Raw genomic sequence first — 57,671 nt, forward strand, 5'->3', positions numbered from 1 at the left:
GTGTGGTGGAGCAGATTTCGTCACCTGCGCCGTCGGCGGTGGTTTTGTTCGTCACCCACGGGCGCCAGATGTTGCTGAGTTCGAGCGCCGGCGAGATCTTGTCGGTCTCGATGTTGTCAGCTCGGCGCCCACCGTGGGGCGTCGGTTGCCTGCCGCTGGTCGAGCCTCACGCTCGCGCATGGTGACGAGCGTCAAGAGCCAACGTGCGATGTCTGCGGCAGATCCGGGTACTCGGCGACGATGTTGAAGACCCAGGGCAGCATGGATTCATGACCGAGCGCGTAACCCATACCGGGCAGATCGAAAGAGCCCGCGTTTACCGGACGCGCTTCTCGTAACGCCGGCAGGCGACGATGACGGGGGTGGCGCCGGCTTCGGCGGGGTAGTGCAGGGCCGCCACGTCGTGCCAGCCGCTGCGGGCGTAGAACCGGCGGGCCCGGGTGTTGCCGACCGCGACCGCGAGCCAGGCGGTGTCGAATCGTTCGGCGACGGCCCGTTCGGCGGCGGCGAGCAGCGCATCGGCCACCCCGGTCCCGCGGGCTGGCCCGGCGACGTACACCTGCTCCACCTCGTCCTCGCGGACGGTGACGAACCCGACGAGCCGCGCGCCCCGCGCGCCGACCGTGGTGGCGGGCAGGCGGGGCGGCACCCGGTCGCGGAAGTCGGCGAGCCGCCGGTGCCGGTGCAGCTCGGCAGGGACGTGCCCGACGTGCCCGTCCCGCCAGCCCGCGTGCCACAGCACGGTGATCGCCTCGACGTCGTCGGGTTGTGCGGGGCGCAGTACGAGACCAACGGCATATGCCATCTCGTGGCCCTCCCGTCGATAGAGACTTGCTTTCCTAACTTATAGCTCTAAGATATCGCCCATGAACCATCCGAACAACCTCGGGCTGGAGCTACACACGCTGGTGTCCCGCCTAGAGCGTGCCGGTGACCGCATCCTGCGCGCCGACCACGGCATGTCATACCGGCGGTTCATGGTCCTGGTCACGGTCGGCGAGCTAAAGGCATGCACCCAGCGGGCGTTGGCCGACAGCCTGGCGGTGACCGAGCCCTCGATCAGCCGGATGATCGCCGCCCTCGCCGGCACCGGGCTGCTCACCGTGGCACCGGACCCGGCCGGCGGCAACCGGCGCCGGATCGCCCTCACCGACGCCGGCCGGGAGCTGGTCGAGCGGGCGGGCACCGAGCTGATCGGACGGCTCACCGAGCTGGTCGAGTCCAGCGGCGTGCCGTTCGACACCTACCTCGCGCACACCCGACGGCTGAACGCCGCCCTGGGCGGCGGCTGAGACACCGGCGGACGCGCCACAACACCCACCCGGATCACCGTGAGGAGTTTCGCCATGCCGACCACCTCCACCGCGCGGACCGTCCGTTCCGCCGACGGCACCACCATCGCCTACCACACCACCGGCGCCGGCCCGGATCTGATGATCGTGCCTGGCGCGCTCAGCGACGCCGCCGACTTCGCCGGGCTGGCCGAGGTGCTCGCCGGCACCTTCACCGTGCACACGGTGCAGCGGCGTGGCCGCCGGGGCAGCGGCCCGCTCGGACCCGGATACGGCATCGAGGCCGAGTGCGCCGACCTCGCCGCGGTCCGGGCGGCCACCGGCGCCCGGTACGTCTTCGGCCACAGCTTCGGTGGGCTGGTGGCGCTCGAAGCGGCCCGCCGAAACCCGGGCTTCGACAAGCTGGCCGTCTACGAGCCCGGAGTCAGCGTCGACGGCCTGATTCCCACCGACTGGATCCCACCGGCCCGCAGGCTTCTGGCCCGAGGCCGCCCGATCGACGCGTTCGCCACGTTCTCCATCGCCACCGGCCCGAGCGCGGCGCGCCGCAACCCCCGCTGGCTGATGGCCGCCATCCTGCGGCTGGCCTTCCGCGGCGAAAAACGGGCGAAGGTCGTCGAGCTGCTCGAACCGGCCCTGCACGAGCACGCGGAGGTCGGCCGACTCGACAACAGCTACTCCCACTACCGCGAGGTCTCCGCCGACGTGCTGCTGATGACCGGCGGCCGGAGCGACCTGGCGCACGTCGGCCCCTCCACGGCCCGGCTCGCCGAGGTGCTCCCCTCGTCGCGGGTACTCACCTTCCCGAAACTGAACCACTTCGGACCGCACCACCGAGGCGAGACCGAGGTCGCCGCGGCACTGACCACGTTCCTGCTCGACATCAACAACTAACGATCACCACGGTCGCGCCAGAGCGATCTTGAATGTCCGCGAGCACCTCGAACTGTCGCGATCGAATGCACTACCTTCGGCACGACCGCACGTCGTCTTGATCGGCCGGCGGTGACGCTACGCGCCGATCGGTCTGTGGCAGATCCATACGCCCGCTCGGGAACGGCGAGGCGTCGTACCGGCGCGGTCAGCCCACACCGGCAGTCTCCCCGCCGTGTCAGGGCTGGATCTGGTCCTCAATGGGGCTGCCAGAGGCGCCGAGATATGGCGGCTCGCCCGACTTGGGCACGACGACCGGGCCGTTACCGACGAGAGACGCCAGAAGCTCCATGTCCTGCAAGAACCGTCGTGTGTTGTAGCCGAAAACCCAAGCGGTCGGGAATTCTTGACAAGAGCAGATGACAACGTCGATATCGCATTGCGGACGCACCACCTGATCCAGCAGATCCTGGGCCGCCTCGTAGGCGTCCTGCATCACGATCCCTTGAAATGGCCACGGCCGGTTCATGCGCATACCCCCTGCGTGCTGTCTCCGCTGATCCGGTTATCGCCGCGTTGATCATCGCACCCTGCGCGGGCACCGAGGCATCCGCACATCGACAGTTCAGGATGCCCGCCGGCTCAAAGGCAACTGCCGACCGTGATCGCTCTTGATTGGTGAACACGCACGGATGGCGGCCATGAGCGTGCAGGTGATCAAGCGGCGCCGTCAACCTGCCCGAGCCATCGGCGGACCGCTGAGAAATCCGCTTCGGTCAGGCCCACGTATGGGTCGACACGTTGCAGCAGCGCCCGCGCCGGGTGGTGTGCTGCGACCCATCGCCGGCCAGCATCAGTTGTCTCGTCGTCAAGCCAGACGAATGGGCGGCCGGCTGCCCACCGGGTAAGGACTTCGGTCTTCCAGTGCAAACGGTGCTCCGGATCCTCGTCGTCGTCCGGCCATTCGACGACCGGCAGGTCCGGAAGCCCGAGCCGTGGCGAGATGACCTCGTTCGCCTCCGCCATCCACGTGGTTGCCCAGACCAACTGGCATCCCAGTGCCAACAGCCTGCGCCCGTCATCGGGGTCAAGCCGATCGAGCAGAGGGTTGCCAGTACCGCCCAGTGGCTGCACGACGGCATCGCCCAAAGAACGCTCGCGGCTGACCGGCCGGGCTTTGAACGGGATCAGCGGTCCGTCGACATCGACGAAGAGCAAGGGGCTGTTGGCAAGGCCGGCCATCACGCTCGAACCGTATCGTGGGCACATCCGGGCTGAGCCGGGTGCGCGCACTCTCCCTGGAAGGACCAGTTGTTCGCTGCACCCACCCCTCGTAAGTCGGTGACTTCGGTCCACCCTGGCGGGCGAGGAGTTCGGAGAGCGCTGGCCTCAAGATGCACCTCAACTTGGCGGCGGCGCGCCGAGGCGGACGCGGCCACGCCCAGCTCGTGGTGGCCGCGTCCCGGTCCGGTCTGGTCCCGCCGTGGCGGCCTGAAGAAGCGCAGCTGTTGACCTGAGGTGGGCGGTCAGCTCTGGCGGGCTGCTGATCTTGAACGGCAGCCCGATCGACGCCAGCCGGAGCGTATGCCATTCGAGGGTGTCCGGCGGCGCGAGCCACCGGCAGGTCCCGTCCGACTGGTCGGTCAGGGTACCCGGCGGCGGCGCGCCGAGGCGGTCCACCACGTGGGCGGCCGGTGCGTGGATCACTACGTCGGCCGGGTATGTCGGGGCCATCTGCATGGTCCGGCTGGCGACGAAGGCGGCGACGTCCCCGCCGGGTACCTCCCTCGTGGCCGCCCGGGCACCGGTCGCGGCGAGCTTGGTGACCCGGTCCAGCCGGAAGGTCCGCCAGTCATCGCGGTCGAGGTCGAAAGCGAGCAGGTACCAGCGCCGCCCTGACGTCACCAGGGCGCGTGGCTCGACGTGCCGGCCCTCGTCGCGGTACCGGAACCGCAGCCGCTCGTGGTTGGCGATCGTCGCGGCGGTGACGACAAGCGCGTCGGGATCCACCGGATCCGCGGCAACGGAGAACGGGTGGGCCACCGTTGAGGAGGCCAGGTTGTCGACCCTGCGGCGCAGCCGGGCCGGCAGGACCTGAAGCAGCTTGCGTAGCGCCCGCACCGCCGCCTCGTCCGCCCCGGCCACTGCCTGCCCCGCCGCCGTGCGCAGCCCGATGGCCACGGCGACCGCCTCGTCGTCCTCCAGTAGCAGCGGCGGCATCGCCGCGCCGGCCGTCAGCCGGTATCCGCCCAGCCCGCCCTGCTCGGCGTGCACCGGGTACCCCAGCACGCGCAGCCGGTCGATGTCGCGCCGCACGGTCCGGCCGGACACCCCGAGCCGCTGCGCCAGCTCGCTTCCCGGCCACAGTCGAGGGGCCTGTAACAGCGACAGCAGGGACAGCAGTCGGGCATGCGCGTCGGACATGGCTGCCATTGTGCTGCTCGACTAGGACGGGGAATGACCTATACGACATCTACCGTTGCCCAGGTCCGCTACGACACGAGGGAGATACGCCATGAGCAGCACCCCACCCGCCGGGTACACGACCGTCGCGCCGTGGATCGTCACGCCCGACACCGGGCAGTTGCTGGACTTCATCACCGCGGTGTTCGACGGGGTCGAGCTCGGGCGGGTACCGCTGGAGGACGGGACCATCGGCCATGCCGAGATCCGCGTCGGCGACACCGTCCTACTCGCATTCGACCAGCGGCCGGACTGGCCGGGCATGCCCTCGCTCCTGCGGGTTTTCGTCGCCGACGCCGACGCTACGATCGAGCGCGCGGACGCCGCCGGAGCCCACGTGGTCACCGCATCGGCCACTCACGCCTTCGGCCAGCGGGGCGGGCGGGTACGTGACCCGTTCGGCAACATCTGGTGGATCAGCAGCGTGGTCGAGGATGTCGCGCCCGAGGTAGGAATGCGGCGGCTCGCCGAACGGCCGTACGCCGAGGCAATGCGCGACGCGCAGGAGACCCTGGACCGGGAGCTGAGCGGCCGCACCGACAGCGTCGTCAGCCGCCCGCTGGTCAGCTGAGCCCGTACCTGTCCAAGCCCCCACATCGCAGAAGCAGCCGGCCACCCAAGCCACCCTGCGCCATTACCCCGCTTCAGAATCGCACTCCTCTCGGCAAAGTCGCTCGTCGCCGGCGTCATGTCCCGGATGCCCTGTAGGCGGCGAGGATGTAGTTGGGTGGCGGTCAAGGTTGTTACGGGCGCGGTCATCGCGCACGGTGGTCCGCGGTTCGGCGTGGCGGGCCGCGACCTGCACGTCACGGAGGCTGACGCCGGCGTCGAGCATGGTGGTGACGAGGGTGTGGCGCAGCAAATGGGGGGGTGCACATCCGGATCCCCGCACTGCCCGAGAGTTGCTTGAGGCTGGCGGTGTCGGGCTCCACTTGATGCGTCACGGATCAGAGTCAGGTGATCCGTGACAGCTGCGACTGGACGACCACATGCCGTTCGCTTCCGAGTGTCCTGATCTCGGGCCTCGATCATGGCTGCGCGAACAGCGGCCGGGCCGTGGAGGCCCGGCCGTGTCCTCGACGCTTAGACGGTGGCGTCCTGGGCAGGCTGGGCGCTGGCGGCGGCCATTCCTGCGGTGGCCGGGGAGGGCCTGAAGCCTTTGACGATCAGGTAGATGCCCAACGAGAACTCCCACACCGCGATGGGGATGGCCGCGATCGCCGTCACCGGCGACAGTCGGTCCCACAGGCCGAACAGTGTGCCGGCGTCGGAAACGACGAGCAGGGGCGCCCCGACGAGTCCGAGCACAGGAAGAACCCGCGGCACGAGGCGTGACTGGTACAGCAGGGTACCCAGCAATAGGGCGTTCACGGCCGGAATGAGGCCTTGGCTGAGAAGGAAGATCGAGTCATAGAAGGCGACCAGCGCCTGGCCGGTGACCAACGCATCTGCTCCGGCTCCGGCCTGGCGCAAGGCCACGAGCGTCAGGAGGCTCCCGACGCCGACGAAGATGCCGGCGGCTTCGAGAACCCGGGCGCTGACGAAGCCCAGCGCTCGGGCTTCGCCCTGCCGCTTGACCACCGGGTACAGCACGAGGGCGGTGCCGATGCCGGCGAGGGCAACGATCACCTCAAGGACGCCACCGATGACGACTGGGGTTTCCGAGGTGGTGCCGACGACGTAGTCCGCATCGTGCACCGGACCGTACAGGGCGAGGGTCGGAATCGAGACGAAGGTGAGCACGTAGAAGACGCCCGCGACCAGCGCGGTCCTCCTCAGCGAGTCCATCCGGGCTCCTTTCGTCGCTGTCGTTCGGTCGATCATGGCCATGCCGTCACCCTCCTGCGGATCGGTGTGATGGCGAATCGGTCACCCGGGCAATCCTTGCGGTGTCGATCCCCGGCCTCCTGGCATAGCGTCTTTAGGCGTACCCCCTGCCGCGTTGCGACGGGCCGCCGCCGAGATCGACGTGGACGTTGGCGGCATGACAGCCAACGAGAGCAACCCGCTGTCGCATGCGGGCGTTGCCCCAGCGTAGAGCCGGAGCGGGAGGCGCTGGGTGTCTCCGTCGGTCATGTCGAGCGGCACTTCTCGGTGGGCGGGTGGGGCAGGGTGTCCAACTGTTCCCCGCGCGCGAGTTAGTCAAGCCAGCATGCCGCTTTGGCAAAGGCATCGATTCGCCCATCGGGAGTGGGAGGAGGTACTTGGAGTCAGGCGTCGACATCGATCGGGTGGTCGCCGACGCCAACCGTCGGCGGTAACTCGTCAAATGGGGCAGCCACCTGCCCCGTTCAGATGCTTGGCGAGGCCGCTGCCGCCCTGTCAACTGGTTGCCAAGCGGGTGGTAGGGGTTCGGCGTGCGCGACGCAGAGTGCCGGTGCCTGCCTCGACGAGCGTTCGGCGCCGAGTCCGACGTCACCGTCCGTATCGGGCGATCGGGAGCGTTTTCGGTGGCTCTCGTGTTACACGGACACGCCGCTGTCAAACATTGATACTCGTCACCCCATCGAGTCCGGTTTGTACCTTGTCGACCGGTGAATCGCTTCCCTAGCCTGAGCGCGCTCAAAGGCTCGACGGGGGAGCGGCGCAATGGGACTGCAGATTCGGCTTCTGGGTCAGGTGGAAGTCTTCGTCAACGGCCAAGACCTCACCCCCAGCGGGACCAAGCGACGGGCGGTTCTGGCAGGGCTGGCCCTCGAGGCGAATCGACCCGTCTCCCTCAGCCGGCTGGCCGGCATGGTCTGGTCCGACGCCCCGCCGGCCTCCGCCATGGCAAATCTGCGGTCCCACGTCGGCGTGCTGCGCCGCACGCTGGGCGCTCGTCTCGTCGCTCGCCACAATGCATACGAGCTGCAGCTGGCGGCGCATGAGCTGGACGTGACCGAGTTTCAGAGGCTCGCGGGGGAGGGACGTACCACGCTGGCTAGGCCTGATCCGGTCAGTGCCATCGGGAAGCTGGCCAGCGCATTGGCGCATTGGCGCGGTGCCGCCGGTGACGGCCTGCCCCGCGGAACGACATTGGACGCCCGCTGGGCCAGCCTCGATGAGCAACGGCTGCAGGTTTTCGAGGAGTTGGCCGAGGCCCGGCTAGCGGCGGGACAGCATGCGGAGCTGCTGCCCGAGCTGCGCGGTCATCTCGCCGCGCATCCGCTGCGGGAGCGGGCCTGGGGGCAGCTCATGCTCACCCTGTACCGCGGTGGAGACGTGCCGGCGGCGCTCGCCGTCTACCGGAACGCACGGGACACTCTCAGCGAGCAGCTTGGCATCGAGCCTGGCGACGAGCTGAGCGGTCTGCACCGAGCGATGCTCGACCGGGCACGAGACTTGTCGTATACGGCACCGCCCGAACCTGCGGTCACGACGCCAGCAGCGGCCGCTGACACGCGGCCATCCGTCGGCTGGGCAGTGCCACGTGAGCTCCCGCCGGACATGGTCACCTTCGTCGCCCGCGCCCGAGAGGCCACCGACGTGGTTGCCGCTCTGCGCGGTCCGGCGCCGGCTGCGGTGCTCGTTACCGGCGCGGCGGGCAGCGGCAAGACGGCGCTGGCGCTCCGTGCTGCGCACCAGGTAGCCGCTGACTTTCCCGATGGGCAGGTTTTCGTGGACCTCGGCCACCGGATCGCGGTGGCCCCGGGCGAGGTCCTGGCCCGAGTGCTGCGCGCCTTGGGGGTCGCTCCGTCCGAGGTGCCTGAGAATGGCGACGAGCTGGCTGGCCGGTTCCGCTCGATGGTCGCCGGGCGCCGGCTGCTGTTGGTCGTTGACGGCATCACGAGAGCAGCCCAGGTGCGGGCCCTGCTTCCAGCCGGTCCTGGACCCGCCCTGATCGCTGTTGGTTCGCGGCACCTAGGCAGCCTGGACGGCGTTCGGCGGGTGGCGCTGCGGCCGTTGGGCGCAGCGCGGGCGCGGGAACTACTTGCCGCCCTTGCGGGCAGACGGCGGCTGACGGCCGACGGGGCGGCCACGGCGGAGCTGGTCCGGCTGTGCGCAGGCTCGGTGCTGGCGCTACGGATCGCTGGCACCCGCTTAGCGCGCTGGCCGGCAATGCCGGTGGCCACCCTGGTCGCGCAGCTCGGCGACGACCGCCACCGGCTGGATCTGCTTACCGATGGGGACCTGTCGGTGCGGGCCAGCCTGGACGGCACAATTTCCGCTGTCCGCGCCGAGGACGAGATGGCCGGTCCGCTTCTGGAACTGCTCGGCACCCACCCCGATGCGCCAGCTCTGGTGGACCGGGCCGCCGCCCAACTCGGGGTCAGCACCCAGCGAATCCGGCGGGCCTTGGACAGCCTCGTCGACGCCCACTTGCTATACCCGTACGGTCCCGCCGGCTATCAAGTGCCGGCTCTGGTTCGCGAGTACCTCACCGAGCTCGCCATAGTGCCGTCCGCTCCAACCCATGCGTTCCGAGACCGACGGATCGACCCGGTCGCGGCCTGACCAGCGAAGCTCTACTGGCAGGGCAACCTTCCGCCGAAGCCTGGCCGCGCAGTCGGCTCGGCTTGGGCGGACAGCGTGCGGCTTACCCCACCAACCACCCATGCGGGGTGCCGAGGTTGGTGCAGAACGCCGAGCGGCGCCTACACCCTCGGCCCGAGGGCATGGCATAGCCGCGAACCTGGAAGGTTCGCTGCCTCTACCGGCCAATTGGTTATCAACGCTCGGTGGACCGCCGAGACTCGCCGTCGGGCAAGGGCTTCCGCACGCCAGCGAGGCCCACGGCGGCTGCAGCGCGGCCACTCAGCCGAGAGAAGCCCGAACGTCTCCACGAGCGGCGCCGATGCGTCGGATGCCGCAGGTCACGAGCAGTTCGCCGTGGACGCGACGGTAACCCCGGCTGCGGTTCGCACGAGCCAGGCGCAGGACCAGAGCACGGATCGAGCGGACGGTACGTGGCTGGCCCGGCCGCTTTGGTCGGGAATTGGCGGCATGGCGACGCCCGAGGAAATCGCGGTGCCGGCGCAGCACCGTGTCCGGGCGCACCAGCAGCCTGAGTCGATGGAGCACGCCCAGCGGAGGCCGGTGTAGCAGCGCGGCCAGGAACGCTCGGTCGCTGGGAGGGAGAAGCGCGGGCGGACCTTGCCCAGCTGTCGCTCCATGACCGTGATCTGGTGGCGCAGCGCCAGGATTTCCACGTTCTTGTCCCCGTCGCTCATCGGAATCAGCCGCAGTAACGCGAATGCCTCCGTCACACCGAGATAGCGCCAGCCCCGCAGGTTCGTCGCTCCCCGACTCCTTGTGTAAGTCCAGGTCAGGCGCGGAATGTATCTGGCTTATATCCCTACGTATATCGATGGCCTCTAGCCTTCGCTCGTCGTGTCTCCATGGGACCGGAGGGTGATGGTGAAGAGACGTGCGAGGGGCCTCCTGATCGGGGGCCTGGTGGTGGCTGTGGTGGCCACGATGGGTGGGTTGGAGGCGCTGTCGGGTCGTGATCCCGACCGTTCCGGCCGTGCCGATCAGGCTGCGGACACCGCCAAGGACGACGACGGCGGTCTGTTGTCGCGGGTGGGTGATGCCGCACGTGGGCTGGTCGGTAGTGGTTCGGGTGGGGCGCGGCCGGAGGTGGTCAGCGCCGGGTTGTTCCGGGATGAGAAGTTGCCGGCGGGTAAGGCGTGGCCGGCGCAGAAGCGGGTCAAGGAGTTGCCCGGCGAGCGGACCGCGAACACCAAGACCTATCAGTTGTCGGACGGGCGGACGCAGGCGGAGATCTCGTCGGTGCCGGTGCATTACCAGGATGCGAAGGGCCGGTGGCAGGCCATCGACACGACGGTCCGCCCGACCAACGAGAAGGGGTATGTGCAGGGCAACCGCACGAACACGTTCTCGAGCCTGTTCGGTGACAGTTCGAAGGACCTGGTCCGGTTCGAGGCTGAGGGCCGCAGCATCGAGCTGGGCCTGGCTGGTGCGGCGAAGAGTGTCAAGCCGACGGTGTCGGGGTCGACGGTGACCTATCCGGGCATCGCCGGTGGCGCGGACGTGGTCTATGACGTCACGTCGACCGCGCTCAAGGAGAAGATCGTTCTGCGGAAGGCGCCGGACGGGCCGGTGTCGTACACGTTCACCCTGGACACCGCCGGCCTGAGCGCGCAGCAGCGGGCGGACGGGTCGATCGCCTTCGTGCGCCCCGGTGGTGGTGAGCCGGTGTTCGTGATGCCGGCGCCGTTCATGTACGACGCGAAGGATGACAAGGCGTCGCCGCACGGGAAGGTGTGGTCGGACAAGGTCACCCAGCGGGTGCAGCAGGTGTATGGCCAGGCCACCGTCACCGTGTCCGCCGACGCCGCCTGGCTCGCTGACAAGGCGCGGGTGTATCCGGTGGTGATCGACCCGACGATCAAGGTGCAGCCGGTGCCGGTTGACGGCCAGGACGTGGCGATCTTCTCGGGTAACGCGACGAAGAACTACAACGACACGTACCAGTTGCCGGTGGGTACGACGTCGTCCCAGGTGTGGCGGTCCCTGGTCAAGTTCAACGTGGACTCGATCCCGGCGAACACGCCGATCGATGACGCTCAGTTGCAGATGTACTACTCGCAGACGCACACGGACTGGGCGTATGACGTGCCGATGCAGGCGCATCGGGTGACTTCGGCCTGGTCGGAGGGCACCGCGACGTGGAGCACCACGAACGGCCAGTTCGCCGCCGCCCCGGCCGGGAACGTCGTGACCAAGGACGACGGAGACTCAGGCACGTCGGTGGTCGGGTCGTGGCCGTACTCGACGAACGCGACGCTGACGCCGAAGGCGATCAACGCCGACTACCGCTACCACGGCAGTGCTCTTGCGACGGACACGCACACGTGGGTGCCGACGATCACCGAGTCGGGTGACTACCAGGTCGAGGTGCACTACGTGGGTGAGTCGGACCGGCCGGCGAGCGCCCCGTACACGGTGTTCTACAACGGCGGGTCGAAGAAGTACACGGTGAACCAGACGACGCCGACCGCCGCGGGTGCGTGGGTGACGTTGGGAACCCACCCGTTCGTGGCGGGCACCACCGGGAAGGTGGTGCTCAACGGGGTGCCGGGCACGTCGGCGAACGCGGACGCGGTGCGGTTCACCAAGGCCGGCGCGGTGAAGAAGTACGCCAAGTCGAGCGTGTGGAACTCGTTCCCGGTACGCACCGTGGTCCAGGACTGGGTCAACCGCACCCAGCCCAACCACGGGTTCATGGTCAAGGCCCTCGACGAGGCCACCAAGGGCCGCGGCGGTCCCATCTTCGAGGCGTCGGAGTACGCCTACAACAACGACCGCCGCGACTTCAACCTGCCGAAGCTGGTCGTCACCTACGGCCGGCCCGGTGTGGCGGTGAACCCGCCCACCACGATCACCTCCACCGGCGCGGTCCTGGACTGGCCGGCGTACGCGGGTTCCGACATAGTCGAATATCAGGTGCACCGCAGTGCACACCAGAACTTCACCCCCAGTGCGGCGACCCTGATTGCCCCGGTGTCGTCGGGTACGCGGTCGTATCAGGACACGACGGCGGTGCCGACGGCGGCGGACAACACCGATCCGATGGCGCGGAAGTTCTACTACTACATGGTCGCGGTGAAGACCTCCGATGGGCAGGTGATCGGGGGTCCGACGCAGCCGGCGATGCTGCCGAAGGCCGGTCAGATCACCCGGATCTACCGCACCGGCGTCACCGACACCACCCTGTCTGCCGGTCGGCCGACGGAGAACGTGAACGTCTACGACGGTGACCCGTACGTCAGCCCGGGCAACAACTCGCCCTACTACGGCGACACCCGTGGCCTGGTCAAGTTCCCGGCCCTGACCGGCATCCCCACCAACGCCAGCGTCGTGGGCGCTGAGCTGCGGATGTACAACACCTACCTGTATCCGGGCACGGACACCGACGAGTACGTCGACGTGTACAAGCTCAAGCGGAACTTCACGGACACGAAGGCCACCTGGAACACCTACGACGGCGTCAACGCCTGGACCACGGCCGGCGGCGACTACGACACCGCGTGGAAGGCCAGCTTCAACGGCTTCACCAACGACCCGGAGTGGGAGACCTGGGACGTCACCAACCCGGTCCAGGGCTGGCTGACCAACCCGGCCAGCAACTACGGCCTCCTGCTGCGCCAACGCGACGAGGTCAACCAGACCGCCCGCGCCATGCTGCTCTCGTCTGAGGCGCCGGAACCGCTGCTCCGCCCGACTCTGGAGGTCACGTACCTGGAGCAGACCGCCGAGTCGACGTACTACGCGGCCTCGACCCCGACGGTGGCCTCGACCAACGCCACCCTCACGGTGCCGGTCACCTTGTCGAACCCGACCCTGACCGCCTGGAACCCGACCGACTGGGAACTCGGCTACGACTGGAAGCGGGCCGACGGCACCACCGACGGCGCGGACCCCAGCTTCGAGGTTGTCACGCCACTGCCCAAGAGCGTTCCCGCTGGCGGCACCGTGGATGTCACCGCACAGGTGAAGACACCGCCGTCGTCGACGGAGGGCAACAAGCGCACCGACTACGTGCTGAAGTGGGATCTGCGGGACAAGCGGACGGGTAAGAAGCTGTCGGAGGCCGTTCCGGCGATCCAGCCGCTGCCGCAGAACGTCGCCGTCGAGGAACCCACCTCCGACCAACTCGGCCTGGAGAAGTTCTACTCCTACGCGGGGAAGAACACCGGCGCCGGCGGCACCCTCATGAACAACCTCTACTCCGGCAACACCGTCTGGTCCTACAACGCGCTCAACAACCCCTCCCGCGGGCTGTCCACCTTCGTGCGGATGTCCTACAACTCCCTGGACACCAGCGACACCGTCGCCGGTTATGGCTGGTCGCTGCAGGCCAGCTCGATGATGCGGCTCGGCACACCGTTGGACTTCCACCCGAACCCGAACCCGACCAAGGTCACGTTCACCGACGGCGACGGCACCAGCCACTGGTTCACCTGGGACGCGACCGCAAACGAGTGGCGCAGCCCCAAGGGTGTGCACCTGTACCTGCAGCAGAACAAGGTCTGCGACAACAAGAGCCAGGAACGCAAAGCCTGGCAGCTCACCAAGCCCGACCGGACGCAGTTCTTCTACGACTGCGAAGGCTTCCTCTCCAGCGTTGTCGACAAGAACGGCAACGAGATGGTGTTCACCTACGAGGAGCGGAAGTCCAACAACAAGCCGACGAAGTTCCTCAAGTACATCACCGACGCGACCGGTCGCAAGACCCTGACGATTGACTACTACGCCAAGGGTCAGGCGTTCGACTACATCGACGACACCACCTGGACCCGCAAGACCGGCACCAACCTGACCAACCCGAAGATCATCGACCATATCTCGCAAATCACCGACATCTCCGGACGCAAGCTCGCCTTCACCTACACCGACAAGGGCCTGCTCGGTGAACTGATCGACGGCGCCGGATCCACCAACGGGACGCCGAAGACGTTCAGGTTCGCCTACGACATGACGCAGGGGAACAAGAACGTCAAGCTGGTCAAGGTCACCGACCCGCGGGGCAACGCCACCGACCTGGCCTACAACTACCCCCAGACCGGCGACGACCCGAAGTTCCACTGGACCACCAAGTCCTACACCGACCGGCTCGGCTACCTCAGCAAGTTCGGCTACGTCGACCCGGACGGCCCGCAGGGCAACACCATCAACGCCACGGTCACCGACGCCGAGAACCACGCCGCCCAGTACCAGATGGACGGCTACGGCCGGCCTGTCCAGACCACCAACGCCAAGAACGAGATCACCAAGCTCGAGTGGGACGACGACCACAACGTCACCAAACTCACCGAGAACAACGGCGCGGAGTCGACCTGGGCATACGACGCCAAGACCGGCTACCCGACCGTGGTCAAGGACGCCGAGGCGGTCAGGAACGGCTGGCCGGGCACCGTGCTGGGTTACCAGCGGCAGCTCAACGGCTACGTCGCCGACCTGACCGAGAAGACCAGCCCGGAGGGCCGGAAGTGGACCTTCGGCTACGAGTCCGACGGCGACCTGTCGTGGGTGGTGGACCCGGTCGGTAACACCACGACGGATCCGGACGACCACAAGACGTCCTACACCTACGACGCGTGGGGGCAGATGCGGACGGCGACCGACGCCAGAAGCAACACCACCAGCTACGACGACTTTGACCCGAACGGCTACCCGCAGACCATCGCCGACGCGGACCAGAAGCAGACGAAGTTCGTCTACGACGTGCGGGGCCAGGTCCTCAAGGTGACCGACGCGCTGCGCCACGACACCACCCAGGCGTACGACACGTTCGGTCGCCCGCTGGAGAACAGGGTGGCCAAGAATCAGGCCGCCAACGACTGGATCACCACCCCGGCACCGAAGTACGACACCAACGACAACGTCTACGAGTCGACCGCCCCGAACGGCGCTGTCACGACGGCGTCGTTTGATAAGGCCGACCAGCTGGAGTACCTGCTGGCCCCGGTGGACGTCGCGGGCGACCCGGAGCGCAAGGCGTCTTTCACCTACGACAAGGTCGGCAACCTGCTGACCACCACCGAGCCGAAGGGCAACCTGACGCCGGGCGCCGGTGACTACACCACCACCAACGGCTACAACGCGATCTACCAGCTCACCTCGGTGATCAACGCCAAGAACCAGAAGATCACCTACGAGTACGACAACGTCGGCAACGTCGTCACCGTGGTCGACCCGCGCAAGAATGCCACCGCCGACCCTGCCGACTACACCATGAAGCTGGAGTACGACCGGGCGCACCGGGTCACCAAGTCCATCGACGCGCTCGGCAAGTTCACCACCAGCACCTACGACCGAGACGGCCTGGTCACGGCCAGCACCGACCAGCTCGGCAACACCACCGAGATCACCCGCAACCCCCTCGGCATGCCGACCCAGGTGAAGGTGCCGCACAAGAACGACGCCGGCACCATCACCTACCGCACCACGAAATACGAGTACGACCAGGTCGGCAACCAGACCAAGGTGATCAGCCCACGCGGGGTGGCCACCACCGACGACCCGGACGACTTCGCCACCGCCACCGTCTACGACAAGCTCAACCGGGTCAAGGAGACCCGCACCGCCTACGACCAGCACGACAGCCGCTACAACACCGCGGACGTCACCACCTACACCTACGACGCGGTCGGCCGCCTGGCCACCCTGTCAATGCCGCCGTCGTCGGGTGAGTCGGTGCGCAACGACACCACCTACACCTACTACGACAACGGGTGGACAAAGTCGTCGTCGGATCCCTGGGACATCGCCACCTCGTACGACTACAACGAGCTCGGCGCCCAGACCACCCGCACGGTCACCTCGGCCGGCGGATCGTCGAACCGCACCATGACCTGGTCCTACTTCCCAGACGGCAAGCTCAAGTCCCGCTCAGACGACGGCGTCCCGGTCGGCAAGCAGGTCGTCCTGGTCGACAACTCCGACTTCAACAACACCACCGCCACCGGCACCTGGACCACGGCCACCACGGACCCCGGCAAGTACGGCACCAACTACGCCACCCGCCCAGCGGGCACCGGCACGAACACCTTCACCTGGCAGCTCAACGTGCCGCAGGCCGGCACCTACGAGGTGTTCGCCCGGTACCCGCAGGTCACCGGCGCCGCCACCGACGCCAAATACACGGTCAACCACGGCGGCGGCACCACAGTCAAGACGGTCAACCAGACCACCAACACCGGCACCTGGGTCAGCCTCGGCTCTTTCACCTTCACCGAAGGCAACACCCACAAGCTGTCCCTGTCCGACCAGGCCACCGGAACCGTCGTCGCCGACGCGATCAAGATCGTCCGCGACAACACCGGCGAGGCGGACAACGAGAAGCACGACTACAGCTACCGCTACGACCCCAACGGCAACCTCACCACCATCGCCGACAACACCCCCGGCACCCGGATCGACGCCTACTCGGTCAACTACACCGACCTCAACCAGGTGCAGGCGGTCACCGAGAGCAAGTCCGGGACGACCAAGAACACCACCACGTTCACCTACAACGAGAACAGCGCACCGCTGACCACCACCCACGACAAGCAGTACGCGCGCTACGGATACGACCCCCGCGACCTGGTCTCCACGGTCATCAACGGCACGTCCGCCACCGACCCCAACAGCAAGACCACCAGCTTCACCTATACCGACCGCGGTCAGAAAGCAGAGGAAACGAAGGGCAACGGCAACAAGGTCACTTACACCTATTACCTCGACGGGCTGCTCAACACCCAGGCAGAGAAGAAGCCCAACGGGACGCTGGTGTCGGAACACACCTACACCTACGACCCCAACGGCAACCGCACCCGCGACGTCGCCAAGAAGATGAACGCCGACAACCACTCGGCGTACCTCAACACCACCAGCGACTACACCTACGACCCGCGCAACCGCCTGGCCACCCTGACCAAAACCGGGGACGGCGCGGGCACCGAGACGTACGCCCACGACGCCAACAACAACGTCATCAGCCAGACCGTCAAGGGTGCCACGACGACGTTCAACTACGACCGCAACCGGCTCCTCACCGCCAGCGCGGGAGGCGCGACGGCGTCGTACAACTACGACCCGTTCGGCCGCCTGGACACCGTCACCGCGGCCGGCACGGTCATCGAGCGCAACGTCTACGACGGATTCGACCACATCATCGAGAACCGCAAGAACAACGGCACCAGCACCTCGACGACCAGGTACACCTACGACCCGCTGGACCGAACCACCAGCAAGACCAACGACGCCGGAGGCGCCAAGGAGAAGACCACCACCTTCAACTACCTCGGCCTCTCCAGCGAGGTCCTGGACGAGGAAGTCGCAGGCAAACTCACCAAGTCCTACCAGTACTCCCCGTGGGGGCAGCGCCTCTCCCAGATCACCCACAACGGCGACGGCACCCAGGAGAGCGCCTACTACGGATACGACCAGCACACCGACGTCGAGCAACTGACCGACGACACCGGCGACAGCAAGGCCACCTACGGCTACACCGGTTACGGCAGTAACGACGATGCCCAGTTCACCGGCATCGACAAACCGGACGCCGCCGACCCGACCAAGGAGCCGTACAACGCCTACCGGTTCAACGCCAAGCGCTGGGACCAAAACTCCCAGTCCTACGACATGGGCTTCCGGGACTACAGCCCCGGCATCAACCGGTTCCTGACCCGGGACAGCTACAACGGCGCTCTCGCTGACATGAGACTCGGTCTCAACCCGTGGACCGGCAACCGGTACGCCTTCGGCGGTGGCAACCCCATCAGCGCGGTGGAACTCGATGGGCACGACTGCTGGAGTTGGGCACAAGGCATCTGTGACGCGGCGAGCGCGACAGCGAACTGGGTGAACCACAATGCCGACACCCTGCAGGATCTTGCTCTCGATGCCGCCGAGGTGGTTCTCGGCGCGGTGGCGACCGATATCGGCATCGGCATGATGGCGACGGGTGCCGCGGCCTGTGGGGTGACTGTGCCGCTCGTCGTGACGGGAGTGGGAGCCGTCGTCACCGCCGCAGGTTGCGGAGGTGGTGCCGTGCTCGCCGGGGCGGGCATTCTGGTAGCTGGTCTGGGCATATACGCGATGGCCGACGGAATGTCCAAGGCGGCCAATGACGCGGGGAAGCTCGAGAATCCGCCGAAGGCCGGTGATGGGGCCGGGAGCGGGACCGGCGGCGGGCCGCCGAAGGTCACCAAGACCAACGGAGTCGACCCGGGCGATAGAAACCTGCGTAGGGAATGGGAGTCCAACGGTACGACTTATCAGATCAACACGGGGCACGGATTCAACCGTGCGCATCGCACTGGTACGGACCTGCGGAGCACAAACCTCACCCCGGACCAGGTCGAGCAGGCGATCATCGCTGATATCGAGAAGTTCAAGTCGGGCGGCGGTGCGCTTCCCCAAGTTGGGCGAGATGTCGGCACGGCGGAACGCACGATCGATGTGAATGGGCAATCGATCACCTACAACGCAGTCCAGGTCGGTGCTGATAGGGTCGGCGTCAGCACGTACTGGCTCAACTGACGGGGATGTAGAGGCCGAATGGAAACATTGCTTGACCTGGCCAGGACGCTAGCGTCGGATCAGTTCGGCGAGCGGGGTCTGGCCGAGGTCAGAAACATTGAGCAAGAGTTCGTCGAGGTGGTCACATTCGCACCGGCGGATGAGATCGTGGCCGTGCTCCATACCGTGATCGACGAGAATTGGATTGGCCTACCGGTGTGGGCGCGCAATCTCGCGTACCGAATTGCCTGTCTACAGAGGCCGGACGACGCGGCTCTGCTGAGAGAGGCGGCGACGGACCTGCGAAATTTCGGTCCCGACTGGAATGACATCGCCGCAGCCATGAAGGAAAGAGCGGAGTCGCTGGAGAAGAATCAGGATTGAGAATGGCGACGATGCCCACCGGATGGACATCCGGTGGGCATCGTTCCGTGATGGGTGTCCCTATTTGCTGTCGTGTGGCAGGGGCACCACGGTGGCCCACGGCCGCGCGGACGGACGGTGCCTGTACCGTTCGGAAACTCGGCCGCAGGCGCTGACGAGCGACTTTGTCCGCTGTGCGATCGATGAATGGCGGCAGGTCAGACAGTGGGAAAGGGCATCGACCACGCCAGCCACGGCAGCAGGGCAGCATGGTCCGCCGTTACACCATCTGGCGGAACAAGAACGCCGCCGATGAACGCCTGCGTGAGGTAGTCAACAGGGCGAACGTTGCCTGATGCTGCACCAGTGAGGCTCTGCCTCGGACCGCCGAGGTGGGTGGTTGGGCTGGTCGGGCCGGTGCCGGTGGGCGCATCCTGGCATTCGTAGGCGTGGATGCGGAGGTTGGTCATGGCCTCACGTCTGACGAGAACGAATGCGGTCACGGTCAACGATGTGCTCGACGGGCAGAAGCTGTTGGAGATCGACTGCCTGGACCGGGTCTACCTCACCATGTCCGTGCCGAACCTGGTCGTCGGTGGCCAGGTGGTCAGCTTCCTCAACCAGCACGAGGGCATGCCGGTGCCGTCTCCTGCGCTGTTGGAACGCCGCGGGCAGGCCTTCCGCCGGGCGGTGATGTCGTTCGCCGAGGCCAACGGCATCCCGGTCATCAGCTTCACCGGTAAGAAGGAGAAGACCCGCCCGGGTGTGCTGGCGGACAGCCCGTGGCCGGAACGCAAGATTGACCAGGTGATGCCGTTGATGCGCAAAGCCGCGGCTACCGGCCATTCTCAGGTCGTCGCGATCGGCGTGGCGCAGGAGTACCAGCGCGTGTTCACCGGGACCAAGTCCGCCACCGAGACCGGAGCCGTGTGGTTCACCTACAACCGGACCGACCGGCGGGTCACCTGCTACTACTTCTACCTGTGGGACACCGACTTCGGGCCGGCGTTCATCAAGGTCTGCGCCTACTTCCCCTACCCGGGAAAGATCTGGTTCAACGGGCACGAGTGGGCCAAACGCCAAGCCACCAAGGCCGGCATCAGCTTCCGTGAGCTGTCCAACGGCTTCGCCGCCAGCAACGACCCCACCGGCCTGCAAGCCATCTGTGACCGGCTCGGGCCCGGCACCATCACCGTGTTCGCCGAACGCTGGTGGGCCCGCCTACCACTACCATTCGCCCCCGCCGATCGGGCCGCCGGCTACTGGTGGGACATCTCCATGCGCCAGATCGAGGTCGCCAAGACCATCGTGTTCACCGCGCCCCGCCACGCCCGCACGTTCTTCGAAGCCCTCGCCGCGGACAACCTTGACATCGGCCGCCCCGACAACATGGAGATCATCTTCAACCGGCAGATCCGCTCCACCACCAAAGGCGTGTTCCGCACCGCCATCGACCGCGACAACGACGCCGTCGTGGTCAACGCCTTCTACCGCCACTCCCGGATCAAGTACTACCTCAAAGACCAACGAGCACTACGCATCGAAACCGTCATCAACGACACCTACGACATCGGCGTGCTGCGCCGCCTGGAACACCTCGACGAGGTCATCGCCAAAGCCCGTGACGCCAACCGCCGGCTGCTGGACACTATCCGTGCCGGTCAGAGCTGCGTCCTTGCGAGCCCAGTCATCGAACGGGTCGCACAGCCCACCCTCACCGAGGATGGCAGGAGGGCCCCAGCGCTACGCTTCGCCGACCCTCGGGTCATGGCCCTGACCGGCGCCCTATGCCTGAGCCTGTTCGCCGTCACCGGCGTCACCAACAAGAGCCTTCGCGCCTTGACCGCCCGGCTGCTCGGCACCGACTACACCACCAGCCAAATGACCTACGACCTACGACGCCTGCGGTTCAACGGCCTGATCCGACGCATCGAACACACCCACACCTACGTCCTGACCCCCGACGGCCAACGCCTCGCGATCTTCTACACCAAACTCAACGACCGCCTCCTCCGCCCACTCCTCGCCGCCGACCAACCCCAAGCACCACCCGCCCTACGCCACGCCCTCACCACCATCGACCACCACGTCGACGACTACATCACCCGAGCACGACTCAAAACCGCAGCCTGAAAACCTGACCCACGTGTTCAGATTCTCGAACCCAAGGATCTAGAACGTACGCCACTGGGTCTTCTGCGACGCCGTGATGCCCGGCGGCGGACGCTGCCTGCTGCACGTCGACCACGACGGCCCAGGCGCCCGCCGGCTGCGGCGCTGAGGAACGCGCGCGGGAGTGCGCGCGTGGTGCCGGTGTGACCACCGCCTGGCTGAGCATCGAAAAGATCGATGCTCAGCTTGCAAAGCATTCTGGCTGTTCATGCTATGAGATCCCGGATAGGGTGCCCGCCATGGTCTTGAGCAGGAGGTTTCCGGTGGTCAGGAAGCATGCGCTTCGCGTCGTCGTCGGGTTCGCCGCACTATCCCTCGCCGTCACCGCCTGCGGCCGCTCGACCACCGGCCAGTCGCCGCAGGCCGGTGGCTCCGTCTCGGTCGCCGCCGACGCCAAGGCCGCCGACCTGGTTCCGGCCGCCCTCAAGGACAAGGGCGTGCTGCGGGTCGCCACCGCCGAGGGCTACCCGCCGATGGAGATGTACAAGGAGGGGACCCAGGAGCTGACCGGCGTCGACCCGGATCTGGCGGCCGCGATCGCCGGACGGCTCGGCCTGAAGCTGGAGATGACCAACGCCAGCTTCCCCGGCCTCATCCCAGGCCTGCAAGCCGACCGGTGGGACCTGGCCATGTCCTCGATGAGCGACACCGAGGAGCGCCGCAAGGCCGTCGACTTCGTCGACTACTTCCAGGCCGGCGGCGCGATCATGGTGGCGAAAGGCAACCCGGCCGGGGTGAAGGACCTGGCGGACCTGTGCGGTCGCGCCGTGGTGCTCGCCAAGGGCAGCTCCAACCTCGCCATCGGGGAGAAGCAGAACGCCTCGTGCGCCAAGAAGATGACCATCTCGCAGAGCGAGGACGCCCCGACCGGCCTGCTGCAGATCGACGCGGGGCGTGCGGTGGCCACCATCGTCGACTACCCGGTGGCCAAGATGCTGGTCCAGGACAGCGGCAAGTACGAAGTGCTGGAGGCCCAGTACGACGCCGGCCCATGGGGAATCGCGATCGACAAGAAGGACAGCCAGCTGCGTGACGCCGTCCACCGCGCGCTGCAGGAGCTGATCGACTCGGGCGAGTACGCCAAGATCCTCGAGAAGTGGGGCGTCCAGGGTAGCGGCGTACAGTCCGCCACGGTCAACGACCAGAAGTGAGCGCACCCGTGGAGCCGAGCGTCACGGGCCCGCCCTCGGCCGGGCCCGCTGGCCCGGACACAGCGGAAGTGAACCGGATCAGCCACCCGCTGCGCCCGGGGCGCTGGCTGGCCGCCGGGGTGACCGCCCTGATCCTGGCCTGGCTGGCCTGGTCCATCGCGGTCAACCCGAACCTGCACTGGGACATCGTCGTCCGGTACCAGCTCGACCGGGTCATCCTGGAAGGGCTCTGGGTCACCATTCAGCTCACGGTCGCGTCCATGGCGATCGGCGTGGTGCTCGGCGTGATCGTGGCGCTGATGCAGATCTCCGACAGCCGCATCCTGCGCACCGGCGCGATCGCCTACGTCTGGTTCTTCCGCGGCACGCCCTTGCTGGTACAGCTGATCTTCTGGTTCAACATCGCCCTGATCTTCCCCGAGATCAGCCTCGGCGTGCCGTTCGACGGCCCGAAGCTGGTCACCTGGGAGACGAATGCCCTGGTCACCGGCTTCGTCGCGGCCCTGCTCGGCCTCAGCATCAACGAGGGCGCCTACATGAGCGAGATCGTCCGGGCCGGCCTGCGCTCGGTCGACCCCGGCCAGCAGGAGGCCGCGGCGGCGCTGGGCATGTCCCGGGCGAAAATCATGCGGCGAGTGGTACTGCCGCAGGCTATGCGGATCATCGTCCCGCCGACCGGCAACCAGTTCATCTCCATGCTCAAGACCACCTCGCTCGTCTCGGTGATCGCCGGCGCCGACCTGCTCACCGTCGCCCAGCGGCTCTATCTCACCAACTTCGAGGTGATCGCCCTGCTGATCGTCGCCTCCATCTGGTACCTGGTCCTGACCACCGTGGCCAGCGTCGGCCAGTACTTCCTGGAACGCCGCTTCAGCCGCGGCTTCGGCAGCGCCGCGCCCGGCACCCTGCGCGGCCGCATCGTCCGCAACCTGCGCTTCACGGGGAGCGCGCGATGACCCTGCCGATGGTGCGCTGCCAGTCCCTGCGCAAGAGCTTCGGCCGGGTCGAGGTGCTGCGCGGCATCGACCTGACCATCGACCGCGGCCGGGTGGTCTGCGTGGTCGGCCCCTCCGGCTCCGGCAAGTCCACGCTGCTGCGCTGCCTGAACCACCTGGAGGAGCCACAGGCCGGCCGGGTCTACGTCGACGGCGAGCTGATCGGATACTCCGAGCGCTGCGGCCGGCTGCGGCCCCTGCCGGACGCGCGGCTGCGCCGCCAGCGCGAGTCCATCGGCATGGTCTTCCAGCGTTTCCACCTGTTCCCGCACCGCACCGCGCTGGCGAACGTGATGGAGGGCCTGGTCGCCGTGAAGGGGGTCCCGACGGCCGACGCCCACCGGCGCGCCGCCGACCTGCTCGACCGGGTCGGCCTGGCCGACCGCGCCCACCACTACCCGGCGCAGCTCTCCGGCGGCCAGCAACAGCGGGTCGCCATCGCCCGCTCACTGGCCATGTCGCCGAAGCTGATGCTCTTCGACGAGCCGACCTCGGCACTCGACCCGGAACTGGTCGGAGAGGTGTTGGACGTGATGAAGGACCTCGCGGCGAGCGGAATGACCATGATCGTGGTGACGCACGAGATGGGCTTCGCCCGGGAGGTCGGCGACCACCTCGTGTTCATGGACGAGGGCCTGATCGTCGAGCAGGGACCGCCCCGGGAGGTGCTCGCCGCGCCGCAGCACGAACGGACCCGTGCCTTCCTGTCCAAGGTGCTCTGATGGCGCGGCTGGACCTGCTGATCACCAGCGGGGACGTGCTCGACGGCAGCGGCTCGCCGCCCCGCCCCGCCGACGTGGGCGTCCGCGCCGGGCGGCTGGTTCTGCTGCCGCCGGGCAGCCCTGCCGCCGCCACCGAGATCGTCGACGCGACCGGGCTGGTCGTCACGCCGGGCTTCATCGACGTGCACACCCACTCCGACCTGCTCGCCGGCGACGACGAGCGGCGGGAGGTGCTGCGCCGCGCGCCGCTGCTCCAGGGTGTCACCACGGAGATCTGCGGCAACTGCGGGATCAGCCCCTTCCCGGTCCCACCCGACCGGGCCGGGCCGGTGCGGGAGCTGATCGCCGCGACCTTCGGCCCGCCCGCGTCCGCGTACCCGTCGTTCCCCGAGTTCGCCGCCGCGCAGGGCCGGTCCCGGCGCAATCACCTCGCCGCCCTCGTCGGCCACGGCACGCTGCGCGCCGCGGTGGTCGGCTTCGCGCAACGGCGGGCCACGCCCGAGGAGACCCGGCGGATGTGCGACCTGCTGGACGAGGCGCTCACCGCGGGCGCGGCCGGCTTGTCGACCGGCCTGATCTACTCCCCGGGCGTCAACGCCGGCACCGACGAGGTGATCGCGCTGGCCCGCGTGGCGGCCGCACACGGCAAGCCGTACGTGACCCACCTGCGCGACGAGATGTCCCAGGTCGAGCCCGCGCTCGAAGAAGCCCTCGAGATCGCCCGCGCGGCCGGGGCGGCGCTGCAGGTCTCGCACCACAAGACGGCCGGGCGGCGGGCCTGGGGCGCCACCGTCCGCACCCTCGCCCGGCTGGCGGAGGCGCGCGCCGACGGGCTGGACGTCACCTGCGACGTCTACCCGTACACCGCCGGCAGCACGGCCCTGCACGCGATGCTGCCGCCGTGGCTCATCGCCGACGGGGTGCCGGCGATGCTCGCCGCAGTCGCCGACCCGGCGGTCCGGGACCGGATCCGCACCGACCTGGTCGCGGGGGTGCCCGGCTGGGAGAACACCGTCGGAAACGGCGGCTGGGACCTGATCCGGGTCGCCTCCGCCCCGCACCACCCGCACGCCCAGGGGCACACCGTCGCCGAGCTGGCCGCCGCCCGCGGCGTCGACCCCGTCGACTACGCCTGCGATCTGCTCGCCGCCGAAAACGGCGACGTCACCATCCTCAGCCACTCGATGCACGAGGACGACGTACGCCGGGTGCTGGCCAGCCCGCTGGCCATGATCTGCTCCGACGGCGTACCGAAGGAGGGCCGGCCCCACCCGCGGTGGGCGGGCAGCTTCGCCCGGGTGCTCGGCCACTACGTGCGCGAGGTGCGGCTGCTGGAGCTGGCGGACGCGGTGCACAAGATGACCGCGATGCCCGCCCGCCGCTTCGGCCTGCCCGACCGCGGGCTGCTCGCCGACGGGTACGCCGCGGACCTGGTGGTCCTCGACCCGCGGCGGGTCGCCGACGGCGCCACGTACGACGATCCGCTGGCGCCGCCGCGGGGTGTGCGCTGCGTGGTGGTCGGCGGCCGGGTCGTGGTGGACGGCGGCACGATCACCGACGCGCGGCCCGGCCGGGTGCTGGCCGTACCGGACCGGCAGCCCGCCCTGCGGGGACGGCGGTGAGCCCGGCGGTGCGGGTCGCGGCGATGGTGCGGCGGCTGCCCGACGACCACGTCCTGTCCGCCGACCCCGATCTGGTCCTGCCGCTGGCCAGCGTCGGCAAGGTGCTGCTCCTCGGCGAGGTGGCCCGGCGGCTCGCCGACGGAACACTCGCCGCCGACCGGCAGGTCGAGCTGCTCGACGACGACCGGCAGGTCGGCGGGACCGGCCTGCTCGGCCACTTGTCCCCGCAATCGTGGACGGTCGCCGACCTGGCCACAGCGGTCGGCGCTGTCAGCGACAACGCCGCCACCAACGCGCTGCTGCGGCTGGTGACCCTGGACGCCGTGCAGGACCTGGCCCGCCACGCCGGGCTGCGAAACACCACCGTGCACGACCAGATCCGGGCCGAGCGCGGCCCCGGCGTACCGGAGACCTTCGCCACCGGCGCGGCCCGCGAACTCTGCACCTTCCTCGCAGACGTGGCGAACGGGACCTGGCAGAGCCCGCGGGCGTGCCGGCTGCTGCGCGGCTGGCTCGCCGGCAACACCGACCGCGCGATGGTCGCCGACTCCATCGGCCGCAGCCCGTGGTCGGGCGACGGCATCCAGGTGCAGAACAAGACCGGCACCGACACCGGGGTACGCGCCGACGTCGGCATCGTGTCCGGCCGGCACACCGTCGTCTACGCCGTGATCACCGCGTTCGCGCCCGGGGCCGAGCGAGCCGCCGTGGCCGAGCTACGGCGCTGGGGCACCGCGGTCAACGGGCTCGCCGGGGCCCACCGGTCGGACAGCTCCTGACTGAGCGTCGCCGCCGCTGCGGTCAGCCGCTCGACAAAGCTGCCGACCACCGGATTGGGATTGCCCGGACGCAGCGCCACGCCGATCTCCCGGTGCAGCCCGCCGTGGGCGAGCTGCCGCACCGCCACCCCGCCCGGGTTGCGCAGGCCGAGCGACGGCACCAGCGCCACCCCGACACCGGCCCGCACCAGGCCCAGCACCACCTCGTAGTGGTCGCTGCGGCAGCGGATCCGCGGCGCGAAGCCCTCGGCCCGCGCCGCCAGCTCCAGAACCGAGACCACGCCCTGCACGCCCAGGGTGGTGATCCACGGCTCGGCCGCCAGGTCAGCCAGCCGTAGCCGCCGCCGGCCGGCGAGCGGATGGTCGGCCGGGAGCACCACCAGCTGCGGGTCCACCATCAGCGGCTGGACCTTCGCGTACGGGGACTCCTGCGTCGGACTCAGCGGATGGCTGAAGACCATCACCAGATCCAGTTCGCCCTGTTGAAGGCGGGGGCGCAGCTCATCCGGCTGCCCCAGGATCAGCGCCAGCTCCACCTGCGGATGATCGCGGGTGAAGCCCGACAGCGCCCGCGGCAGCAGTTCGGCGCCGGCGGTGGCGAAGAACCCGATCCGCAGCAGCCCCCTGCGGCCCTCGCCGTGCGCGGACAGTTCGTCCCGGGCGGCCGACATCAGGTCGGCGATCTGCTGCGCGTAGTCCGCCAGTCGCTGACCGGCGACGGTGAGCCGCAGGCTGCGCGGCCCCCGGTCCACCAGCGCCACCCCGGCCTCCCTCTCGAGCGCGGCGAGCTGGTGGGAGACGGCGGACGGGCTCAGCCGCAGCTGCTCCGCAGCGGCGACGATGGTGCCATGGCGGGCGATTTCCAGGACGACCTGCAGGCGTGCGGTGCTGAACATCGGCGGCTGCCTTCCCTGCGCGAGGACGTGCGCGTGGACCGCCGCCCGGTTCCCACTCTCGCATGCTCACCCGCTGCCGCGACAGGGCGGGTCGACGCAGGCGAGGCACCACCTCACGGGTATCCCGACGGTCATCGAATTGCCGCGATTCATCTCGCTGAGTCGGCCGGGAGCCGTCAGGACATCGTGGCGGTCGTGATGCGGGAGAGCGTGGAGGGGTGCAGGGTGGGGCGTTCCCAGCCGTGGGTGGCGAACAGCTCCGGCTGGCTGCGGTGCACGAAGTCGTGGAAGCCGTGCCGGGTGAGCAGCGCGGCCGCGTCGTCCGGTGTCAGGAACGTGCGCCACGGCTCGCCGCGCTCGGCGGCGGTCGGGGCGACCAGGTCGACGTATGCCTGCCCGTCGGCGTCGCGCAACTCGGCCGGGACCATGTGGTCGAAGACCAGCTCACTACCGGCCGCGAGCGAGGCGAGCCGGGCGAGGGTGATGTCGAGGGCTTCCGGGCTCAGGTACATGGTCACTCCGAGCCAGCTCACCACCGCAGGCCGGGTCGGCTCGAAGCCGACGTCTCCCAGCACCTTCACCGGGTCGTCGTGTTCCAGGTCGGCCTGCACGTAGCGCAGCGAAGCGGGTACGGGCAGCCCGGCGGCGGCCAGACGATCCCGCTTCCACGACTGGGTGGCCGGCGTGTCCACCTCGAAGACCGTGACCCGCGAGGCCAGCGGCGACCGGTGGGCGAACGTGTCCAGGCCGGCGCCGAGGATGACGTACTGGTCGACGCCGCGTGCGACGGCGGCGGCCACCAGGTCCTCGGTGACCCGGGAGCGGCAGGTGGCCTGAGCGCGGGCCCCGGCGAGCACGAGATGCCGTCCGTGCTGGCGGTGGTAGCCGATCAGCTCGTCGGCGCGGTCGCCGAGCAGGGTGGCGGCGAGGGGATCGTTGAAGATCAGCGGATCGCCGTCGACGAGCGGATGGGCCGCTCGGGCGGCGGCGGCCATGAGCGCGGTCTGACTGGGCTGCGGAGAATCGGTCACGCTACCGACGCTAGCCACAGCGACCGCCATGATATCACGGGTATCAATTTCAGAAATCGGCGGGCTGGTCGGATTTGGAATGCCCGAATGGTCAGACCGCGGGACGTCCGCCCGCCGAGCAGCCCGAGAGGCCGGTGGCAGTGGGGACGACGGATTCGCCCGGCGCGACGATGGCGAGCTGGCCTCGCCGTTCCGGGAGGTGTCCGGTGTCAGCCCTTGGCCCCTGCCGGGGCTGTGTGACGGAGGTGCTGCTCGACGGCGGCCATGTGCGGTCGATGTCGCCGGTGGCCAGCAGGTCGAGCAGTGCGCCGCGGGAGGACGGACAGGGCGAGGGCGCGTTCGGTGGTGCCGGTGGCGCGTCGCTTGGTGGACGGTTGGGCGGCGGTGAGGACGTCAAGCCAGTCGTCGACGGTCTGGCGGGCGAAGTCGGCCCACGGTCTGCACCCGGGGCCCGAACCTGTTGCCGGACGATGGCGGGGAAGAGACGCGTATGAGCAGCGCTCGCGGTGTGGGGGCTGGAGGGGTGAGTCCGCCTGGCAGCGGCAGCCGGGAGGTTTCCGCACTGCCCGCCTAGCACTGCAGGAGGAGGAGGAGGTCGAACGGCATGTGCAACGCCGATAGATGCCTGATGTGATCGGAGGGTGCCGGACGGAGATCGGGCTGTCGGTGGCGGGGCCCGCGGGTGGTCAGCGGTAGCAGCGCCAAGCGTATGGATCGCCTGGAGTTGATGTTCGTGCGTAGGCGGTGCAGCACTTGGGTCGGAGAGTCGTCGACCGCCTCGGGGGCCTGCGGGGCGGACCCGCCGTAGCGGTACTCGTTGGGGCCGGGGTGATCGCCGTGCGGGGGGTAATGCTCGCAGCGAGGCCCTGACCCGCATCAGCGCAGGGTCGCCCACGCGCCACGGGAACGGCGATGGAGCATGCGCTTCTGGCACCCCACAGGTTCACCACGCCCGCCGATCCCACCACGCAACAGCGCACTTCCTGCACATTCATGGCGACCGCGATGCGGCCGGGGCCTGGGGCACCTGACCCAGGCCCCGGCCGGCGCGTGGCGTGTCACGCTCAGCGGGGGACCGCGAAGCCGGGTCCCGTCAGCACACGCCCTTCTCGGCGTACCTGCGGTGGTGGGGCGGGCGGGAGGGCTGGCTCTGAGCCGCGGGCCGCTCCGGGCCGCCGTGCGGCACCGGCTGGCCGGCTGCCGCCAGCGCGGTGAGCCGCCGGCCCAGCACGGGTACGCCGAGCAGGTCCACGAGGCTGCGTGCGGCCTGCCGTCGGGACGGCATGAACCAGAGGAAGAACCCGGCCCGCATCAGCCAGCCGGGCCAGCCGGTGACCTGCACCCCGTACAGTTCGACGGCGCCCTTGCCGACGCCCAGGCTCGCCGCCTGTCCGAGCCCCCGGTAGGTGAACCGGCGTGGTGATCTGCCGCGCAGCGTCGCCGCGATGTTCCCGCCGATCCGCTCGCCATGCTTGATCGCCCAGAGCGCGTTGGCCGGGCAGGGCTCGCCCTTGACCGGGTGCACCATGTGGGCGTGGTCGCCGCCGGACCAGACCCGTCCGCCGCCGTGTACCCGCAGGTACTCATCGGTGACCAGGCGGCCGTTGTGCGACTCCAGCGACTCCGTGCCCGGCACCGGGGCCACCGCCTGGCCCAGCGTCGACACGACCAGGCGGCTGGCGAGTACCGACCCGTCGTCGAGGTACGCGCCGTCCTCATCGACCCGCACCACGCGGGTGCCCAGATGCACCTGCACCCCCGCCCCGACGAGCTGCCGTTGCGCGTACCGGGCCAGCCGGGTGAACCGGGGACGCAACTGGGGCAGCAGGTCGGGGCCGCCGTGCACGAGATGCACCCGCGGCTCGACCTCGCACAGCACTCGGTAGCGCGGGCGCAGGCTGCGGAAGAGCTCGGCGACCGTGGCCGACATCTCCACGCCGGTGAACCCGCCCCCGACGACGACCACGGTGAGCAGCTCCCGGCGGGTCTGCTCGTCCGGGCTCGTGTCGGCCAGCTCCACCTGTGTCAGCAGCCGCTCCCGTATGGCCGCGGACCCGCCCGGGTTCTTCAGCGACCAGCCGTGCTGGGCCAGCCCCGCGACCCGGGCCAGGTCGTCTTGGCTGCCACAGCCGATGACCAGATGGTCGTACTGCAGGATCAACGCCGCCGCGGCGGTGCCGGCCGGCGCCACGGTGACCTCGCGGCGGGCCAGGTCGACGTGCTGCGCGGTGCCCCGGACCAGCCGCGCCCGGGGGCAGGTGGTCCGCAGCGGGCTCCGTTCGTGCCCCTCGGCGATGATGCCGCCGAGCACCTCGGCGGTGAAGCCGTGGTACGAGTGGTACCCGAGCGGGTCCACGAAGACGATCTCCACCTCGCCCCGGCGCAGCTGCCGCCCCAGCCGCCGCCGCAGCGACTTGTACGCCCAAACCGATGTGTAGCCGGCACCGAGCAGGACGATTCGGGACGGACCGGCTGCCTGCGGTGGGGCGGCCGGCGCGGGCCGCGTGGCCCGGGCGGGCGCCGGCCGGGCCGGCTGCCGGTGACGCGGCACGTTGTCGAGGTACCAGCGGGCGTACGCGGTGATCTCGTCGTCGGGGAACGGCATGATCCCGGCGTCGGGCCGGCCCAGCGCGCGGTCGCTGTTGGCCCGGTCGAAGAGCTTCTCGCCGACCAGGTACGAGCGGTAGAACTCGATGCCCTTGGCGAACGCCCGGTCCGTGTCCTCGAGCTGGGACGGGTCGGTGACGTACTCCGGCTCGGGCAGCCCGGCCAGCGCGAAGATCCGCCGCAGCACGTCGCCGGCGGCCGGCGGGGCCGAGTTGGTGAGGTGGAAGATCCGTTCCCGGCTGCCGGAGGAGGCAATGTCCAGCATCTGCTCGACCAGCGCGTCGACCGGGATGAAGTTCAGCGGGGTACCGGGATCGACCAGCATCCGCACCGGCCGGCGCAGCCGCTCCGGGGCGCGCGCCGACAGGTGCTTGGCAAACACGGCGAGCCGGCGCTGGAAGCCGTACATGCCGGTGTAGCTGCCGACGACCGCCCGGGTGCCCCGATGCCCGACTACGATACTTGGCCGCAGGATGCGGGTGGCCGCGCCGGCGTGGGCGTGGACCAGCGCCTCGGCGGCCGCCTTACTGCGCTCGTACGCGTTGTTGCTGCTGTCGGGCGCGATGAGCCGCTCGGTGATCACCCCGTCGCGGGTGCCCGCGACATAGGCGGTGCTGATGTAGTTGAACGAGACGGCGCCGAGCCGGTCGGCGAGGTCGAGCGCATGCCGGGTGCCGTCGACGTTGGTGGTGAAGATCTCCGCCGCGGCGGACTCCTCGTAGCGCAGCGAGGCGGCGCTGTGCCAGAAGCCCGCGACCGGGCCATGGATCGGCGCCGCCAGGCCACAGCCCGGCCGGGTGACGTCACCGGCGACGGTCCGCACCCGCTCGCCGATGTCGGCGCGCTGGCCGTAGGCGCTCGTCGCAGCCGTCAACAGGCCCCGCAGCCGCGCGTCCGGGTCCTGCGCGCCGGGCCGCACCAGGCAGACGACGTCGTCTTCGGTACGCCGCAGCAACTCCAGGATCAGCGCCAGCCCGACGAAGCCGGTGCCGCCGGTGACGACGTGTGCTTTGTTCACTATGGATCTCCCTGAGAAGCGCAGGTAAGTACCGACGAGGTTCGGCGCGAGGCGCGCCTTACTCCACGGTGGAGAGCTGAGGTCGCGGCCCGGTCCGCATCAGCTTCCGGGCGGCGAGACCGAATCCGACGAGCAGAAGCAGCGGGCCGACCACGCCGAGCAGCCCGAGGCCGAGCATGAAGAAGGCAGCCAGTCCGGCCGCCACCAGACCAGGAAGCCACCACCGCACGACGCGGTCGGCCGCCGCGGAGACCGTGACCGCGAGGAGGCCCACGAACGTCAGCAGCATCCCGGGCAGCACCCAGCCAAGAGAGAAGAGGGTATAGCCGCCGAAAGTTACGTCGACCGCGTCGGCCTGGGCGGGTTCGAGCTGCTGCCGGGCGACGAGATCGGTGAAGTCTCCCAACATGAGCGCACTGAAGTTGATGAGACCGATGGCGGTCACCACCCCGGCGATCCTGGTGAAGGCCCGGCCCCGCTCAACCATTGCCAGCACCGCCGGGAGGAAGAGCATCCATCCCAGATGCAGCAGGAACCCGCTCACCTGAGTCGTCGTCGGCTGCCTCAGGTGGTCGAGCGGGTCGCCGGTTCCGTTCGGCACCGTAGCCATCCCGGCCGCGAAGGCCAACGGCGCCGCCACCATGGCGACCACGCCCGCCCGCCGACGGAACGTGCCGTACCGGTCCGGCTCGGCCGCGCGGCCTTCGCCGGCGCCCGCCGGTGCCCGCAGCAGCCGCCAGGCGGCCGCACCGTACGCGACGACGAGCAGGAGCGGTCCGGTCAGGTTGAGCGGCACCGGCGAGACCGCGAAGGCGACGTATCCGGCCACACCGGCCAGGGCCAGTGCTGCGGTCCACCAGGAAACGACGCGGCCGCGGGCGGCCGTGATCGGCGTCAGGACCAGCGCCAAGGCCCAGCCGACCAGGCCGGGCATCTGCCAGCCGTAGGTGGCCCAGGGCATGCCCTGGAACGCCGTGTCCACCCGGGACACCGCGTCGTCCGGCAGGTTCTGCACCCATGCCAGCAGGATCAGGTCGAAGGCCATCAAGGCGGAGAAGCTGACCAGGCCGAGGACGATCGCGACCCAGCTGATCCGGGCCAGCACGGCACCGCGCTGCCGGATCGGCTGGAGCAGCCCCAGCAGGCCGGGTACGAAGAGCACCCAGGCCCAGTGCAGCAGCAGCGAATGCCACTGGATCGCCTCGGGGTGGGCGCGATAGACGCCATAGCCTTGGTCGTCGCCGAGGGCCGGGTCGACCCCGGTCGCGACGGCCAGGGCCACGGGCGCGAGCACCAGGCAGAGCGCAGCGGTGCGCCTCATCGACACTTCCTCTCTCATGGTCGTTGGTTCGTCGGTGATGTGCCGGCGAGGGACGCTACGAACGACGGGCGGACCCGTCACCCGTACCGCGGGCGAATCGAGGTCCGCCGCGAGGCGGATGCCGGGTCCGTCTCGTGGCGGGCTCACGATGGTGGACGGACGCACTACGGTCGTGGCGTGTGGCGAACCGCGTTTGCTCGGGTACGACGGGTCGACCTGGCCATAGCCGGGGGCTTCGTCGCGTTCGCCCTCATCGAGGAGCGAGCGGTCGGCATGCCGGGAAACTGGTGGCCCTACACCCTGGCCGGCTTCGCCACGCTCGTCGCCCTGCGACGGGCGGCACCACTGGTCGTGATGCTCGCCAACGCCGTGGCGCCGTTACGGATCTTCTATCGCTCGAATGTGCCCGAGTTACGTCTCTGGCAGGTGGTCGCGATACTCGTCGCGGCGTACACGGTCGGCCAGCTCGTAGGGCCGTGGGGCCCGGGCCGGCGGGAGCGGATCCGGGGGATCACCGGCGTCGGGCTGGTCCTCGCCTCCGCGCTCGTCTTATGGGACGCCGACCGCTCTGATCCGATGGCGGCGTTCTTCTTCACCTTCGCGCCGTACGCGCTCGGGGTGGCGGTGGCGGGGCAGGTCCGCCGGTTGGCCGAGGCCGCGGCGGACCGCGCGGCCATCCGCGAGCGCCACGCGCGGGAGGCCGTCCGTGAGGAGCGGGTGCGGATCGCCCGGGAGCTGCACGACATGGTCGCGCACAGTGTCACCGTGATGGTCATCCAAGCCGGGGTGGTCCGTCGTCGGCACGAGGCGGGTCTGGGCGTCGATCCGGAGCTCCTGCGCACCATCGAGGTCGCCGGGCGCGAGGCCGTGGGCGAGCTACGGCGGACGTTGGCGCTCCTGCGCGGGGACAGCAACGAGACGGCGTCGCCGCCGGCCGGGTTAGACCGGCTGGACGAGCTCGTCGCGCAGGTTCGGGAGGCCGGGCTCGACGTCCGGCTACACCGGGTAGGGGAGTCAGCGACGCTGCTGCCGGCTGTGGACCTTTCCGCCTACCGGATCGTCCAGGAGGCGCTCACCAACGTGCTCAAGCATGCCGGCCCGGCCCGGGTCACCGTGCAGGTCAGCTATCAGGCGGACGGGCTGAGCCTCTCGGTTATGGACGATGGTCGGGGTTCCGCCGGCACCGGTGAGGCCGGGCACGGACTGGTCGGTATGCGGGAGCGGGTCGCGCTGTTCGGTGGTGAGCTGGCGGTCGGACATCGTCCTGAGGGTGGATTCGCGGTCCACGCCCGATTGCCGGTGTTGACGACGGTGGTCCCGTGACCATCAAGGTCGTCGTTGTGGACGACGCGCAGATGGTCCGCGTCGGCCTGCGCATGATCGTCGAGACCGAGCCCGAGCTGACGGTGGTGGGCGAGGCGGCGGACGGCGTCGAGGCGGTCTCGGTCATCCGGCGGCTGCGACCCGACGTCGCGCTCGTCGATATCGCCATGCCTCGTCAGGACGGCCTCGCCACGACCCGGGCGGTGCTCGCCGCGCCAGGCAACCCGACCCGCGTCATCGTGCTCACGACGTTCGACACCGACGAGAACCTGTACCAGGCGCTGCGGTCCGGGGCGAGCGGCTTCCTGCTCAAGGTCTCATCACCGGAGCACCTGATCACCGCGATCCGCGTGGTCGCGGCCGGCGAGGCGCTGCTCGATCCCGCCGTGACGACCCGCGTGATCTCCGCCTTCGCTACCCGGCCGGCTCCGCAGCCACCGCCCGAGATCGCCGACCTGACGCCGCGCGAGGAGCAGGTGCTCCGCCTCGTCGCGCGCGGCCTCTCCAACGCCGAGATCGCGGCCGAGCTGTCGGTCGGTGAGGCGACGGTGAAGACACACGTGGCCCGCGTGCTCATGAAGCTGGGCCTGCGCGACCGGGTGCAGGCCGTCGTCTATGCCTACGAGACCGGCCTCGTCCGCGCCGGCTCGACCTGACCTCGCCGTACCGGCCGCACGCACGCGCTCACTATCGTCGTGTCCGGGACTCGATGCGGTCCGCTGGGTTGCCGCCGAGAATCCGACGGTTGCGATCCACGCCATCCAAGGCTCGTTTTCGCTAGTGGCGGCCGATTGAGCCGACCCAGCTCTCGGTGAGGACGTCCAGCATCTCGTCGCGCCCGACACCCCAGGTCCCCGGGTTCCAGTGGCGCGCGACGTGGTCAAGCTCGGTGATGGCGATGACGCGCAGGTGGCCGCCGCCGTCGCGGTGCTCGGCAGCCGGGCGCCCCGGCTCGGTCGGGTGTCCGACTCGAACCCGCTCCTGGCCCGCATGTTCGAGGTGCTCGACCTCACCACCGCCGGTTGGCAGTACGGCCGGGTGCGGGTAGACACCGATGCCGCAGCCCTGGCCGATCGACTGATCTCGACCGCCGGGCAGGTCCTCGCGACCATCGACGACCCGCCCCGGCTGCCGCCTCCGGTCCGCGAGCTGATGCGCCGCAACAGCGCCCTCGATGTTCACGACCCGACCGGTCCGCGGGTGGTCAACGGAATCAATCTGGGCGCGAGAATGCGGGAGACTCTCCTGGTCTGAGACACCGCAGTATCGACCGGTGGCCGACCGGCGTCGAGTCATGCTGCGTAACGCGCTGCTCGCGGCAGAGCCGTGCATCGGCCACAGCCAGCCCGGAACTGGCGTAGTGCAGCCACGATGCGCCCGATGGGGGCACGTAGCATCAGCCCCGGATCGGTGACTTTGGTCCAGCCTGGCAGGCGAGGAGTTCGGAGAGCGCTGGCTTCAAGACGCACCTCAACTGGGCGGCGGCGCGCCGAGGCGGACGCGGCCACGCCCAGCTCGTGGTGGCCGCGTCCCGGTCTGGTCTGGTCCCGCCGTGGCGGCCTGGAACAGCGCAGCTGTTGACCTGAGGTGGGCGGTCAGCTCTGGCGGGCCGCTGATCTCGAACGGTAGCCCGATCGACGCCAGCCGGAGCGTATGCCATTCGGGGGTGTCCGGCGGCGCGAGCCTTCGACCTGGTGCAAGCCTTGCACCACTCCTGGCGCCTTGACAGGCAGCCATTCGGCTGCCTAAATTTAAGGCAGCCGAAAGGCTGCATACCGACAGGCGGCAACCCCGGGTACGAGGGCGGGCATGGACGAGGTGTTCAAAGCGCTGGCCGATCCGAGCCGGCGCGCGCTGCTCGACTCACTCAACGCCCGCAACGGGCAGACGCTGCGCGAGCTGTGCGCCGGACTCGAGATGGCCAGGCAGTCCGTCAGCAAGCACCTCGCGGTGTTGGAGGAGGCCGGGCTTGTCGCCACCGTGCGGCGGGGCCGGGAGAAGCTGCACTACCTCAACGCCGCGCCCGTGCACGAGATCGCCCACCGATGGATCAGCCGCTACGACCGGGCCAGAGTCCAAGCCCTGGCGGACCTGAAACTCGCCTTGGAGGAGACCCCGATGGACACGCCGACCTTCGTCTACACCACCTACATCCGCACCACCCCGCAGAAGCTCTGGCAGGCGCTGACCGACCCCGCCTTCACCCGCCGCTACTGGGCCACGGAGTTCACTACGGACTGGTCCGTCGGCTCGCCGATGACCTGGGACAACCACGGCGTGCTGATCAGCGATCCGGAGCAGGTCGTGCTGGAGGCCGAACCCTACAGTCGGCTCTCCTACACCTGGCACGCCATCACCCCAGAGCTTGCCAAGCGCTTCGGCTGGGACGAGGAGCTGCTCGCCCGGCTGTCCGGCGAGGCCCGCTCGAAGGTCACCTTCACGATCGAGGAAGCCGCGCAGGTCGTGAAGCTCACCGTCGTGCACGATGGCTTCGAGCCCGGATCGAGCCTGGCCGAGATGGTCAGCTACGGCTGGCCGAACGTGGTGGCGAGCCTCAAGACGCTGCTGGAGACCGGCGAACCGCTGCCGGACGATGCGTGACCTCCCCGATCAGGGCTCGACGACCTCGCGAGGCGCCGCCGGGCCGGCCCGCCTAGGTCCTGTCCTGTCGATCATGGGAGCCAGATGATGGCTGCGATCAGGACGAGGCTGGCCCGGCAGAGAGATGCGCGTTTGGCGGAGTGGGTGGCCAGGTCTCGCCACTGCTTGAGTCGCTGATGCGCCACCGCCGGCTCGTCCGCCGCTACGACCGCGAAGGCGACCACTACAGAGCCTTCGCCATCATCGTCAGCACCCTGATCTGCTACAACCGCCTCACCGAATGAGACGCGCCCTAAGCCCCGTTGAACGCCACGCTGATCGAGCCACCGCAGATTGGACCTGTGGTGGACGGGGCGACGGTGCTGACCGTGTCGGCCTGAGCCTGGGCGGCCGACGGCGGGGTGGGCGCGCTGATCACCAGGCGCAGGGCGCGTAGTCCTTGAGGAAGCAGCCGTACAGGTCTTCGCCCTGTTCGCCGCGGACGATCGGGTCGTAGACCCGGGCCGCGCCATCGATCAGGTCCAGCGGGGCGTGGAAGCCGGCGTCCGCCAGCCGCATCTTCGTCGGGTGGGGCCGCTCGTCGGTGATCCAGCCGGTGTCGACGCTGGTCATGAGGATGCCGTCAGCCAGCATTTCCTGGGCGCTGGTCCGGGTCAGCATGTTCAACGCGGCCTTGGCCATGTTGGTGTGCGGGTGCCCCGGCCCCTTGTAGCCGCGGGCGAACTGGCCCTCCATCGCCGACACGTTCACCACGTACTTGCGGCGGGCGGTCGCTGCGGCCATCGCCGGTCGCAGCCGGCTGACCAGCACGAACGGCGCGGTGATGTTGCACAGCTGCACTTCGAGCAGCTCGACCGGGTCCACCTCGTGCACCCGCTGCACCCAACTGTTGACCGGGTCGAGATCCGGCACCAGACCGCCGGCGTCGATAGCGCTGGCTGCCGCGATCCGTTCCGGCGAGGCGGAGCCGCTGGTCAGCGCCAGCGCGGTGAGCGCGTGCGGGGTGAGCGCGTGCGGGGTGAGCGTGGGCGACGCCGGTGGGGCGCTCAGGCTGGCCACCGGGTCGCCCTGGACGGCCGGTTTGGCGAACGTGATCATCTCCGGCAGCGGACCGTCCGGCAGGGCTGCCGCCTCCGCGGCGACGAGCTGCGCGTACGCCCCGGGCGTGCGGCGGACGGTCTGCGCCGCGTTGTTGATCAGGATGTCGAGTGGTCCCTGGCCGCTGACCGAGTCAGCAAGGGCGATCACCTGGGCGGGGTCGCGTAGGTCGATCCCGACGATCCGCAGGCGGTGGAGCCAGTCCCCGCTGTCGGGCATCGCGGCGAATCGGCGGACCGCGTCGTGGGGAAACCGTGTGGTCACCGTGGTGTGCGCGCCGTCGCGCAGCAGCCGCAGCGCGATGTACATGCCGATCTTCGCCCGGCCGCCGGTAAGCAGCGCGCGCCGGCCGGTCAGGTCGGTACGGGCGTTGCGGCGCTCCCGGTTGAGCGCGGCGCAGGGCGGGCAGAGCTGATGGTAGAAGGCGTCCACCTCGCGGTAGCGCTGCTTGCAGACGTAGCAGCCGCGCGGATTGTGCAGGAAGCCGGCCGTGGCACCCACGGTGGGGGAGGCGAGCGGGATGCCCTGGGTCTCGTCGTCGATCCGGCCCGGGGCGCCGGTGGCGGTGGCCGCCGTCACCGCTCGGTCGGCCGCCGCGATGGCATCCCGCCGTTCCTCGCGTCGCCGCTGCTTGATCATCTTGTAGAGCTTCGCGGTGGCCCGTTGCACCCGCACGACGTCGGGGTGATCGGGAGGCAGGTCCTCCAACGCCTCAAAGACGCTGAGACAGGTCTCCAGCCGGCTCGGGTCAATGCCGTGTTGACCGGTTTCGGTGATGTTGTCCGCCGTCATGCCGTCGCTGTCTCGTCCCGTTCCCTGCGCCGGATCTACCCGGCCCACCCCAAGTCCGACCCGGAACTGTACGCACCGCACCGCCTCCGACGCATCCCGCGCCTGTTCATCAGCCCGGAGACCGTCGAGGCCCAACCTCGCCCGGGTCTAAATTTTCAGGTCCTCTTCGGCGCGCCCGAAGAGGTCACCGAGGCGGCTCACGTGCGTAAGCTTCAAAGTCTTGCCAATCGTCATCGGCGGCGGGGCAATGGTCGTGTCGCTCCTCGGACACCAATCAGAGAACGAAGGAAAACGGCCGTTGAGCTGGGAGAACCCGGCAAGGCGGCCTTCGTCGTTCCCGGCGTGGATCTACGTGGTGCAGCATGCAGAGAAGTTGCCCGATGCGGGGGTCCGGGGTTGACGGGCGCTCGGGCGGAGTCAGGCAGCAGTCGCCGGGCGTTGGTTGAGCCACGCAGTACCTGGCGCCGTGTACGCCAGCCCACTGCTTCGGGCCCGGCAGACGGCACAGTACGTCGCGGATGCCGCCGGTGGCTTGCCGCTCCACATCGATGACCGGTTGCGGGAACGGATGAACTGGAGAGGGCCTGATGGCCGGGAGGAACATCCGTCACTCCTCGCGTCGCCCACCGAGCGCGGCAGCATCCGACAACTGGTCCGCGAGGTGCCCCGTCCGGCCAGGCTGGGTGTCACGGAAACGATTCACCGCGACGTACGGTTTCGACTCAACCTCGGCTGCCGCCGGATGCGTCTAGCTCTGTATGCGCACAAAGCACGCGGCGCAGGCGACCTGGAGGTGGCGTGACATCGCACGAGGATGACGATCAGTTCCGGCTGTTCGTCCAGCGACAATGGGGGCCTCTACTCCGGACGGCCTACCTGTTGACCGGTGATCGGGGGACAGCCGAGGACCTCGTGCAGTCGGCGTTGGAGAAGACCCATCGGCGTTGGGGGCGGTTGCTGCGCCGCGACGCACCCGAGGTCTACGTACGTCGGGTGATGGTCAACACGGCGATCTCCTGGCGGCGCCGACGGCGGCCGCTGGAGGTGCCGCTCCTGATCTCCGACAGTGCGTCGGCGCCGGACCCCTATGGGCAGGTGGAAGAGCGTGAACTGCTCCTTGTCGCGCTGCGGCGCCTGCCACCCAGGACGCAGGCGATTCTGACACTGCGTTATTTGGAGGACCTGAGCGAGACGGATACCGCCAAGGTTCTCGGCTGCTCCATCGGCGCGGTGAAGAGCCAGGCATCGCGCGGGTTGGCCCGGCTGCGGGCCGAGTTCAGCTCGACTGCCCTTAGGCCCTCGCACCGGCTGAAGGAGGAACCGGCATGAACGAGAACTTCGCGGAATCGACGCTCAGTCCCGCGCTGAGGCGGGCCGCGGACGGCGTTGGCGTCCCCGAGGACCCGTGGCCGGAATTCACCCGGCGCGAGCGACGGCACCAGCGCACCCGACTGATCCGGACGGTGGCCATCGCTGCGGTCATGGCCGCGCTCGTCGGAATCCAGACCAACGTGTTACCCCTGCCCGGCTGGGCACCCGGCATCGCGGTCGCCGCCGCCCCGGCGTCGTTGCTCGACGCACCGCCGCGCGGTGCCCTGACCGGCGACGAGGCGTGGCTGAACACGCTGCAGGTGCGGTTGAGCACGGACTCGTCCTTGGGTGGCTGGCATCCGGACGGAATGTGGAAGGTCGGTGACCGCGACCGGATCCGCCTGCTCTACGGCAGTGACCAGCCGGGCCAACGGGTCGCGCTGGTGGCGGTGCCGCTGCGGATCGGCCTGCTCACGAAGAAGGCGCTGGTCTGGTTCGTGGGTCCGCCCGGGGCCGGCGTCGAACAGATGCGCTACGCCGGCCACAGTGAGGGCGACGACAATCCCGTGATGACCCTGATGCAGGCCAGATCCGAGTTGAACGGTTTCGCGGTCGTCGTCGGGCCGGCCGATTCCACCGTGACGATCAGCGGCGATCCTCGATACACGCAGAGGGGAACCGTGGAGTACCAGAACATCGCGAGGCCCGACGGCAGCGGAGTCGGGATCGCGGTCCTGCCCACCGCGCCGCTGCGGAGCCAACCCGTCGTCCGGGTCAGCCGCGGCGACCACGTGCTCCATCAAGGTGGCCTGCCCGGCGGCCCGTACGACGTGATCGACCCGACCGGACCGGAAATGGACGCCCTGCTCACTGCCGTCAAGCGCGGCACTCGGGGCGCTCTGCCGGACGACGCCAACCTACGCAACTTCGTGGAAACGGCACTTTCCGACAGTCGCCTCCCCGCTAGCGGGACGACGGTGCGGGTGCCCTGGTCGGGCAGCGCTGACGGCCAGGACGCCGCGCTGCTCACCGTGCAGCCTGCCGACGGCGGGGTCATCGCGTACGCGATGCACGGCGACGACCGAACCGGCTGGTGGACGGACCTGCGCCTGCTGCTGCCCTCCGAGGGTGCCTACCAGCGGCCGATCGGCTGGCGTATCCGGGCCGACAACCCCAGCCGCACGCCGACAGACCAGGTGCGGGTCGTCGCCCCGCCGGACGCGGCCCGCGTCACGGTCGCGGTCGGCAGCGCACCCCCGATCACGGTCACCCTTGATGGGTCAAACGCCGGCACCGCCTCGGTACCGCACAACCAGCCAGCCACCCTCACCGCCTACTCCAGAAACGGCAAGGTACTGGGAAGCACTCCGGTGCCTCCGATCGAGGCCGACATGTCAGGCCTGCCAGGAGACAGCCCGGCCACCCGGGTAACCCCCTGACCGACCGACAGCGTGGCCGAGCCGTCATCACACGGCTCGGCCACGCCGCGCGTTCCAGTAGTCCTGGCGGTGGGATGAGCCCCCCGTCTGTGACTGGGTGGACCCGATGCTCGTCGTCATCAACGACAATGACGTCGTTGACGGTCGGACGGGTGCGACGGAGAACTTGGCTATACAACCGACGGAACGTTCCACGTTGGTAATTGAACAGCCAACGAAGGTTCGTCACTCAAGGGTTACCTTGTGCTACCGGGGCGACCTAGCCTCCGCACCATGTCTGATATCTCCCGCCGCAGGCTTCTCGGCGCCATCGCCGGTGGCACCGCACTTTCCTTTCTGCCCCCGTCGCTGCTGAAGGCGATGGCCGCGCCGCTGCCTCCCGGCGGTATGGATGCTATTGAACACGTCATCATCCTGATGCAGGAGAACCGATCCTTCGACAACTACTACGGCACCCTCAAGGGCGTGCGCGGCTTCGGCGACCGTACACCGTTGCGTCTGCCCACCGGGGCCACCGCCTTCGAGCAGCCGCGGTCCGGTGGTGGCAAGGTCCTGCCGTTCTCGGCCCGGCAGGCGGCGGTCGACGCCGGCCGCCGCGAGAGCGACATCCAGTACCTCGGCGCGCTCCCGCACGGCTTCTCCGACGCCAACCAGGCCCGGGCGAATGGCTGGTGGAACGACTGGGTCGCGGCCAAGGGCCAGAGCACCATGGCCTTCTACGACCGCCGGGACATCCCCCTCCAGTACGAACTGGCCGACCGTTTCACCATCTGCGACGCCTACTTCTGCTCGGTCTACGGCTCGACCAACCCAAACCGCAACTACCTGTGGACCGGCACGACCGGCTACGAGCCGGACGGCGTCAACCGGGCTGTCACCAACGCCGCGTACTCCTACACCCACGCTGGCTATGACTGGACGACATACCCCGAGCGCCTGGAGGCCGCCGACGTCTCCTGGCAGATCTACCAGGAGTGGGACAACTTCACCGACAACGCCGTGGAGTACTTCCGGCCCTGGAAGGAGATCGGCCGGAAGATTCTCTCCAAGGTCAGCGGCCAGTACTCCACCACCGAGCAGTTCTACGACGGTCTGTGGGGCAAGTCCGCGGACCAGCGGAAGGCCGCGCTGGCCCAGTTCCAGCAGGGTGTCGACTCGCTGACCGAGGTGGAACGCCGGCTGTTCATGCGGGGCGCCTACCGCTCCGAGCCGAACACTCTCGTCCAGCGAATCAGATCCGACATCAAGAACGGCACGCTGCCGAAGGTGAGTTGGCTGGTCCCGACGGCGGCACTCTCCGAGCACCCCAGCTCCTCCACCCCGGTCGGCAGCGCCAACCTCATCTACGACCTCCTCGACGCCATCGCGAGTGACCCGAAGACCTGGTCAAAGACGGCTTTGTTCATCAACTTCGACGAGAACGACGGCTACTTCGACCACGTGCCCGCCCCAGTCGCGCCCCGGCCGGACTCCGGCAACAGCGACGACTGGTTCAACGGCCTCCCGGTCGGCCCCGGCCCGCGGGTGCCGATGACGGTCGTCTCGCCGTGGACGGCCGGCGGTTTCGTCTGCTCGGAGACGTTCGACCACACCTCGGTCATCCGGTTCCTGGAGAAGTGGACCGGCGTCCAGGAGCCCAACATCAGCGCCTGGCGCCGCAGCGTGTTCGGCGACCTGACCTCCGCCTTCGACTTCAACCGCCGATACGCGCAGCCCAAGCTGGAGCAGCCTGGCCCGGTGCCGTCGGCGGTCGGCCGCTGGAACCCCGTACCGCCGAAGAACCAGTCGCTCCCGCAGCAGGAGGCCGGCACCCGCCCGGCGCGCCCCTCTCCGTACCAGCTGTCCCTGCGGGTCGACGTCACCGGCTCCAGCGTCCGCCTCCGGCTCGGCAACGCCGGCACCACCGCCGCAACGTTCACCGCCTACCCCGGCGACGGCACCGCCCCGCGCGCGTGGACCGTCTCCGCGGGCCGGACCGCCGACAACACGGTCGCGTACGGCGCCGACGGCTACGACCTGCAGGTCACTGGCCCCGGCTGGTCCGTATGGGAGCTGCGCGGCACCGGCGTGGGCGCCGAGGCGTACCTGGTCGAGCAGGCCGTCCCCGGCCAGGTGAAGGTCCAGTGCGCCAACCCCTCCACCGCCACCCGCACGCTCCTCGTCGGCGAGTCGGCCTACCCGCGCAACCCCGGTGACCATGTCCAGGCCGTCACCCTCGCGCCCGGCGAGACCCAGACCGTGCCGATCCACCTCCCCGACCACGGCTGGTACGACGTCGTGGTCGTCGACCAAGGGGACCCAGCGTTCCTGCGCCGGATGACCGGCCGCCTGGCCAACGGCAAGCCCGGCGTCACCGACCCGGCGACCGGTACCGCCCCGACCCTGGCCGCGACGATCACCCTGCCGCAACCGTTGCCATCCCTGGATACACCGTTCGCCCAAGGCAACCCGACCGATGTCGTCGTCACCGTGCGGAACCAGGCCGACGCCAAGCTCGACCAGCTTTCGGTCGCCCTGCTCGCCCCCTCCGGCTGGACGATCGAGCGGACCGCCGCAGCGCCGACCGCGGTCGCCGCCGGGGACTCGGCCGATGTGCGGTTCACCGTCACGCCCGCCCCGAACGCCACCGCAGGCACCCTGGTGGTCGCCGCCCACGGCGACGGCAACGGCCTGCTGAGGCTCGCCGACGCACGTGTCCGCTTCCGGGTCGCCCCTGCGATGAGCGTATCGATGACCGGTCCGGCGAGCTCGCCCGGCACCGACGGCACCGTGATCTCGCCGGGCAGACCGGTCACCGTGACCGCCACCGTCACCAATGCCGGCGGCACCCCGCTTGCCAGCCTGGCCGCCACGCTGGCCCTCCCGACGGGCTGGACCGCCACCCCCAGAGGCGACGCGCCGGCGGCCGTTCCGGCCCACTCCACCGCCCGCCTGGAGTGGGACGTTCTCGTCCCCACCTCGGCGGCGCGCGACTCCGGCAGCCTCAAGGCGACCGTCACGGCGAATCTGAGCGGCAGCGTCCAGCAGGCGACCGCGTCCCTGTCCGCCAAGACCGGGCCCGTCATGACCGGCTACCTGCTCGCGGAGGACTTCGAGTTCGTCGCCCCCGCGCTCGCCCCGGCGGCCGACCTCAGCCGTCCCGGCCTGCTCGGCTGGACCCGAACCACCCCCGACGGCTGGACGGTCACCAACGCGCCGGCCATGCCGCAGGGCACCCGGGAGCTGCAGGGCTGGACCTTCCTGTCCAAGCAGTTCTGGTTCCCGGGCGGGCAAAACCGCCCCAACTTCAGCCGGTCCCTCGGCGTCGTCGCGGTCGCCGACCCCGACGACTGGGACGACACCGGCAGCCCGTCCGGCCGGGGCCGGTTCGACTCGACCCTGACCACCCCGGCGGTGGCCATCCCTTCGGGCACCTCCACCCTCCACCTGGGCTTCGACTCCCACTACCGCCAGGAGAGCCCGCAGGAGGCCGAGGTCACCGTCCAGTTCGACACCGGCGACAAGGTCCAACTGCTGCACTACAGCAGCGCCACCTCCGGGAACACCAACCAGGGCCAGGACCAGGAGAACCGGCTCGTCCGGCTCTCCTGCCCCGTCCCGGCTGGGGCCACGTCGGCGAAGGTCAACTTCCGGATCTTCAATGCTGGCAACAACTGGTACTGGGCGATCGACAACGTCCGCCTGGGCACCAGCCCGATCGCCGACGCCTGACCGACCGGCGGCCTGCCCGCCTCCGCGCGGGGACGCATGGTCGTCCCCGCGCGGAGTCGCGGTGATGCGCCAGGAGCCGGACCCGTCCGGCCGACCGGCCCGCCTCCTGGCGTGAGCGCCGCTGGCTACCTCAGGTCGAGCGCCTGCCGCAGCGAGGCGGCCTCCTTCAGGCCCTACCAGCCGCCGTGCGATCCGAACGTGGGAACTGCTATTTCCGTCCGGCTGGTCAGCGGGTCCTTTCTCGTTGCCGGATTGGACAACGACTGTTTACCTCCGGTGCCGCCTGCTGTGCGGTAGGTCCGCAATGGTGGGGGATGGCGTGCCCGCCGGACCTGACTCGCCGGTGGAAGCACGTACTGACGAGTGCAGTGGGACGCTCGTTTCCTGTGCAAGGGAGAGTTGAACCGTGCCTGCCCCTCGATCAACCCGCCGATTTAGAGGATGGGGGGCAGCCATTTCGATGGCAGTTGCCCTCTCCGCGGCGGCGCTCGTTGCCCCGCCCCATGCTGCTGCGGCCGAAAGCCCCTTTCCCGCGACGGACATCCCGTCGCAGATCTCGATGCTGTACGGCCCGGAAGGATCCGGACCGGTGTCGATGCGATTCGCGTGGGTGACCGACCCTGACATTACAAAATCGGTGTTGGAGTACGCGACCAAGGCGTCCTACGACGCAACCGGCGAGTTCGATCAGCGCATCGAGGGCCGCTGGGAGCGTGCCGACATAAATGTGGCCACCAGTCAGCCGATCAATGGCCACAAGGTCGAGGTCGGCGGGCTGTCCCCGGGCACGGAGTACGTCTACCGGGTCGGCGATGGCGGGTCGCTGGTCAGTAAGGTCGCCTCGTTCACCACGCGTGGGGCGGAGGTGGAGGAGTTCTCCTTCCACTGGTACACCGGCCCCCAGATGGACGACTACGACGGCTACGTCGAGACGATGGTCCCGGCAATGGACCGAGCCTTCGGCGAGGTGCCCGACCCGGCGTTCATGCTGTTCACCGGTGACCTGGTCAACCACAGCTACAAGTCCCAGGAGTGGGACGGCTTCTTCAAGGCGCTCGAGCCCCGCACGGCGAGCATCCCGACGTACTTCACGATCGGCAACCACGAGTACGAGGGCAATCCCAGCGATGGCTACCTCGACTGGGAGTCACCCGACCCGTACTTCACCAACTTTGCGGCCCGCACCAACATCCCCTCGAACGGCCCGGCGTACTTCGGTGCCGCCGGCGGCCTGCCAACCGCCGTCGGCGAGGAGGCCAAGACGCTGCGCAACACCGCCTACTACTTCGAGTACGGCGACGCCCTGTTCGTGGTGCTCAACCACTTCGACCAGCTGAAGCCGTCCGAACTGCGGCCGCAGCTGGACTGGTTGAAGACCGTCGTGCAGGCGTCGGACGCGAAGTGGAAGATCGCTGCCTACCACCACGGCCCCTACCTGGGTCGGCGTAACCACCCGTCGAACTACCTGGAGATCACCAAGGCGTTCGACCAGGCCGGCATCGACTTGTCGATCTCCGGGCACGACGGTATGTACCTGCGCACCCACCCGATGAAGGACAACCTGGTCGCCGGGAATGGCAAGGGTACGACTTACCTCACCGGTGCCGCGGCGGGCGATGGACAGGGCTACACCTGGAACCCGGAGATCGCGGGTGACTACACCGCGGTCTACAAGGACAACCAGGAGGCCAGCTACCAGACCGTTTCGGTCTCTCCGGAGCGGATCGCGATCACCTCCACCAGCCGCGATCCCCGGACCGGCGCCTACAGCGTCAACGACACCTTCCAGATCACTCAGCCGCTGCCCTCCTCGCTGGCGGATTGGGTCCCCCCGACCTCTCCAAAGCCCGTGCTCGACAAGGACTTCCCGCCCCTGGTCGAAGGCACCTACCAGATCAGTACGCCCGCGCAGTTGCGGTACGTGAGCAACAACTTCGGCGACGGGTTCGGGCAGCTGCCGCTGGACGGCCACTACGCGCTGACCAAGGACATCGACCTGCAACACCGGCGCGGATTCCGCCCGCTGGGTCTGCCCGCCGTGAACGCCAAGGATGCCGGCCCGGGCTTCACCGGAACCTTCGACGGCGCGGGCCACTCGATCAGCGGTCTCCACCTCGGTTACGACCAGGGCTGGGAGCTCGATGGCAAGCCCTCGCCCACCGGATTCGTGGGCCGACTCGGCTCGGGCGGTGTGGTCCGCAACCTGGGGCTCGTCGACGTCGACTACCACGACACCGAGGGCCCGGTCGGCGGCGTCGCCGGCATGCTCGAGGGCGGCACTCTGGACAGGGTGTTCGTCGCCGGCAGCGTTGCCGGTGCCCAGGACGCTGCGGGCGGCCTGATCGGCGTCCTCAACGGTGGCTCCGTGACGGACTCGTACGCGACGGTGAACCTGGACGGCAAAGCCACCACGGGCGGCCTGGTCGGTGAGATCACCGGCGCGGCGACCATCGAGCGCAGTCTCGCGGCCGGCGCGGTGACTACCACCGGAGAAGCCGGTGGCGCGGTCGGCCACGTACAGTCCACCGACGCCGTGCTCGGCGGCATCGTCGCGGCGAACCGTGCCGTCACCGGATCGGCGGCCGGCAAGCTGTTCGCAGCCGCGGTCGCCGACGCGGAGGTGGCCGGCAACGTCGTGTGGGCCGGCGTGCCGCTGACTGGCACGAAGACCGAGCAGCGCGGCATCAGGGAGCTCACCCAGGCCGAACTCACCGTCCAGGACACCTACAAGGGTCTTGGCTGGACCTTCGAGGCGGCTTGGGCATGGCAACCGGCCACCAGCTCTGCCGTCGCCTACCCGCATCTCGCCGGCCTGTCCGGTCAGGTCAACACGCTGCCCTTCACCAACAAGGCGGCTCTGGCGGGTCTGTTGGCCACCATGACGGGCGAGAACGCCCCGAACCCGGCCGGCTACACACCGTACAGCTTCCAGTTCCTCACAAAGGCCATTGACACCGCCGGCGCTGCGATGGACGACCCGTACGCCTCGCAGACCAAGGTCGACGCCGCCGTCGCCGAGCTCACCACGGCCATCAAGTTCCTCAACCCGCTTGCAGCGGAGAAGCAGTACCGGTCCGCGAGCATTGAGGAGCTCCGCTTCCGCATCGCCGAGATCGGCAGCGGCGAGGCCACGATCTGGATCACCGACGACCTCGTTGCCGACAAGGGCGGGGCGATCCAGGTCGACGCTGGCAAGACCCGCCTCGAGGCGGACAAGCCGACCACGCTCACCGCGGTGGGCAACGTCTACTTCAACGTCGATGGCGCGAAGCTGACGATCGGTCCGAACCTGACCGTCGTGCAGAGCGCCGACAGCACCGCGCTGGCAGCGTTCTTCATGGTGCGCAACAAGGGCCACCTCGCGGTTCAAGACGCGACGATCCGGTCGGACGCCACGATGTCAGGCTCGCAGGGCGTCATCATCACCGAGGGCTCCGGCCCGACCGTCACGATCGAGCGGTCCACCGTAAGCGGCAAGGGTGCCCGCACCATCTACGCCTACAACGCGGGCCCGCTGTTCACGATCACCGACAGCACGATCACCAACACCAACACCGCCCTCTACCGCAGTGACTACGTGCTGAACGGCACCACGGTGATCACCGGTAGCACCGGTGGCGGTGCGGCGATCCACGACTTCCGCGGCAGCGAGGTCGCCGGGAACGCCGCGGACAAGGTCGTCACGCTCACCAAGGCCGGCACCGGTCTCGCGGTGACCGACCCGGCGTACACGATCACCTACGTCGTGACCGAGCCCGGCGCCGCGGCACCGGGCGACCTCCAGGGCGCCGTCGCCTACACCGAGCCGATCAACCTCCCGGAGGGAGGCACCATCTGGGCCGCGCTGACCCACGGAGGCCACCACGGCATCATCAAGTCCTTCGTCGTCGAGGCGCCCGGTGGCCCCGTCGGCCCCTCGCCAGCCTGCCGCACTGCCCGGAAGCAGGCTGACGCGGCAGCAAAGGCCGTCGACAAGGCTGAAAAGGCCGTCCAGAAGGCCCGGACGAAGGTCCACGATGCCGAGACCAAGCTCGAGAAGAGGGTGGCGAGCGGGCAACCGGCCGAGGCCATCGAGCAGGCCGCGGCGCAGGTCACGAAGGCCAACGTCCAACTCGAGGAGACCGCGGCCACGCTGGCGACAGCCGAGTCTGCTTATGCGGCCGCCGTCGCTCACGTGACCGCCGCCTGTCAGTAACACCGCAGCAACGCAGGATTCGGGGCCGCCTACGCCAACTCGGCGCTAGGCGGCCCCGGCCGGCAGATGCGTGCGCGTTGGACTGTGACGCGACTCGAACCCCAACGGGCTCGTCCTGCGCCGTGCGCGAACAGCGGCTGGTTGCCGCTCGTCGCGGGGGCAGTGGGCCAGGCTCTTAGCCGGCTCGAAGCTGATGTCCTAGGACGGTTTAGAGGGTGTGCGTCTTCACCCTGAGCACGGCAGCCAGGCGCGCGATATCGCGAGGACGCCGCCCGGCGGCGGGTGGCAGGATCGGCGCGGTGACGGTGGACGTGGTTCGGCGGGGCGTTCAGTTGGATCGAGTCGGTGGCGGTGCCCGCCGACGGTGGTCTGGGCTGGCTGGAGGCGGGCGAACGCTTCGACGACCTCTATGCCGGGACCGCCGGGGTGTTGCTCGGCTGCGCCGAGGCCACGGCCGCCGGTCTGTCCACGGCCGATGGTCCCGCCGAAGCGACGACGGGTGGTGGTGCCGCCGGGCCGGGGTCGGCTCTCGGCCGGGTCGCGGCCGGTGCCCGAGACCGGCTGGTGCATCTTGCCCGGCACGAGCCGGACGCCGCGACGATGCCGGACGACGGGTTGTTCGGCGGCTGGGCCGGGGTCGCGGTCGCGTTGCGCGCCTGGGCTACGGTCGCCGGCGACCGAGCCGCCCTCGACGCCGCCGCGTTGGTGACGGCGCGGATCGCCGAGCGGCTTCTGCATCGACCCGTGGACCCGCTCCGGTACTCCGACGTCATCTCCGGAGACGCGGGCATCCTGCTGACCCTCCTCGACGCCTGCGACGATGTCGCCGACAGTGCTGTGGTGCAGGCTGCCCACGTCCTCGCTGACGGCCTAGTGGGGCTCGCCGAGGACCGGCCGGACGGGCTGCACTGGCGGATGCTGGCCGGGCATGAGCGCCTCATGCCCGGCTTCTCCCACGGCACCGCCGGCGTCGCCTACGCCCTCGCCGCCGCCGGCAGCACCCTCCACCGCGACGACCTTCTCGACACCGCCGTCCGCGCCGCCGACGGCCTCCTGGCCCTGGGCCGCCACCCCGACGGCTGGGCGCTGCCGCTGTTGATTCCGCCCCGCCCGGACCGCCCGCCGGTCAACTTCGGCTGGTGCCACGGCCCCACCGGCACCGTACGGCTCTTCGCCCTCCTCGACACCGTCGACCCGCAGCCCCGCTGGCGGCAGGCCGTCGACGCGTGCCTACGGGCGCTGCACGACAGCCGCCTCCCGCAGCGGCTGTACCCGGGCTACTGGGACAACCTCGCCCGCTGCTGCGGCACCGCCGGCGTCGGGCAGCTGCTACTCGACCGCTTCCAGGCCACTGCCGACACCGCCCTGCTCACCTGGGCCAACCTGCTCGCCGCGGACGTCCTCGCCCGCACCGTCCCCACACCACCAGGCGTCACCTGGTCCAACACCGAGCACACCAGGACCCCGCCGGATCTGCCGCCGGAACCCGGCTTCATGCAGGGCACCGCCGGGATCGTCGGCTGGCTCGCCCGGCTTGCCGCCCCCGCCACTCCGCCCGTCCTGCCTTGGCTGTGACCGGCCCCCCGTCGACCGCTCTGCCCGGCGGACGATCACCGTAGAACCCGGTCGTATAGCGCCCGCAGCTGAGACTTGATGGGCTCGGCGAAGGGGAGCCCTGGACGAGCAGGCCGAGTTCGATGTTGGTGTCCTCGGCGCTGGGGGAGAAGTTGGCGCTGGTCAGCAGCACGAGTGCGTGGTCCGTCGCCTTGGAAAGGCTCAGTATGTGACGCGCACGCCCATCTCGGCCCAGGTGAGGCGGTCGATGATGCCGTCGGCGGTGAGCCCCCGCATGCCCTGGTACCACCGCACGCCCGACTCGGTCCGGGCGTCGAACTCGATGGACGCTGGGCCGCACCGACGGGCGCCGATGAACCGTTTGACGAATGCGACGTCCTCGCCACTGCTGCCGGTGCGGATGGTGCGGGACCCGGGTGCCCGCCGGCCTGGGAGTGGGAACGGCCGCCGGGCCTTCTATCACCCGAGCCGGACATCATCTACGGCTTCGCAACCAAGGGGTGGAGCACTCCACCAACCCGGACTGGTACCACAACTTGACCGCCGCCGGTGTCGGCAATGTCGAACGCGGAACCGAGACATACAAGGTGACCGTCCGCGGATTGACCGGCGCTGAACGCGACCGCATCTACGCCGAGCAAGCGCGGCGCTACCCAGGCTTTGCCGAGTACGCACGCCAAACTGCTGGAGTCCGCAGCATTCCAGTGCTCGAACTTAAGCGGGCGTAGCCCACACCCGTAAGACCAGCAGCGAGATCCTGGTGACGTTCGAGGGATACATCCGCCAGGTCGACTGGTCGCTCATCGTCGGCCAGCCTTGCTGGGACCGATCAAGGTCGTGCGATCGACCTGGCTCGACGACGCGGCCCGATGCATTCGATTCGACCCTCGGAGCCGCGTGCCGGTCATCCGGCCGCCGGTTGCGTCGCGGTGCGGCGGTGACGACGACAGGCAGCCCGCGGCTCCGCCCCGGCTTCCGGGGCGCGAAGGGAAACACCCACCTTCGGGGACAGCACGGTGCGCGTGGCTCTTGGATACTGGCAGCCATGCAGGAAATCGCCCGACTGGCCGGGTTCTTTGCCGCCCATGGCATCTGGGGCGTCTCGGATGGAGCGACACTGATCCCGCTGCTCGGCTATGAGCAGGCCAGCGGCGATCGCGGCATGGACCGGTTCGCCTTCGACGATGTCGGCGACGGCGCACAAGCCGGCCTGGAGGCGCTACAGGCGAACCAACACGACGCGGCTCGCGCGGTGCTGGTGGTCGACGGGTACCTGCACCTGGCTGGTGGACGGACTGACGCGTTGATCGTCGAGGCCGTCGAATACGGGCCGGTTCGTCGGTCCTTCAAGATGGGCGTGCCCTACCGCCCGCAGCCGAGTCCCGACGGCTTCGCCGTGCACCGGCCCAAGTTCACCGAGGTCGTCGGCATCGACAGGCAGGACTATCCCGCTTTGACCGACGCCTTCTTCGCCGGAGTTGATTCGCACGAGCGCGCAGCGCCCGTGTGGAACGCTCACCTCGACCCGTCCATCTGAGTAAGGGCGACGACTCCGACGACTCCTGCGACGGATGCAGTCTCAGCCGACCCCTGCGCTTGCCGAAACCTCGTCCACGCAGGTCACGCAGCATGCTCGTCCTTGTGGAGAAAGTCGCCGAGGCGATCGCGTCTTCGTTTGGCGAGGCGGGCGGTCCTGCTGACTCGCGCCGAGCAGCTGGGCGAGGGGGCGCACCTGCCGGGTTCGAAACCCTGCCACTTGTCCTGAGCTGGGCTTCTATGCGGCTCGTTCATGCTCGGCCACTCACCATGTCATCCGGCGCGGCCGAGGGCTTTAATTGGTCTCCTGCGTGCCGTTGCGGGTCGGTGGGATCCGGCGATCCGGTAGCCGATTCCCGGCGTCGTTGCGATGATCGGTGGGTTGCCGAGTTTGCGTCGTAACCAGCTCACGGTCACGGTGACGGTGGTGGTGAACTGGTCGGCGTTCTCGTCCCTGACCTGTTCGAGCAGGGCCTCGGTGCTCAGGAAGCCTGGGCTGGCCAGTAGCAGCGCCTGCAGCACCGCGAACTCCTTCACCGAGAGGTTGAGTTGCCGCCCATCGCGACCGGTGTACCGGGTCCAGCGCGATTCCGGCTGCGTGAAGCGTCCGGGGTCGCGCGTCTGGCTTGCGGCGTGCGAGGGCCTGGATACGCAGGATCAGCTCGGGGAAGTGGAAGGGCTTGGCGAGATAGTCATCCGCGCCAAGGGTCAGCCCGCTGACCCGGTCGCCGGGTGCGCTCGCTGCGGTCAGCATCAGCACATCGGCCGGTCGGCCCGCTCGATGATCATCTGGCACAGCGTGTCGCCGCGGAGGCCGGGCAGGTCTTCAGGGCCACGGCACAGCAATCACCTCATGGGCCCGACTTGGTGTGGCGGGCCGCGGTGGCGTTGAGACGCCGCCAAGCGGCCGGCACAGGCTGGCACCCCGTTCCGAGGTGCGGGACGACGACGTGTCTGCCGGGCCGGTCACCAACGGGGTTCCAATCGATTCCCAACCGTCCTGCCAGGGTGAAGCGGCACAACGACGGAAGGAACGGCATGCGCAACATTCTTGTCACCGGCTCGGTGGACGGCATTGGCCTGCGAACCGCGGCCCAGCTCATCGCCGGGGGGCATCAGGTGGTCCTGCACGCCCGCAACGAGGAACGGGCGGCGGTCGCCAAGACGGCGCTCCCGGCAGCGGCCGGGATCGCGGTCGGCGATCTGCGCTCGATCGAGGAAACCGCCGCGCTCGCCAGGTCGCTGGCCGCGTTCGGACGCTTCGACACCATCGTGCACAACGCGGGGATCGCCCGGCTGGACGCCTCGGAGCGGGAGCTGACCGGGGATGGGCTGGAGTCGACCTTCCAGGTCAACGTTCTCGCGCCGTACCTGCTGACGGCGTTGCTCGCCCAGCCGGAGCGTCTCGTGTTCGTGTCGTCGGCGATGGCCGCGGACGGTGTGGTTGACCTCGCCGACCTGCAGTACGACACCCGCCCGTGGAATGGGGTCGAGGTGTACTCCAGCTCGAAGCTGCTGGACCTGATGCTCGCGTTGGCCGTCGCCCGTCGATGGCCCGGAACCTTGAGCAACGTCGTCGACCCCGGCTGGGTGCGCACCAAGATGGGCGGCGACGCTGCGCCGACGAGCCCCGACGACGCCGCGCGGGCCCAGGTGCGCCTTGCCGTAGGCACCGACGCCGACGTCCTGGTCAGTGGGCACTATTTCAGCCAACGCGACTGGCGGCCGTCCCCCTCCAGCATGGACCCGGCACTGCTGGACGGGCTGCTCACACGCTGCGGTGAGCTCACCGGCGTCCAACTGCCTGAGGACGCGTCCGCTTCGCGTTCGCGCCAGCACCTTGACCGTTGATCTTCGCTGCTGGCCGCGGAGTGAGCGTCCGGTCCAGGATGTCGCGGTGCAGCCCGGCGAGCTCCGGTCCGGGCTCGACGCCGAGTTCGTCTATCAGGCGGTTCCGCGCCTCGCGCAGCATGGCCAGCGCGTCCCCCCGGCGGCCCGCCCGGTACAACGCCTGCGCTAACAGCGCCCAACCCCGCTCCCGCAGCGGGTGTTCGGTGAGGAACGCCCGGAGCTGCGCAACGGCCGTATCGTTGGCGCCCAACTCGACCAGGGCGGCCAGGCGGTGTTCCAGCGCACCGGTCCGCAGCTCCTGGAGCCGATGCGACTCCGCGATGACGAACTCGTGGTCCGCGCAGTCGGCGTACGCCCGTCCCCGCCAGAGTGCGAGCGCCGCGTCGAACCGGACCAGCGCGGATCGGGCTTCACCGTTGGTCAGCAGGTCCCGTCCCTGGGCCGCCGCCGTGCTGAACCGGTCGGCGTCGAGCGTGCGCGACCCCAACCGCAACGCGTACCCGGCGCCATCCCGAACGAGCACCCGCCCGGGCTGCCGTGGCGCCCGGTCGGGCTCAAGCGCCCGTCGCAGCACCGACAAGTAGCCCTGCGCGGTGATCCGGGCACTCGGTGGCGGGTCGTGCGGCCACAGGCAATCGACCACTGCGTCGATCGACACGAACTGGCCGTTGGCGATGACCAGTCGGCACAACACCGTACGCGGTGCCGGCCCGCCGACGGCGACGGCCCGGCCGTGGTGCCGCACGGCGGTCGGGCCGAGCACCCCGACTGTCAGGCCCGCCCGGACAGCGGCGTCACCGAGAATGCTCACGACAGCGGCCCGTCGTGCTTGGTTTTCATAGATGTTCCTTCCTCCGGTGTGCTGCGGCTGCCCGACGAGGTGCGGCATTCATAGGGCCGGGTCGGAGTTGGCGGACCCTTAACGCCGGCTTGGCGGGCTGGTGGCTGGTGGGTGCGGTCCCGACCGGCCGACCGAAAGGTTCGGATGGTGCACCAGGCGCGCCCGCCAAGTCGGCACCAAGTGTTCGCCAGGCGCAGTGCCCGAGGGTTGAGAAGCACGAGAGCGAGTCGGCCGTCCGTAGCCGGCACCGGGGCTGCCCGCCAATGGCCGCCCCATCCCGAACAGGCCGCCAGCGGTGCGGCCGGAGGAGACCATGGCCACCACGACCCCCCACCCCGAGCCGAACCTCATCGGCTTCCGGATCAACCACCGCACCATGCGGTCCGACACTCGCCGGCTGGCCGAGCTGCTCAGCCATGTGGCTGCTGGACAGATCGCGTACGACCGGCGCCGGGCGACGGCCTTGCGGACGTATCTGCGGCTGCTCTGTGACGGCATCCATCACCACCACAAGATGGAGGACGAGGTCCTCTGGCCGGTGCTGCAACAGTCGGCGGGCGCGGAGATCGACCTGCGGGAGCTCAGCGACGACCACGCCGCGCTCGATCCGGTCCTGGACGAGGTACGGGCGGCGGCGGACGAGCTGATCGCCGCGTTCGCCTCGGGCTCACCAGAAGCGGGCCGGGTACGCACCGTCGCAGGGCATCTCGCCGCGGCCCTGGCTCAGCTGCGCGATGTCCTCGACGAGCACATCGAGGAGGAGGAGCGGCTGATCTTCCCGGTAATCCGGCGCTACGTCAGCGTCGCCGACTGGAACACCGTGGAGCGGGCGGTCCGCAAAGGCGGTGCGCTGCGCTTCGAACTGCCCAGGATCGAGCGGTACGCCCGCCCGGAGGAGCTGGACGAGCTGAGAAAGATCGCCGGACCGGTGCTGCGGCTGATGCTCGCGGCGCTGCGACCGGGTTTCCGCCGCCGGGAGGCGACGGTCTTCGGCGGGTGACACGTCCGAGCGGCGGTGACCCGGTTCAACGCACCGCCGCCGGCACGTACGCCGACTCGTCGCTCCACGGCACGGCGCCGACCCTGCGGGCCAGCCGGAGCCCGGCGTCGCGGTGCGCGGCGACGGCCGGATCGCCCAGCGCGGCGGCGAGCTCGGCAAGGGTTTGGTCCACCGGGCCGAGCGAGATCGATCCGCACTCCAGGCCGGCGAACCGCCCGGCCCACGGCAGCAGCTCGCGGTAGCAGCGCTGCGCAGCCGGGCGGTCGCCGAGCCGCGCCGCGACCTGCCCGCGCAGCGTCATCCAGTACAGCCACAGGTAGTCGGGGCGGATCGGGGTCTGTGGCCGCCAGACAGCCCTTGCCGCCTCCCGGTCGCCTGCGGAGAGCAGCGCGTGGGCCAGCACGTCGTGCGTGTCGTCCGGCACCCGCGCATGCACCTGCCGGATCTCCTCGACCACCTCGTGCCCGCGCCCGACCGCGGTCAGCACGGTGAACCGACCCATCAGCCCCATCGCCGCCGCGTTGGGACCACCGACGCGGCTCATCCGATCGCTGATCTCCGCGTACCGGCGCGACGCCTCATCGAGATCACCGGCGAAGAGAGCGCGCAGGCCGGTGAACCACCCCATGACGGCGAGGATCAGGCCCAGCTGACCGGTCGTGGCCTCCTCGATCGCCCGGTCGACGTGGTGGCGTGCCCGGTCGAAGTCGGCCTCGGTGAGCGCGGCCTGGTAGAGGATGTGGTGGGCCTCGCACTGGTACGCGGTAAGCCCCGCAGCCTCGGCGACCGCCAGCAGCTCCCGCCCGACGTCGGGCAGTTCGGCCCGGTGCGCGGGGGCGACGGTGACGAAGTAGCGGGCGTTGAGCGCGCGGCAGAGCACCGCCGGATCGTCCTGCCGGCGGGCTAGCGCGAGGGCTTCCCGGGTGACCTCGTCGGCGCGCTGCAGATCGGCGCCCTCGATCTCGAAGGCGAGAGTGCTCAGCAGTCGGGACCGCAGCGCCGGGCCGTCGTCGCCCACGCGGGACAGCTCCTGTTCCAGCAGCCGGACCAGCGGCTCGTCGACGGCGCGGTCGGGCCGGATGGTCCAGGTCACCGGGGCGTCGAAGCAGGTCAGTGCGGCGTGGACGGCCTGCGGGT

Annotated in this window: 40 protein-coding genes and 3 pseudogenes (1 of these 43 only partly in view); 27 read left to right on the forward strand and 16 right to left on the reverse strand. The window is 69.4% G+C overall.

Annotated features, from left to right (window positions below; genetic code table 11):
- Positions 1 to 316 precede the first annotated feature (316 nt).
- Positions 317 to 805 carry a GNAT family N-acetyltransferase gene (locus ACNAVT_RS21365; RefSeq protein WP_416298833.1) on the reverse strand — a complete coding sequence of 163 codons (489 nt, stop codon included), beginning with the start codon at positions 803 to 805 and terminating at the stop codon, positions 317 to 319.
- A 61-nt stretch (positions 806 to 866) separates the two neighbouring features.
- On the opposite strand from ACNAVT_RS21365, the gene ACNAVT_RS21370 reads away from it, so the two are divergent.
- Both ACNAVT_RS21370 and ACNAVT_RS21375 read left to right on the forward strand, forming a co-directional pair.
- Positions 867 to 1,292, forward strand: a complete 426-nt coding sequence (locus ACNAVT_RS21370; protein ID WP_416298834.1) for a MarR family winged helix-turn-helix transcriptional regulator — start codon at positions 867 to 869, stop codon at positions 1,290 to 1,292.
- Between the two features lie 54 nt (positions 1,293 to 1,346).
- The gene (locus ACNAVT_RS21375) at positions 1,347 to 2,186 is read left to right on the forward strand and encodes an alpha/beta fold hydrolase (RefSeq protein WP_416298836.1); all 840 of its coding nucleotides are present in this window, start codon (positions 1,347 to 1,349) and stop codon (positions 2,184 to 2,186) included.
- Positions 2,187 to 2,403: 217 nt separating this feature from the next.
- On the opposite strand, the gene ACNAVT_RS21380 is transcribed toward ACNAVT_RS21375, so the two are convergent.
- From ACNAVT_RS21380 to ACNAVT_RS21390, 3 genes are all read right to left on the reverse strand, one after another.
- The gene (locus tag ACNAVT_RS21380) at positions 2,404 to 2,694 is read right to left on the reverse strand and encodes a YrhB domain-containing protein (RefSeq protein ID WP_416298838.1); all 291 of its coding nucleotides are present in this window, start codon (positions 2,692 to 2,694) and stop codon (positions 2,404 to 2,406) included.
- A gap of 188 nt (positions 2,695 to 2,882) precedes the next feature.
- Entirely contained in the window at positions 2,883 to 3,407 is a 525-nt protein-coding gene (locus ACNAVT_RS21385; RefSeq protein ID WP_416298901.1) for an HAD domain-containing protein, read from the reverse strand.
- Positions 3,408 to 3,566: 159 nt separating this feature from the next.
- Positions 3,567 to 4,589, reverse strand: a complete 1,023-nt coding sequence (locus ACNAVT_RS21390; RefSeq protein ID WP_416298840.1) for a helix-turn-helix transcriptional regulator — start codon at positions 4,587 to 4,589, stop codon at positions 3,567 to 3,569.
- A gap of 91 nt (positions 4,590 to 4,680) precedes the next feature.
- Here ACNAVT_RS21390 and ACNAVT_RS21395 point away from each other — a divergent pair, with 91 nt between their 5' ends.
- Positions 4,681 to 5,199 (forward strand): VOC family protein, encoded by a 519-nt coding sequence (locus ACNAVT_RS21395; protein ID WP_416298842.1) that lies wholly within the window; start codon positions 4,681 to 4,683, stop codon positions 5,197 to 5,199.
- 512 nt (positions 5,200 to 5,711) lie between these two features.
- On the opposite strand, the gene ACNAVT_RS21400 is transcribed toward ACNAVT_RS21395, so the two are convergent.
- Positions 5,712 to 6,458, reverse strand: coding sequence for a DUF4386 domain-containing protein (locus ACNAVT_RS21400; protein ID WP_416298843.1), 747 nt, complete (start codon positions 6,456 to 6,458; stop codon positions 5,712 to 5,714).
- Positions 6,459 to 7,217: 759 nt separating this feature from the next.
- Here ACNAVT_RS21400 and ACNAVT_RS21405 point away from each other — a divergent pair.
- The 3 genes from ACNAVT_RS21405 (at position 7,218) to ACNAVT_RS21415 (ending at position 18,968) form a co-directional block, all read left to right on the forward strand.
- Positions 7,218 to 9,065 carry a BTAD domain-containing putative transcriptional regulator gene (locus ACNAVT_RS21405; protein WP_416298845.1) on the forward strand — a complete coding sequence of 616 codons (1,848 nt, stop codon included), beginning with the start codon at positions 7,218 to 7,220 and terminating at the stop codon, positions 9,063 to 9,065.
- Between the two features lie 900 nt (positions 9,066 to 9,965).
- A complete protein-coding gene (locus ACNAVT_RS21410) occupies positions 9,966 to 18,605 on the forward strand; it encodes a DNRLRE domain-containing protein (RefSeq protein WP_416298847.1) in 8,640 nt (2,879 codons plus the stop codon).
- Positions 18,606 to 18,623: 18 nt separating this feature from the next.
- Entirely contained in the window at positions 18,624 to 18,968 is a 345-nt protein-coding gene (locus ACNAVT_RS21415; protein ID WP_416298848.1) for a hypothetical protein, read from the forward strand.
- Positions 18,969 to 19,165: 197 nt separating this feature from the next.
- Here the strand turns inward: ACNAVT_RS21415 and ACNAVT_RS21420 are convergent, their stop codons facing one another.
- Entirely contained in the window at positions 19,166 to 19,417 is a 252-nt protein-coding gene (locus ACNAVT_RS21420; protein ID WP_416298849.1) for a hypothetical protein, read from the reverse strand.
- Here ACNAVT_RS21420 and ACNAVT_RS21425 point away from each other — a divergent pair.
- From ACNAVT_RS21425 to ACNAVT_RS21450, 6 genes are all read left to right on the forward strand, one after another.
- Positions 19,416 to 21,080: a hypothetical protein gene (locus ACNAVT_RS21425; RefSeq protein ID WP_416298850.1), complete on the forward strand. Its 1,665-nt coding sequence runs from the start codon at positions 19,416 to 19,418 to the stop codon at positions 21,078 to 21,080. The two genes, ACNAVT_RS21420 and ACNAVT_RS21425, sit on opposite strands and share 2 nt — an antisense overlap.
- 302 nt (positions 21,081 to 21,382) lie before the next feature.
- Positions 21,383 to 22,270 carry an ABC transporter substrate-binding protein gene (locus tag ACNAVT_RS21430; protein ID WP_416298851.1) on the forward strand — a complete coding sequence of 296 codons (888 nt, stop codon included), beginning with the start codon at positions 21,383 to 21,385 and terminating at the stop codon, positions 22,268 to 22,270.
- A 68-nt stretch (positions 22,271 to 22,338) separates the two neighbouring features.
- Complete coding sequence (locus ACNAVT_RS21435; protein WP_416298853.1) at positions 22,339 to 23,226, forward strand: amino acid ABC transporter permease; 888 nt, start codon at positions 22,339 to 22,341, stop codon at positions 23,224 to 23,226.
- Positions 23,223 to 23,987, forward strand: a complete 765-nt coding sequence (locus ACNAVT_RS21440) for an amino acid ABC transporter ATP-binding protein (protein WP_416298855.1) — start codon at positions 23,223 to 23,225, stop codon at positions 23,985 to 23,987. The genes ACNAVT_RS21435 and ACNAVT_RS21440 overlap by 4 nt, the downstream gene beginning before the upstream one ends.
- Positions 23,987 to 25,609, forward strand: coding sequence for an N-acyl-D-amino-acid deacylase family protein (locus tag ACNAVT_RS21445; protein ID WP_416298857.1), 1,623 nt, complete (start codon positions 23,987 to 23,989; stop codon positions 25,607 to 25,609). The genes ACNAVT_RS21440 and ACNAVT_RS21445 overlap by 1 nt, the downstream gene beginning before the upstream one ends.
- On the forward strand, positions 25,606 to 26,388 hold the full coding sequence (locus ACNAVT_RS21450; protein ID WP_416298859.1) for a serine hydrolase: 783 nt from the start codon (positions 25,606 to 25,608) through the stop codon (positions 26,386 to 26,388). The genes ACNAVT_RS21445 and ACNAVT_RS21450 overlap by 4 nt, the downstream gene beginning before the upstream one ends.
- Here ACNAVT_RS21450 and ACNAVT_RS21455 read toward each other — a convergent pair.
- The 4 genes from ACNAVT_RS21455 to ACNAVT_RS21470 form a co-directional block, all read right to left on the reverse strand.
- Positions 26,271 to 27,284, reverse strand: coding sequence for a LysR family transcriptional regulator (locus tag ACNAVT_RS21455; protein ID WP_416298861.1), 1,014 nt, complete (start codon positions 27,282 to 27,284; stop codon positions 26,271 to 26,273). The two genes, ACNAVT_RS21450 and ACNAVT_RS21455, sit on opposite strands and share 118 nt — an antisense overlap.
- A gap of 176 nt (positions 27,285 to 27,460) precedes the next feature.
- Positions 27,461 to 28,315, reverse strand: a complete 855-nt coding sequence (locus ACNAVT_RS21460) for a class I SAM-dependent methyltransferase (protein ID WP_416298863.1) — start codon at positions 28,313 to 28,315, stop codon at positions 27,461 to 27,463.
- Between the two features lie 1,093 nt (positions 28,316 to 29,408).
- Positions 29,409 to 31,940, reverse strand: a complete 2,532-nt coding sequence (locus ACNAVT_RS21465) for an SDR family oxidoreductase (RefSeq protein WP_416298865.1) — start codon at positions 31,938 to 31,940, stop codon at positions 29,409 to 29,411.
- A 58-nt stretch (positions 31,941 to 31,998) separates the two neighbouring features.
- Positions 31,999 to 33,261, reverse strand: coding sequence for a hypothetical protein (locus ACNAVT_RS21470; RefSeq protein WP_416298867.1), 1,263 nt, complete (start codon positions 33,259 to 33,261; stop codon positions 31,999 to 32,001).
- A gap of 177 nt (positions 33,262 to 33,438) precedes the next feature.
- Between ACNAVT_RS21470 and ACNAVT_RS21475 the strand changes: the two genes are divergently transcribed.
- The 4 genes from ACNAVT_RS21475 to ACNAVT_RS21490 all read left to right on the forward strand — a co-directional run bounded on the left by ACNAVT_RS21475 (position 33,439) and on the right by ACNAVT_RS21490 (position 37,185).
- Positions 33,439 to 34,584 carry a sensor histidine kinase gene (locus tag ACNAVT_RS21475; protein ID WP_416298868.1) on the forward strand — a complete coding sequence of 382 codons (1,146 nt, stop codon included), beginning with the start codon at positions 33,439 to 33,441 and terminating at the stop codon, positions 34,582 to 34,584.
- Positions 34,581 to 35,240 (forward strand): response regulator, encoded by a 660-nt coding sequence (locus ACNAVT_RS21480; RefSeq protein WP_416298870.1) that lies wholly within the window; start codon positions 34,581 to 34,583, stop codon positions 35,238 to 35,240. The genes ACNAVT_RS21475 and ACNAVT_RS21480 overlap by 4 nt, the downstream gene beginning before the upstream one ends.
- A 208-nt stretch (positions 35,241 to 35,448) precedes the next feature.
- Positions 35,449 to 35,838, forward strand: a complete 390-nt coding sequence (locus ACNAVT_RS21485; RefSeq protein WP_416298871.1) for a hypothetical protein — start codon at positions 35,449 to 35,451, stop codon at positions 35,836 to 35,838.
- A gap of 555 nt (positions 35,839 to 36,393) precedes the next feature.
- The gene (locus ACNAVT_RS21490) at positions 36,394 to 37,185 is read left to right on the forward strand and encodes an ArsR/SmtB family transcription factor (RefSeq protein ID WP_416298873.1); all 792 of its coding nucleotides are present in this window, start codon (positions 36,394 to 36,396) and stop codon (positions 37,183 to 37,185) included.
- Between the two features lie 71 nt (positions 37,186 to 37,256).
- Here ACNAVT_RS21490 and ACNAVT_RS21495 read toward each other — a convergent pair.
- Positions 37,257 to 37,358 (reverse strand): annotated as a pseudogene (locus ACNAVT_RS21495) (IS5/IS1182 family transposase); the annotation flags it as partial.
- On the opposite strand from ACNAVT_RS21495, the gene ACNAVT_RS21500 reads away from it, so the two are divergent.
- Positions 37,326 to 37,469, forward strand: coding sequence for a hypothetical protein (locus tag ACNAVT_RS21500; protein WP_416298907.1), 144 nt, complete (start codon positions 37,326 to 37,328; stop codon positions 37,467 to 37,469). The pseudogene ACNAVT_RS21495 and the gene ACNAVT_RS21500 overlap by 33 nt on opposite strands.
- A gap of 130 nt (positions 37,470 to 37,599) precedes the next feature.
- Here the strand turns inward: ACNAVT_RS21500 and ACNAVT_RS21505 are convergent, their stop codons facing one another.
- Positions 37,600 to 39,075: an SDR family NAD(P)-dependent oxidoreductase gene (locus tag ACNAVT_RS21505; RefSeq protein WP_416298875.1), complete on the reverse strand. Its 1,476-nt coding sequence runs from the start codon at positions 39,073 to 39,075 to the stop codon at positions 37,600 to 37,602.
- Positions 39,076 to 39,493: 418 nt separating this feature from the next.
- On the opposite strand from ACNAVT_RS21505, the pseudogene ACNAVT_RS21510 reads away from it, so the two are divergent.
- The 6 genes and pseudogenes from ACNAVT_RS21510 to ACNAVT_RS21535 form a co-directional block, all read left to right on the forward strand.
- Positions 39,494 to 39,877 (forward strand): annotated as a pseudogene (locus tag ACNAVT_RS21510) (histidine phosphatase family protein); the annotation flags it as partial.
- Positions 39,874 to 40,404: a SigE family RNA polymerase sigma factor gene (locus ACNAVT_RS21515; RefSeq protein WP_416298876.1), complete on the forward strand. Its 531-nt coding sequence runs from the start codon at positions 39,874 to 39,876 to the stop codon at positions 40,402 to 40,404. The pseudogene ACNAVT_RS21510 and the gene ACNAVT_RS21515, both read left to right, overlap by 4 nt.
- A complete protein-coding gene (locus tag ACNAVT_RS21520; RefSeq protein ID WP_416298878.1) occupies positions 40,401 to 41,825 on the forward strand; it encodes a hypothetical protein in 1,425 nt (474 codons plus the stop codon). The genes ACNAVT_RS21515 and ACNAVT_RS21520 overlap by 4 nt, the downstream gene beginning before the upstream one ends.
- Before the next feature lie 273 nt (positions 41,826 to 42,098).
- Positions 42,099 to 45,536 carry a phosphocholine-specific phospholipase C gene (locus tag ACNAVT_RS21525; RefSeq protein ID WP_416298879.1) on the forward strand — a complete coding sequence of 1,146 codons (3,438 nt, stop codon included), beginning with the start codon at positions 42,099 to 42,101 and terminating at the stop codon, positions 45,534 to 45,536.
- Between the two features lie 595 nt (positions 45,537 to 46,131).
- Positions 46,132 to 49,731: a metallophosphoesterase gene (locus ACNAVT_RS21530; protein ID WP_416298903.1), complete on the forward strand. Its 3,600-nt coding sequence runs from the start codon at positions 46,132 to 46,134 to the stop codon at positions 49,729 to 49,731.
- Positions 49,732 to 50,076: 345 nt separating this feature from the next.
- Positions 50,077 to 51,306, forward strand: coding sequence for a lanthionine synthetase LanC family protein (locus ACNAVT_RS21535; RefSeq protein WP_416298881.1), 1,230 nt, complete (start codon positions 50,077 to 50,079; stop codon positions 51,304 to 51,306).
- Positions 51,307 to 51,507: 201 nt separating this feature from the next.
- Here the strand turns inward: ACNAVT_RS21535 and ACNAVT_RS21540 are convergent, their stop codons facing one another.
- Complete coding sequence (locus ACNAVT_RS21540; protein ID WP_416298905.1) at positions 51,508 to 51,708, reverse strand: peptidoglycan-binding domain-containing protein; 201 nt, start codon at positions 51,706 to 51,708, stop codon at positions 51,508 to 51,510.
- Positions 51,709 to 51,806: 98 nt separating this feature from the next.
- On the opposite strand from ACNAVT_RS21540, the gene ACNAVT_RS21545 reads away from it, so the two are divergent.
- Positions 51,807 to 52,034, forward strand: coding sequence for a nitroreductase family deazaflavin-dependent oxidoreductase (locus tag ACNAVT_RS21545; protein ID WP_416298883.1), 228 nt, complete (start codon positions 51,807 to 51,809; stop codon positions 52,032 to 52,034).
- A gap of 317 nt (positions 52,035 to 52,351) precedes the next feature.
- Positions 52,352 to 52,843, forward strand: a complete 492-nt coding sequence (locus tag ACNAVT_RS21550) for a hypothetical protein (protein WP_416298884.1) — start codon at positions 52,352 to 52,354, stop codon at positions 52,841 to 52,843.
- 272 nt (positions 52,844 to 53,115) lie between these two features.
- On the opposite strand, the pseudogene ACNAVT_RS21555 reads toward ACNAVT_RS21550, so the two are convergent.
- Positions 53,116 to 53,388, reverse strand: a pseudogene (locus tag ACNAVT_RS21555) (helix-turn-helix domain-containing protein); the annotation flags it as partial.
- Between the two features lie 492 nt (positions 53,389 to 53,880).
- Here ACNAVT_RS21555 and ACNAVT_RS21560 point away from each other — a divergent pair.
- Positions 53,881 to 54,693, forward strand: coding sequence for an SDR family NAD(P)-dependent oxidoreductase (locus ACNAVT_RS21560; RefSeq protein WP_416298886.1), 813 nt, complete (start codon positions 53,881 to 53,883; stop codon positions 54,691 to 54,693).
- On the opposite strand, the gene ACNAVT_RS21565 is transcribed toward ACNAVT_RS21560, so the two are convergent.
- Entirely contained in the window at positions 54,629 to 55,504 is an 876-nt protein-coding gene (locus tag ACNAVT_RS21565) for an AfsR/SARP family transcriptional regulator (RefSeq protein ID WP_416298888.1), read from the reverse strand. The genes ACNAVT_RS21560 and ACNAVT_RS21565 overlap by 65 nt on opposite strands.
- Before the next feature lie 343 nt (positions 55,505 to 55,847).
- Here ACNAVT_RS21565 and ACNAVT_RS21570 point away from each other — a divergent pair, with 343 nt between their 5' ends.
- Positions 55,848 to 56,534 carry a hemerythrin domain-containing protein gene (locus ACNAVT_RS21570; protein ID WP_416298890.1) on the forward strand — a complete coding sequence of 229 codons (687 nt, stop codon included), beginning with the start codon at positions 55,848 to 55,850 and terminating at the stop codon, positions 56,532 to 56,534.
- A 25-nt stretch (positions 56,535 to 56,559) separates the two neighbouring features.
- On the opposite strand, the gene ACNAVT_RS21575 is transcribed toward ACNAVT_RS21570, so the two are convergent.
- Positions 56,560 to 57,671: the 3' end of a BTAD domain-containing putative transcriptional regulator gene (locus ACNAVT_RS21575; protein ID WP_416298891.1), read on the reverse strand. 2,230 nt of this gene lie beyond the right edge of the window; the window shows 1,112 of its 3,342 coding nt (coding positions 2,231-3,342); its start codon lies beyond the right edge, outside the window; the stop codon is at positions 56,560 to 56,562.

Source organism: Micromonospora sp. SL4-19, assembly GCF_047921475.1.
Lineage (GTDB): Bacteria > Actinomycetota > Actinomycetes > Mycobacteriales > Micromonosporaceae > Micromonospora.

Excerpts from the sequence above, each read along its gene's own strand:
- ACNAVT_RS21370 (WP_416298834.1), top strand. The coding sequence starts at position 867 with ATGAACCATCCGAACAACCTCGGGCTGGAGCTACACACGCTGGTGTCC.
- ACNAVT_RS21530 (WP_416298903.1), top strand. The coding sequence starts at position 46,132 with ATGCGATTCGCGTGGGTGACCGACCCTGACATTACAAAATCGGTGTTG.
- ACNAVT_RS21550 (WP_416298884.1), top strand. The coding sequence starts at position 52,352 with ATGCAGGAAATCGCCCGACTGGCCGGGTTCTTTGCCGCCCATGGCATC.
- ACNAVT_RS21395 (WP_416298842.1), top strand. The coding sequence starts at position 4,681 with ATGAGCAGCACCCCACCCGCCGGGTACACGACCGTCGCGCCGTGGATC.
- ACNAVT_RS21390 (WP_416298840.1), bottom strand. The coding sequence starts at position 4,589 with ATGTCCGACGCGCATGCCCGACTGCTGTCCCTGCTGTCGCTGTTACAG.
- ACNAVT_RS21400 (WP_416298843.1), bottom strand. The coding sequence starts at position 6,458 with ATGGCCATGATCGACCGAACGACAGCGACGAAAGGAGCCCGGATGGAC.
- ACNAVT_RS21415 (WP_416298848.1), top strand. The coding sequence starts at position 18,624 with ATGGAAACATTGCTTGACCTGGCCAGGACGCTAGCGTCGGATCAGTTC.
- ACNAVT_RS21425 (WP_416298850.1), top strand. The coding sequence starts at position 19,416 with ATGGCCTCACGTCTGACGAGAACGAATGCGGTCACGGTCAACGATGTG.
- ACNAVT_RS21520 (WP_416298878.1), top strand. The coding sequence starts at position 40,401 with ATGAACGAGAACTTCGCGGAATCGACGCTCAGTCCCGCGCTGAGGCGG.
- ACNAVT_RS21560 (WP_416298886.1), top strand. The coding sequence starts at position 53,881 with ATGCGCAACATTCTTGTCACCGGCTCGGTGGACGGCATTGGCCTGCGA.
- ACNAVT_RS21455 (WP_416298861.1), bottom strand. The coding sequence starts at position 27,284 with ATGTTCAGCACCGCACGCCTGCAGGTCGTCCTGGAAATCGCCCGCCAT.
- ACNAVT_RS21365 (WP_416298833.1), bottom strand. The coding sequence starts at position 805 with ATGGCATATGCCGTTGGTCTCGTACTGCGCCCCGCACAACCCGACGAC.
- ACNAVT_RS21405 (WP_416298845.1), top strand. The coding sequence starts at position 7,218 with ATGGGACTGCAGATTCGGCTTCTGGGTCAGGTGGAAGTCTTCGTCAAC.
- ACNAVT_RS21375 (WP_416298836.1), top strand. The coding sequence starts at position 1,347 with ATGCCGACCACCTCCACCGCGCGGACCGTCCGTTCCGCCGACGGCACC.
- ACNAVT_RS21525 (WP_416298879.1), top strand. The coding sequence starts at position 42,099 with ATGTCTGATATCTCCCGCCGCAGGCTTCTCGGCGCCATCGCCGGTGGC.
- ACNAVT_RS21420 (WP_416298849.1), bottom strand. The coding sequence starts at position 19,417 with ATGACCAACCTCCGCATCCACGCCTACGAATGCCAGGATGCGCCCACC.
- ACNAVT_RS21445 (WP_416298857.1), top strand. The coding sequence starts at position 23,987 with ATGGCGCGGCTGGACCTGCTGATCACCAGCGGGGACGTGCTCGACGGC.
- ACNAVT_RS21410 (WP_416298847.1), top strand. The coding sequence starts at position 9,966 with ATGGTGAAGAGACGTGCGAGGGGCCTCCTGATCGGGGGCCTGGTGGTG.
- ACNAVT_RS21440 (WP_416298855.1), top strand. The coding sequence starts at position 23,223 with ATGACCCTGCCGATGGTGCGCTGCCAGTCCCTGCGCAAGAGCTTCGGC.
- ACNAVT_RS21570 (WP_416298890.1), top strand. The coding sequence starts at position 55,848 with ATGGCCACCACGACCCCCCACCCCGAGCCGAACCTCATCGGCTTCCGG.
- ACNAVT_RS21490 (WP_416298873.1), top strand. The coding sequence starts at position 36,394 with ATGGACGAGGTGTTCAAAGCGCTGGCCGATCCGAGCCGGCGCGCGCTG.
- ACNAVT_RS21470 (WP_416298867.1), bottom strand. The coding sequence starts at position 33,261 with ATGAGGCGCACCGCTGCGCTCTGCCTGGTGCTCGCGCCCGTGGCCCTG.
- ACNAVT_RS21380 (WP_416298838.1), bottom strand. The coding sequence starts at position 2,694 with ATGAACCGGCCGTGGCCATTTCAAGGGATCGTGATGCAGGACGCCTAC.
- ACNAVT_RS21505 (WP_416298875.1), bottom strand. The coding sequence starts at position 39,075 with ATGACGGCGGACAACATCACCGAAACCGGTCAACACGGCATTGACCCG.
- ACNAVT_RS21385 (WP_416298901.1), bottom strand. The coding sequence starts at position 3,407 with ATGGCCGGCCTTGCCAACAGCCCCTTGCTCTTCGTCGATGTCGACGGA.